This window comes from Streptomyces sp. NPDC006332 (assembly GCF_040612855.1).
Classification (GTDB): domain Bacteria; phylum Actinomycetota; class Actinomycetes; order Streptomycetales; family Streptomycetaceae; genus Streptomyces.
Window position 1 is genome coordinate 113095 of record NZ_JBEXRA010000012.1, and the last position, 54549, is coordinate 167643.

Here is a 54549-nt window from a genome sequence, read left to right on the forward strand (position 1 = left end):
GCGCACGGGGCCGAGCTGCGCCGCGCCGTCGACCCGGTGGCCGTCGACCTCGGCTACGGCGCCGCCCCCTGGACGGCGGTCGAACTCCTCACCCGTCTGCGCACGGCAGCGCCACGCGCCCGGGTGGTCGGCGTCGAGATCGAACCGGCGCGGGTGGCGGCGGCACGACCGTACGAACGGGACGGACTCGTCTTCCGGCACGGTGGCTTCGAGATCCCGGTGTCCGGGCGGCCGCTGCTCATCCGGGCCGCCAACGTGCTGCGCCAGTACGACGAGGGCGAGGTCGCCGCCGTGTGGGAACGGCTGTGCGCCCGCCTCGCCCCGGCCACCGGGAGCTCCCGTGGGGGGCTGCTCGTCGAGGGGACCTGCGACGAGATCGGGCGCCGGCATGTGTGGGTGGCGCTCGGTCCGCAGGGACCGCGCACGGTCACCTTCGCGACCCGGCTGGGTTCGCTGGAACGCCCCTCGGACCTCGCGGAACGGCTGCCGAAGGCGCTCATCCACCGCAACGTCCCCGGTGAACCGGTGCACACCTTCCTGCGCGACTTCGACCGCGCCTGGGCGGCCGCCGCACCCTACGCCTCCTACGGCGCCCGCCAACGCTGGCTCCGGGCGGTGCGGGACCTCACGGCCGACTGGCCGGTGGCGGACGGGCCGGCCCGCTGGCGGCAGGGTGAAGTGACGGTGGCGTGGGAGGCGTTGGCGCCTCGCACCTGACCCGGCCGGCTTTCCGGCGCGCCGGGAACGATCTCCACGAGCCGTTCGTCACACAGGCGGGGAGAGGCCACGGGGGACGGGGAGGGGGAGGAACTCGGTCGGTCGACGCGCGCGACGACCTCTGTCGTTCTGCACGCCTACGTGACACGATCCCCTGGCGTCCGTATGTTACTGACGGTAAATCAGTTTTTGGGGGCACACGTATGCGAGCGGGCAAGCGAGGGTTGATCACAGCGGCCGTGACCGTCGTCTGCGCGGTCACCGTGCTGTTGGCGCCGGGTACGGCGTTCGCGGCTCCGGCACCCACACCGACCCCGACCGCGACCCCGCCCTCGGCGGCCCCGCGGGACAAGGACCTTGAGGCCGTACGCAAGAAGCTGGACAAGCTGTATCACGACGCGGCGGTCGCCACGGACGCGTACAACGCCGCCGAGGAGAAGGCCGAGAAGCAGTCGGCCGACATCGTGGCACTGGCCAAGAAGATCGTCGAGGGCCAGAAGAAACTGGACCGGCTGAAGGACCGCGCGGGCGCCGCGGCCCGCTCCCAGTACCGCGGCGGCGGACTGCCGGACGAGGCCCGGCTGATGCTCAGCGACAACCCCCAGCAGTTCCTGGACGGTGCGGGCCGGGTGATCCAGGGCCACCGCGCGACCAAGGGCCTCATCGGGGACATGTCCCGCACCCAGCAGGACCTGGAGCAGTACTCCAAGGATGCCTCCGCCCAGTGGAAGAAGCTGGAAGCGGGCCGCAAGGCCAAGGCGGCGGCCAAGAAGGAGATCGAGAAGCAGATCTCGGCGGCCGAGAAGCTCGAGTCCCAGCTGGAGAAGAAGGAGAAGGAGCGCCTCGCCGAGCTGGAGAGGAAGGCCGCGCAAAAGGCGCAGACCGCCTGGGTGGACTCCGGCATCCTCGAGGAGATCAAGGACGACGTCTCCGCCCAGGGCGAGAAGGCGGTGAAGTTCGCCACGGCCCAGATGGGCAAACCGTACGAATGGGGCGCGGAGGGCCCGAACACGTACGACTGCTCCGGACTGACCTCGCAGGCCTGGGCGAGCGCCGGCCAGGCGATCCCGCGCACCTCGCAGGAGCAGTGGAAGCAGTTGAAGCACGTACCCGTGAAGGACATGCGCCCTGGAGACCTGATCATCTACTTCGACGACGCCAGCCATGTCGCCCTGTACGTGGGCGACGGCGCGATCGTGCACGCGCCGCGGCCGGGGCGGACGGTGACCCTCACCGGGGCGGGGACGATGCCGATACTGGGTGTGGTGCGGCCGGGCGCGTGAGCGTGCGCGGGGTGGTGCGGGTGGGCGCGCGAGCGGGCGCGGGGTGACATTGCCGGGGGCGTGAAGTGGTGCGGCCGGGTGTGTGAGGCGGTGCGGCCGGGTGTGTGAGCGGGCGCGGGTGGCCTGTCCCACGTGACCTGGCGCACCTCAAACCTGTCGCCGACGTGACGTTCGTCATTCCGGCGCGGCAGCCGACCTGTCCAACTGCGGTACGGAACGCGGCATATGACAGCGGCCAGCGTGCGGGCAGCGTGCCGTACGCCATTCCGTTGCGGCGCCGACTACCGCTATGGTCCCCGTCGGTAGGTCGAGGTCCCTCGCCCTGCCATGCCCTCGGGGGGAGGGAAGGAACCCAAGACGATGCCCGTACCCGTACCGCGGCAGAGAGCGATCCCGGCCGTGGAGAGTGGTCAGGCGCAGCCCGCGTCCTCAGGCACCGGCCCTTCGAAGGAAGGGGCCCCGCGTGAGTCGGCCCCGCCCGGGAGCACCGCGACCGAGCCCACCGGCCGCACCGCTGCCACCGCCACTGCCATGACCGGCCCTGACGGCTCGGCCGTCCCGAGCGGCTCCGCCGACGGCACAGGCCAGTCCGGCCAGATCGACGCGACCGGTCAGCCCGGCGGTCCCGTCTCGGTCGGCGGTCCCGGCTCGGTCGGCGGCTCCACCGGCACCGGCACCGGCACCGGCACCGGCACCGGCACCGGCACCACCAAACCCACCGGCGTCATCGCCCCCACCGGCACCAGCCTCACCCTGCTGGTGATCGAGGACGACCCGGGCGGCTCCACGGCGGTGCCCGAGCTGCGGGACTCGGCCGGCAAGCCGATCCGGGTACGCACCGCCCGCAACCTCACCGAGGCGGCGCGGCTGCTCACCGATGATGTCCACTGCATCCTGCTCGACCTCGCGCTGCCCGCCGCCGGCCGGGCCGAGGGCGACGACGAGCTCGCCGTACTCCGGCGTGTGCTGGAGCTCGCGCCCCGGCACGCCGTCCTCGCGCTCACCGCGTCCGGCGACGCCGAGCGCGGCGCCGAAGCGGTGCGGGTGGGCGCCCAGGACTATCTGTTCCGGGACGAGCTGGACGGCCGGCTGCTGAGCCGGGCGATCCGGTACGCGGTGGAGCGGAAGCGTTCCGACACGGCCGAGCGTCGGCTCGCCGAGGGCCGGTTGCGCGCCCAGGAGAACCGCCGCCTGGAACGCGGCCTGCTGCCCACGCCCCTCCTGGAGGGCTCCTCGCTCCACTTCGCCGCCCGCTACCGGCCGGGCCGTTCCCGCGCCCTGCTCGGCGGCGACTTCTACGACACGGTCCGCACCCCGGACGGCACGGTCCACGCGATGATCGGTGACGTCTGCGGGCACGGCCCGGACGAGGCGGCGCTCGGCGTCGAGATGCGTATCGCCTGGCGGGCGCTGACGCTGGCCGGTCTCTGCGGCGACCAGCTGCTGGGCACGCTCCAGCAGGTCCTGGAACACGAGCGGTCCGACGACGAGATCTTCGCGACGCTGTGCACGGTGGACATCGCCCCCGACGGGCGCCGCGCGGGCATGTGCCTCGCCGGCCACCCGGCCCCGCTCATCGCCCGCCCCGGCCGACCCGCACGACTGCTCCCGTACGAGAACAACGGCCCCGCCCTCGGTCTGCTCCCCGGCGCCCGGTGGCCGCGGACGCAGGTGGAGCTGGGTCCCGAGTGGAGCCTGATGCTCTACACCGACGGTCTGATCGAGGGCCACATCGGCCAGGGCCGGGAGCGGCTCGGCGAGGACGGCATGGTGGAGATGGTCCGCCGTCAGCTCGCCGCTGGCCTGCGCGGGGAGGCACTGCTGCGGGCCACGGTGAACGAGGCGCGCCACCTCAACGGCGGCGAGCTGACGGACGACGTGGCGGTGCTGCTGCTGGACCGGACGGGCTGAGCGAAAGCCGCCGTCGCCTCGCCCCTCAGCCCCTTCGGCACGTCCCCTTCGGCACGTCTCCGTCGGGACGCCCCGTCGGAGACGCCCCCGTCGGAACGCCTCAGCGCCCGCCGTTGTAGGGACCGTACGGGCCGTCGCTGCTGGAGCCACCGCGTCGGCTGCGGCCCCCGCCGGGCAGGCCCCGCAGGGCCGGTCGTACGTCGACCATGTACACGATCGTCGCGATGAGACCGATGATCGGCAGGAACGACAGGATGTTGAAGATCAGGTTCACCACGAAGGCGAGCCCCAGGATGATCAGCCAGAAGGGCTTGGTCTTCTTGTCGGCCGCGCGGTAGGCGTCCTCGCGACGCGTGGCGGCGTCGATCAGCGCGAAGCCGCTGAAAAGGATCAGGGCGACGCTCAGCAGCCACATGAACCCTGCGAAACCCTGCATCAGCACTACGTCCACCACCAGACTCGGCTTGTCGTCACGCGGTCACCGTACCGGTTTCCCGGAACGCCGCTACCCGCAGAACGGGCCGGGCACTCCAAGAGTGCCCGGCCCGTGATCCGTACCGCGATGCCTCACTTGGCGGGCGGCGTGGTCTTCTTGGCGGTGCTGGTCGGGGTGGCCTTGCGGGCCGGGGCCTTCTTCGCCTCCGGCTTCTTCACCTCGGACGGCTTCGCCTCCGGCCGCTTCGCCGGCGCGGGCACCGTCTTGGCCTCGGTCGGCTTCGGCACGGACCTGACCACGGCGGGCTTCGGCTCGGACTTGACGGCGGCCGGCCTCGGCTCGGGCTTGGCCGCGGCGGGCTTGGCCGCGGGCGCCGGCTTCGGCTGAGCGCTCGGCTCGGCGTTCGGCTCGACGGCGATCGCCAGTTCCTCGATCTCCTCGGCGGCCTCGCCGCGCCAGGTCCGCACGGTCTGCTCGCCGTGCTCGGCGACCTTCTCGTAGGTCTCGCGGGCCTTGACGGCGTACTCGGCGGCGACGCCGACACCGCGCAGGGCGAAGTCCTGGGCGCTCTCGCCGAGCTTCTTCAGGTCGGCGTCGAGGGTGCTGCCGAGCTTCTTGAGGTCACCGTCGAGGGTGCCGAGGAACTCGCCGACCTTGGACTGGAGGCTCTCCTGCGCCTCCTTGGCCTTGGCACTGGCCTCCTTGGCACGGGCCTGGGCCTTCTCCTGCACGGTCTTGGGGTCGGTGTTGCGCACGGCCTCGATCCGCGCAGGGGCCTCGGCGCGCAGCTGCTCGACCAGACCGGGCACCTTCTTGGCCTGCTGAAGAGCCAGGTCGGCGGTGCCGGCGGCGAAGTAGAGCGGAGTCGGGTCGCTGAGGGTCTTGCGCAGGTCGTCGGTGATGGCCATGGTGTTGGTCCTCCCGGATTCGCTTCGGCTGAGGGTTTTGGTGGTCCGCAGTCAGGCGGCCGGTGCCCTGGTCCGGCTCAACTGGCCGTCTGCTGCGGATCGGCGTCGCTGGCGCCGGTGGTGCGGGTACGACGGAGGGACTCGCGTCCGTCCGCCGGACCGGTCTCTCGTACGACGGGGTCGCCGTCCTGGGTGCCCAGGACACCGTCACTCAGAGCATCGTCACCGGGAGCGGCGGCTTGAGCAGGTTCATCCGCCCAGTGGGCCACGCCCTCGTCACCGGCTTCGCCGACCCCGAACCCGTTCTCCTTGCGGAACGACTCGTAGATCTGGAGCAGCACCTGCTTCTGCCGCTCGTTCAGCGTGGGATCGGCGAGGAGGACCGCACGTGTCTCCACCTCGTCCCGGTCCCGCTCGGCGTCGAGGATGCCGGCCCGCACGTACAGCGTCTCGGCGGAGATCCGCAGGGCCTTGGCGACCTGCTGCAACACCTCCGCGCTCGGCTTGCGCAGCCCGCGCTCGATCTGGCTCAGATACGGATTGGACACCCCGGCGGCGTCGGCGAGCTGCCTGAGCGAGAGCTGCGCGGTGCGCCGCTGCTCGCGAAGGTAGTCACCGAGGTTGCCGACGTTGAGAGATGCCATACGTCCACCTTGCACCACCCGCGCTAACTATTGCAAGCACCCGCTTGCAATAGTGCGCCACGCCACGCCGAGGTCCACCCGAGTGCCCCAACCTCACCCCGCGACGCCCTCCCCCAGCCTCCGCCACCGCCCCCAGCCCTCCGGCCCCTCCGGCCCCTCCGGCTCACTCCACCGCCGGACCGCCCACCGGCCGGTACGCCCGCCAGTACTGACGTCGCCTCTCGTCCCGCACCACGACACCGAGGCGGGCCAGCTCCTCGCGGAGTTCCTGGACGTCGTCATCGCCGGGCCCCTTCTTCTCCAGCGACTCCTGACGGGCCCGCAGGACCGCGTTCGCACTCTCCGACAGGCCGGGAGTGCCCGGCACCCACCGCCGGAACGCGTCCCGGTGCGGGTCGGCGTCCGCCCACGCGTACCCGTACCTGGTGAAGGCGTCGGCGACGCGGCCCGGGTTCAAGTCGCATTCCTGGCGGGCGAGTTCGCCCTCGTCGTGGCCGAGCAGGACGAGGTGCTTGCCGTCCCGGAACACCACGGCGACGTCGCCCCGCGCGAACTCCCGCTCACGGCCCTTACGGGTGAGTACGACACGGTCGCCCGACAGACGGATCACCAACTGCTCGTACTGCGCGACGAGTCCGAGTGCCAGCCCCGCCACCGCGCCGACGGCGGGGAGCACCGGCTCGGGAAGGGACTCGACGAGACCGGCCGGTTCCCGCAACGGCGCCACTGGCAGGGTCACCCACCAGCCGGCCAGGACGTCGACCAGCAGTCCGAGACCCGCCCCCGCCAGGACGAGCACGACGTAGACGCAGACCGTGCTCCACACCGGAGCGCGGAGCACGACACCCTTCCGCGCACCGCGCTCGGACGTCACATCCCTGTCCATCCCTGTCTCCCCCATGGTCCTGATCCCTTGGCGACTGGCGACCCCAATAATAAACCGAGTGCTCAGTCTAGTTATATTGGTCGACGAACGAACCGAGAACCGCAACAACCGCCAGAACCAGAAGGAGACGGGCCCCGATGAGGACGGTCGACCCCGCCAGGCATCGGGCCCGGCGCCGGCACATCATCAATGTCGCCGCCGAACTCTTCGCCGCCAAGGGCTTCGAGCGCACCACCACCGCGGAGATCTGCAAGGCCGCCGGCATGAGCGCGGGCAACCTGTTCCACTACTTCCCCAACAAGCGCGCGATCTTCCACGCCGTCTTCGAGGACGACGAACCCGAGGACGACGAACCCGAAGGCGGCGCCACCAAGGCCGAGCGGCTCGCCGCCGCCCGCACCGCCGACGACCCGTGGACCGCGCTCCTCGACACCGTGGACCTGCTCGCCGCGCCCGCCACCGAGCCGCACGTCCCCGCCCTGGTCATGGAGGCGATGGTGCAGGCCTACCGCGACCCCGAACTCGACGCGCTGCTGAGCCGTGACAACGACGAGGAGCGGTCCACCGTCACCGCTCTGCTGCGCCGGGCCGCGGCGGCCGGACAGATCGATCCCGCCCTGGACCCGAAGGACACGGCGGCGTGGGTCATGGCGCTCATCGCCGCCCTCTACACCAGCACGGCCACCGACCCGTCCTTCCGCCCCGCGGAACAGCTCCCCACCCTGCGCCTGATCCTCGAACGCTTCCTACGGCACCCCTGACACGAGGGACCGTCGGCGGTCTCAGCGCATCCCCTCGAACCCGCCCCTGGAGAGGATCTCGTCGATCCGTGACCGATGAGCCCTCTCCCAGTCGTCCAACGTCTCCGTCGCCTCCTTGGCCAGCTTGGCGCGGGCCGCGGTGAGGATCTCCTGGCGGCGGGCCCCGGGAACGGCCACCACGCCCTCCTCGTCGGCGACCACCACGTCACCGGCGTCGACCGGCACCCCGCCGCAGCGCACCTGCTCGCCGAACGGCGTCACCGCGGACTTGGCGGCCGGGATCGGGATGACGCCCCGGGCGAACACCGGGAAGCCCATCTCCCGCACCTCGGCGAGGTCGCGGATCAGCCCGTCCGCGACGAAGCCCGCGATGCCCCGACGCCGGGCCACAGCGCAGACGTTGCCGCCGGCCAGCGCGTAGTCCAGGTCACCCGACTCCACGACGATCACGGAGCCGGGCTCGGCCCGGTAAATCGCCGCGTGCAGCATCAGGTTGTCGCCAGGCGGGCACCGTACGGTGAACGCCGGCCCGGCGATCCGCGCTACCGGCTCCCACAGGGGCCGTATGCCGATGTCCATGACCCGCTCGCGGCCCAGCAGGTCGGCCAGGGTGGTCGTGGGGATGTCCAGAAACTCCGTGGCTTCGATCACGACGAGGACGCTACCGTGCAGCCATGACTGCCGGGTCGGCCTTGTGCCGTGAGCGAGTTGGGTGCCCGGCCTCTGAGTGAGGCCGACGGGGGTCCCCCCGCTTGAGCGAGTCCGCACGTCGGGCAGGGCCAGGGGCCCGCCTCTTTCTCCGCGCCACCTTCGACGTTCCGAAGATTCCAGCGACCGAGAAAGAGAAAGAAGACAGCGTGCCCAACCCGTTCAATGAGCAGATCATCGAAGAGTTCCGCGCCAACAAGGGCCGTATGGGCGGCCACTTCGAGGGCGCCCGGCTGATCCTCCTCACCACCACCGGCGCCCGCACCGGCACCCCGCACACCGCCCCCGTCGGCTACCTCCCCGACGGCGGCGACCGCATCCTCGTCATCGCCTCGGCGGGCGGTGCGCCTCACCACCCCGACTGGTACCGCAACCTCCTCGCGCACCCCGAAGTCACCGTGGAGAACGGCGCGTTCACGTACCGGGCGCGGGCCGAGCCGCTCACCGGCGAGGAGCGGGACCGGGCCTTCGCGCGGGCCGTGGAGGCGGAGCCGGGCTGGGCGGCGTACCAGGAGAAGACGGACCGGGTGATCCCGGTGGTGGCCCTGCACGAGATCGCCCAGGACGGCCCCCCGAACATCAACGCCGGTTCCTTCGGCGAGGCGATCAAGGTCGTGCACGACGCCTTCCGCCGTGAACTCACCCAGATTCGCAAGGAGATGAGCTCGGGTACGTCCACGCTCGGCGCCCAGCTCCGGGTGAACTGCCTGACGTTCTGCCAGGGCCTGCACAACCACCACAACGGCGAGGACCTCGGCATGTTCCCGCTCCTCGCCGACCGCCACCCGAGCGCCGCCCCCGCGCTCGCCCGTCTGCGCGAGGAACACCAGCGGATCGCGGCCCTCGCCGAGGACCTGCGCCGCGCGGTGAGCGCCGAGGACACCGACCGGGACACGGCCCGTGCGGAGGTGGAGCGCCTCACGACGGAGCTGGAAGCCCATCTGACGTACGAGGAGCAGCAGTTGATCCCGCTCCTGGACGCCACCACCTGACCCGACGCCGTCGCCCAGGACAGGACAGGTCCCGTTTTGGGCGACGGCGAACATCCCCTAGAACGGCAACGGCCGCCCGTGCACCACGTCCAACCGGGACACGGCCCGCGTCAGCACCACGTACAGCCGGTGCAGCCCTCTTCGTTCCGCCTCCGCGATCGCGGCCGGTTCCACGGCGACGACATGGTCGTACTCGAGTCCCTTCACCAGGCTCGCCGGGACGACGGTCAGCCGGGCGCCCAGCTCCTCGGGGCCCGCCGCCACGATCCCGGCCGCGTCGAGCGCGGCGCGCACCCGGTCCACCTCCGTGTCGGCCGCCACGACCCCGACCGACCCCTCGCGCGCCAGCGCGTCCCGGGTGGCGTCGACGACCACGTCGAGCAGCCCGCCCGCCGTCGCCTCCCGGATCCGCAGCTCCCCGTCCCGGCGCAGCGACCGCCCCGCCGGTACGTCCACCTCCAGACTCCCCAACAGCCGGTTCGCCAGCGTCACCACCGCCTCCGGCACCCGGAACCCGGTGGTCAGCGGCACCACGGCCGCGTCCGGTTTCCCGAGGTGCCGCAGGACCGTGTCCCACGACCGCGCCGCCCAGGGCGTGGTCCCCTGCGCCAGGTCACCGAGGACCGTGAGCGACCCGAAGGCGGCCCGGCGGGCGATCGCCCGGCACTCCATCGGGGAGAGGTCCTGTGCCTCGTCGACGACGAGATGCCCGTACCCCTCCGGATGCTCGACGAGCCCGCCGACCTCGTCCAGCAGGACCAGGTCCGCGGCCGACCAGCGCGCCGACTTCCAGGACCGCGGAGGCTTCGCCCACAGCAGCGCCCGCTGCTCGTCGGCGTCCAGCAGTCCGTCCGCCGCGGCCGCCAGCACCGCCGGGTCGGTGAGGAGTTCGGCCACCACCTCCTCCGGCCGCACCCGGGGCCATACGGCGTCCAGGTACGCCCCGACCGCGCGCGACCGTGAGATCTTGCGCACCCAGGCGTTGCTCTGCGGCCCGGCCCGCCGCTCGGCCTGCGCCTGCACCCACCGCACGATCCTGCCGCGCACCCGCTCCCGCCCGATCGCGTACGGCGGTTCCTCGGTCCGTACGTCCCGCAGGATCCGGGCGAGTTCGCCGCCGGGCACCCGCCAGCGATACGTCCCGTCGGGCACGACGAGGGCGACGCCGGCGCCTTCCCCACCCTCGCCCCCACCGCCCGACACCCGCGCGTACAGCGCCCGCCGCAGCACCTCCGCCATCCGGGCGTCGTGCTTGACCAGGGCGGTCCGCTCGTCGTCCACCGCGGGGCCGGCCGTCCGGGCCGCCGCGGTGGTCCGGCGGTTCGCTGCGATCTCCTCCTGGAGGGTGGACTGCCGCACGCCGGTCTCGCCCAGCGCCGGCAGCACCTCCGCGATGTAGGAGAGGAAGGTCCGGTTGGGCCCGAGGATCAGCAGTCCGCCGCGGCGGATGCGCTGCGGGTGGGTGTAGAGCAGGTACGCGGCCCGGTGCAGTCCGACGGCGGTCTTCCCGGTGCCGGGGGCGCCCTGCACGCACAGCGAGACGGGCAGGTCCCCCCGTACGAGATCGTCCTGCTCGGGTTGGATGGTCGCGGCGATGTCCCGCATGGGGCCGACCCGGGGCCGCTCGATCTCCTGGGCGACGATGCCGCTGGCCCGCGACTCCCCCCGGCCCAGGTGCTCGTCCTCCAGCCCGGTCAGGTCGGCGGACTCACCCCGGCTGCCGGGCGCCCAGCCGAACCGGCGGCGCACGGCCACGCCCTGTGGCTCATGGGCGCTCGCCTGGTAGAAGGCGCGGGCGACGGGGGCCCGCCAGTCGACGACGAGGGGCGGCACAGCCGGGTGCTCGCTGATCCTCAGGCGGCCGATGTGGTACCGCTGCCCAGAGTGGTCCCCCGCGTCCGGGCCGAAGTCCAGCCGCCCGAAGAACAGGGGCCCTTCGGGCAGTTCCCGCAGCTGCTTGGCCTGACTGCGCAGGCGGTACCCGAGAACCTCGGCGTCGGCCCCGGAGGCGGAGACGTCCACGGCGGTGACGACGTGTTCCTGGGCCCCGTCCACCATGGCGGCGAGGGCGGTGCGGCAACGGTCGTGGTGGCCGCGTTCCTGACGGAGGGAACCGTGGAGGGTGTCCTTGAGAGCGGGGTCGGGTGACGTCATTCCACCGAGCGTACCGGAATATCGTTACCGAGTAACATTCTTTACTCAGGCTCACCCAGGGGATTACTCGGACTCGCTCATGCGAGATCGGGCAACCCGGCCGCCAGGCTCCCGAAGGCCCGCTCGGCCGCGGCCACCGCGTCCGGCCGTACGTCCGCCACCCGCTCCCCCGCGGCGATCCGCTGCCAGTTGTCCAGCGCGAGGATGCGGCGCACGGCGATGATCTGCCCGGCGGCGAGCCGGGCCTCCAGTCCGCCGCCGAGCGCCTCGGCGAGCGCGGCCTCGGACCGCTCCTGGTACGCGTACACACGGGCCGCCAGCGCGGGAGTCCCGTACAGCAGCGTGTGGAAGGCGAGCACCCGCGGATCGTCGTTGAGCCCGGTGACCGGATCGTGGCGCTCCAGCCCGTCCAGGAAGTGCCGCCGCAGCGCCCCGAGCGGAGAGTCCTGCCCGGCGACGACGCGCGCCGCCTCCTCCTCGTGATCGGCGATCCGGTACAGGACGAGGTCCTCCTTGGCCGGGAAGTACCGGAACAGGGTCGGCTTGGAGATCTCGGCCGCGGCGGCGACCTCCGCGACGGACACCGCGTCGAACCCCTTCTCCAGGAAGAGCCCGATCGCGACCTCCGACACCACCTCGTACATCCGCCGCTTCTTACGCTCACGCAGACCGGTCTCGCTCATGTGGTGAGCGTAACCACCGACCGGCCCCCCGCGACGGCCGCCTACGAGGCGTCGGGAAGGGGCTTCGGCCGGGTGCCCGTCCGCGTGCCCGTCTGCCGGTGCCAGTGCACCAGCGCCGCCACGATCTGCGGATGGGTGGGTACGGTCCTCGATCCCAGCGGCTCGGCGGCCGCGGTCAGGATCCTGTGCAGTCTGGCGGCGGCGAGGGGCAGCCCCGCCCAGTTGAAATCGTCTCGCTGACGCAGTTTCAAGGACTCACGGATGACATCGGTGAACACCGACTGCACCCTCTTGAACTCGAGGATCCGCGGCAGGTCCTGTTCCCACCCGAGGGAAGTTCCGGGGCGGACGCGGTCGACGACCCGACACCATTCCTGGATCATCCGGTTCTCCTGATGGGCCGGGTAGCGCATCAGGTAGAGATGGGTGGCGAGGTCGTAGAGCGGGTCGCCCAGCATCGCCAACTCCCAGTCGATCACCCAGAGCCGTCCCTGGCGATCGACGATGAGGTTCTTCCGGTGCAGATCAGCGTGCAGCAGACAGAAAGGCCGCCGGGTCAGGCCGTACACACGCTTTCGGAGCCGGTCGAACGACTCGTCCCCTATTCCCAGCTCCTGGAACAGCTTCTCGAACACCGGTCGGTTCGGTTCGTAGACCTGCTCCTGCATGAAGACGATCAGGCGTTCCAGGAAGCTGTCGGTGTCACCGTCCTCGGGACGGTCCTCGGACTCGCAGCGCCGCTCGGCCTTCAGCATGTCCGGCCTGATCCGTACCGTCTCACGGAACAGGTTGACGAGCTGGTCGAAGATCGGGTCGGGTACGCGTCGGCTCGACCACCACCGTCGGGCACCGACGGTCCGCCCCTCGATGAAGGCCTGGACGTCCACCCCGCCGAGGTCCACGACGTCCGGCACGCACTCGATCCGGTGTTCCTTCAGGGCCCGGAGCAGTTGCTCCTCCGACTTGAAGCACCTGCGGTCGAACCACAGCAGTTCCGCGCGCGGCTCACGGCACTTGACCCAGGTCCGGTCCTCCAGCGGCCACACGTGCAGCACATGGTGATGTCCCTTCAGCGTGCTGCTGACGAGGCGTGGACGGGCGCTCCACTCGTCGGCTCGCTGCCGGTCGTCGGGGACCGAGGGGGATGTCATGTGCTGGTTTCAGGCCGTTCTGGTCGTGCTGCTGGGGTTGGGGGGACGCACGTTACTACCACACAGTCAAGCGCTGGGGTAGAACTCCGGCAATCAACGGGCCGACTCGCTCCCTCGGACCAAACGGCGGGCTAACCCCGCAGCACCCGCAGCAGGGGCTCCAGGGACCGGACGACGTCCTTGGCCCCGGCCTGCCTCAGGTCCTTCTCCTTCCTCTCGTTACGCGCGTAACCGAGGAAGGGCACCTCGGCCTCCAGCGCGGCCGCGAAGTCCGAGGGCGTGTCACCGATCATCAGGGCGTCGGGCGGGGCGGCACCCAGCGCGTTCAACGCGCGGTTGAGGCAGTGCGGATCGGGCTTGAGGAGGCCGAGGTCCCGGGTGCGGCCGTAGATGTGCGGGGTGAAGCAGGAGAGCAGGCCACGGCTCTCCAGGTATTCACGGACCACCTCGGGCGAGTTGTTCGTCGTGACGGCCAGCCGGGAACCCACGGCTGTCCAGGTACGGATCAGGGGGTCCGCCCACGGGGTGGGCATCGCGCCGGGCGCCGCCTTGAGCTCCTCCTGGGTGAGACGTTTCTCCATCTCCACCACGAGGTCACTGCCGTAGTGCCGGCTGTCGACCGCGCGCAATACGGCCTGTGGGTCCTCGTTCTCTCGTTCCGCCTCGGTGAGGAGATGGGACAGACCGAGGGTGTCCAGCCACTCCACGAAACCCTCGGCGATGCGTTGCGACGAGTGCTGCGCGAACAGCCCGCAGATCGGCCCGTCGAAGTCCCACAGGACGACCCGTGCGCGCGCGACGAGGGCCCGCAGCCGCTCCATGTCGTGCTCGGTCTCCGCTGCCATGGGTTCAGTCCGCGTCGTATCAGAAGTCACTAGGAGAGTGTCAGGTCCCTCGTGATGGTTTCCCAGAGGGCGTCGAACCACTTCTGGGATTCCTCCACGAACGCCGCCTCGCGCCTACCGTCCTTCTGCACGAAGGAGAACAGGAGGGACTCGGTGCCCAGCACGTCGTACATGTCGAGCGTGCCCCTGTCCGACGACTCCTCGCGGCGCGTGATCATGTAGTACGCGATCAGCGCCTCCTGTTCGTTCAGCAGGTACAGCTTCACCGGCGGGGTGAAGGGCAGCGCGCGGAACCTGACCTGGACGTCGATGCCGTGCGAGGAACGCAGGGCGCGGAGGTTGTGCTGGAGGACGTGGCCCTGGGCGTTGCGTTGGGCCAGCCAGCGCTCGTGGACCGGGTCGTCGTCCTCGCCCCGGCCCTCCACCGGGACGGGGAACGCGAGCGGGATCTCGCGGGAGGGCAGCAGGATGCGGACGTCGATCGACTCGGGGCGGATGCGGCCCTCGTGGATCAGGCGGATCGGCGCCGCCAGGGCCAGCATCAGGGACTCGGCGGTGAGGCAGGCCGCGGCCACCCGGACGTGCGGGGCCGCGAACGCCTCGGTCAGGCGGGGCGCGAGGCCCACCATCGTCGGCTGCGGCTGCTCACCCGTCGCCCGGGGCGGTTCCGCGATGCGCGGTGGGCTGCCCTTGCTGACGTTGCTCAGGAGGCCGTCGTCCTGGAGGACGCGCAGGGCCTGACGGACGGTGCCGCGTTCCACGCCGAACTCCTCGGCGAGTTCCGCCTGGGTGGGCAGGCGGTCGCCCGCCTTGAGGTCGCCGGTGCGGATCCGCTCCCGCAGGACATCGGCGATCTCCTGGGGCGAGAGCCTTCTGCTGCCGTTCACTGCCACGTTCTCCTGAGTCACGACCAAACGCTACAACTTTGATCCATCTATGTGGAGTTGTTTGAAAGTTGTTTATGACTAGGGACCAAGTGGGGACAACTACCTTAGAGTTGGTTACCAACTTGATCCCGGTTGGCGAGTGCTTCGCCTCCTCTCGCCAGCAAGGCCCCTGCCGGACCGCCTGAAGGGGGAACCACCGTGCCAGTCATCGCCCTCCTCGCCGCCGTGTTCGTCGTCGGTGTCGAACAGACCGTCAAGTGGAAGTACGGAGCCGTCGGTGTCGTCGGCCTGCTCCTGCTCACCATAGGTATCAAAGCCAGGAACCCGACCGTCAGTTCTCTCGGAGCCGTCGTCCTCGCACTGCTCGTCGCGGGGCCCGCCCTATGAGTCGACCATGTCGACGGCACCCCGCTCGGTCCACTGTGGGAGACATCAGCTCGTGAGCGTCAGCTCCGAACTGATCGTCTCCCACAGTGCGTTGAACCACAGGTGGGACTGCTCCACGAAGGTCGTGTCCCGCAGGCCGGCGCCCTGCTCGAAGGCGAACAGCATCGACTGGGTGCCTTCCGCGTCGTACGTCTCCAGGTACTCGTGGTCGATCTCCGCCTCATGGCGGCCCAGCGTGTAGTAGGCGAACAGCGCCTCCTCCCCGTTGAGCAGATACAGCTTCACCGGCGGGGTGAAGGGCAGCGCGCGGAAGGTGACGCGCACGTCGATGCCGTGCGTGGCGCGCAGCGCCAGCAAGTTGTGCTTGAGCACCAGACCCTGGGCGTTGCGCATGGCCAGCCAGCGTTCGTGCACCGGGTCGTCGTCCCCGCGCCCCTCCACCGGCACCGGGAAGGCGAGGTCGATGTCCCGGCTCGGCAGCAGGACCCGGACGTCGACCTTGGCCGGATTCAGTCGCCCGGCGTGGATCTCGCGCAGCGGTTCGCCCATGGCGAGGGTGAGGGAGACCGAGGTCAGACACAGGGCGTCGATCTCGACGTGCGGGGCTGCGAAGGCGGCCGCTATCCGGGGCGCGAGGGCCACCGTGGTGGGCAGCGGGGGCGCGCCGGGGCCGACCGGCATGCTGCCAGGTCCCGGATCCGGCGCCACGGTCGCGGGGCTGCCCTTGGATACGTTGGTCAGCAACCGCTCCGACTGCAGGATCTGCAGCGCCTGCCGTACGACTCCCCGCTCGACCCCGAACTCGTCGGCCAGCTTGGCCTGGGTGGGCATGCGCTGGCCCGACCGCAGCTGCCCGGACCGGATCCGGGCGCGCAGTTCGTCGGCCACCTCGTGATGTGACGTCTGTGGCCGCTGTGCCCTTTTCCGCCCATTGACGGCGGCGTGTTTCGGGTCCACGACCAAACACTACAACTTCCCGCCATCTTTGAGCAGATCACCGAAGGGTGGTTATGAGACGTATCCAAGTGGAGATAAGTACTATGAAGTTGGTCGCCAACTTAGGCAACATGGTCAACGTGGTCAAACTTTTCGAGAGGTTGGCCAGGTGGCGACCGACGGGGACCACCGCCCCGAAGGAGGACCGACATGCCGCTGATCGCCCTGGCCATCGCCGCCCTCGCCGTCGGCTTCGAACAGCTCGTCCAGTGGCAGCTGGGCACCATGGGCATCGTCGCCCTGGTCGCCCTCACCGCCGGGATCAAGTCCAAGAGCATCGCGATCGGCGGCATCGGAGGGGTGATCCTCGTGATGCTGCTCGCCCAGTCCGGCTGACCGGGCTCCCTTCCGGAGGGGAGCCGGGAGCCCGGTCGGCCCGCACAGCCACAACTGAACACGGTCGACACCCAGCACAGCCACAACTGAACACCGCCGTCCACGAGGACCGCGGCAGCACAGCCACAACTGAACAGCCACAACTGAACAGCTCGCTACGGATGCGGAGCAGCACCCCTGTCCCCGGCAGGAAGGAGCGTCAGAACATGTCCGGGCACCAAGGACGCCTGGACGTACGCAGCAGGGCGTCGGCCGACCGGCCGGCGCCCGCTCGTTCTTCCCGCACCCGCCCCAGCGCCGCCAGCCGCACGGCCGACTCGTCGCCGAGCCACAGCGCGGCCAGGTCGCCCACGTCGAGCGTGAGGTCGGCGTCGGCGGTGGTGCGCGTGCAGGAGCCGCCCTCCGAAGAGGTCTCCAACCGGTAGCGGCCGCCGGCCAGTCGGTCCCGGTCGGTCACCTCCAGCACCAGCGCCCCCTCCCTCTCGTACGTCCGCGTCTCCAGCGCCCGTACGACGTCCAGGATCCGCACCCACAGCCAGTCCGACTGCGCGGTGATCCTGGCCGCCCTCGGGTCGGGCAGGAAGAACGGGAGCAGGTCGTCGGGGGCTCGCCAGCCGCTCTTGACGTGGGTGATCCAGTCGATCGAGCAGAGGTAGCGCCACAGGGCCCGCTCGGCGGCCGGGGTCGAGGCGATCAGCTGTTTCACGGTCGCGGTGTTGTGCGGCTGCTTGTCGTGCCAGTTGTCGTCGGCCGTGTACGTGACCAGCCCCTCCACCTCGCCCTCCGGCGAGCGGTACACGGCGTAGAACGGCTCGGTCCACGCCGGGTCGAACCGTACGACACCCGTGTGGACCCGCCACCACAACTCCTCGCGACTGATCGCGCCCGGCTGGGTCAGGCGTACCCGCTCGTGGAGTTCGGGGCCCAGTTTGCGGACGTCGTCGCCGTCCACGAGGTCGATACGGCCGCCGTCGTCCGGGACGGGGAGGCGCGGGTCGAGGCCGGTGCGGGGGACGTCGATCGTCCACTCGCTCATCCAGGTGGCGGGGCCGAAGCCGTAGCGGCCGTAGATGGGGTATTCGGCGGCGATCAGGGTCGCGACGACGTCTCCGCGGTCCTTCGCCGCGGCCAGGTCCTTGGCCATCATGCGGGTGAGCAGGCCGCGGCGGCGGTGGGTGGCGGTGACGGTGACGGCGCTGATCGCGTTGGCGGGGACGGTCGCGCCGCCGACGGTGGTGAGCTGTTGGTCGAAGGAACGGAAGGTCGCGACGCACCTGCCGCCGCTGTCGCCGTCGAACGCGCCGAGGAACCGGGCCGGTTCGAACTGGGTGCGGCGGGCTTCGAGCTCGTGGTCCGGGACGGTGGGGGCGCGCAGGAACCCGGTGTTCACGGCGCGGAGCCAGTCGGCGAGTTCGGGTTCGGTGATGTGGCGTATGTCGGGACCTGGGTGGGGGTGCGGGTGCGTCATGGGGTCACGGTAGGTGGGCGGGTGCGGGTGTCGCGGGGATTTTTCCTCGCCCCCGCCGCCCCTACCCGTCCCATCCCCAGGGGCTCCGCCCCTTCGACCCCACCAGGGGCACCGCCCCCGGCCCCCGGCGAGGACTACGACCCCCGCACCCCTGCCCAGGCACCACGTTCAACCCCACCAGAGGCACCGCCCCGGCCCCCGGCGGGGACTACTACGTCCCCTGCACCCCTGCCTGTGCGCCGCCCTCAGACCCTCCCGGTCAGAAAGCCGCCCGGATCTCTCCCACCTCTTCCGCTCCCCCCATCAGCGGTGCCCGGCCGATTCGTTCGACGACTGAGGAATCGATGCCCATGAGGTTGAGGGCGCGGGCGAGTACGGGGCCCAGGGAGCGGAGGCCGCCGTCTTCGACCTTGAAGGCGAGGGCGCGGCCGTCGGGGAGGGCGAGGGCCTGGACGGCCTCCGCGCCCATCTTCGAGAGGGCGCCGGGGACTTCGCGCATCAACCAGGTGTCGGGGCGGCGGGTGCCGGCGACGTACTCGGGGTGGGCGCGCATGGCGGTGGCGACGCGGTGTTCGGGGGTGTCCGGGGCGGCCAGGGCGAAGGAGCGGTAGGCGCGGGCCAGGCCGGTGAGGGTGATCGCCAGCAGGGGCGCGCCGCAGCCGTCGGTGCCCACGGCGGTCACCAGCTCGCCCGCCGCCTCCTCCACACCCCTGTGGATGAGCTGCTGGAGAGGGTGGGCCGGGTCCAGGTAGGAGTCCAGCGGCCACTCCCGCAACGCGCACGCGGCCAGCATCGCCGTGTGCTTGCCGGAGCAGTTCATGGTCACGCGGGAGCGGACCTCGCCCGACGCCAGGTACGTCTCCCGTTCCTCCGCGTCCAGCGGGAGGTCGGGCGGGCACTGGAGCAGTTCCTCGTCCAGCCCGTACTCGTCCAGCATCTTGTGGACCAGGTCGCGGTGGAAGGGCTCTCCGGAGTGGCTGGCCGCGGCCAGTGCGAGGCGCTCGCCCGCCAGGTCCAGACCCGCCCGCAGCACGCCCGCCGCCTGCATCGGCTTGTTGGAGGAGCGCGGGAAGACCGGGACCGTCACATCCCCGAGGGCCAGTTCGACGTCTCCGTCGGCATCCAGTACGACCAGGCTGCCCCGGTGCCGCCCTTCGACGAACCCGGAGCGGACGACCTCAGCGAGAACGGGCGGCACGGGCGATATGGGCGGCGACACGGAAGCGGAGGCGGACTTGGCGGCGGACGCGGACATCGGCGGTGGCCTTCCGGAGAGAGGGGACCCGCCCCGACAGCGGGTCCGGGATCTCCGGTACGGCCGCCGTGTCAGATGAGCAGGTCGTCGACTTGGGCTTCCCCTTCACGGTACCTGCGGGCGATCTCCGCGCTGCAGTCGTCCGCCGTCCGCTGCAACCGCTGCCGACGCCGCGACACCCGCTGCTCGTACCGTACGAGCCGTCCCATCGCCGTGCTCAACTCCTGGTCGGTGCGCGCCTGAAGGTCCGACAGCTCGACCTCGGCGAGAGTCTCCGCGGCCAGCAGCCGGTACTCCTCGCTGTGCGGCGTGCCCAGCGTCACATGGCGGGCGGAGGAGCGGTGCCGGGCCGGGGCGTCGGTGAGGATCTCCGACAGCCGTTCGACCAGGGAGGCCTCGTCCACGGTCACGACGGCGGCCGCCTGCGTCGGGGAGCGCCGCCCGAGCTCCGCCCGCAGGATGTCGATACGGCCCTGCAGCAGCCGCCGCAGGTAGCTGAGGTCGGCCTCGTCGCGCTGCGCGTCCCGGCGCAGGGTGCGCAGTTCGGGCAGGCTCAGCACGTCAAGGCCGGGCTCGGGCGGGTCGGCGGGCATCCGCGGACTGTCGGTGCGCTGCACGGGCGGCCGCTTAGTGCCCAACTGCCCGGTAATCGGTGTGCTCATGTGCCTCTACCGTCCCCTCGACCGGCGTGTGCAAGCATCGTGCCACCCCAAGTGGCCACTATGTGACCGAGTGCCCCCGATCCGCCCCAGATGGGGGGTAAGCAGCAAAAAAAGAAGGCCCGTGCGGAGCACCGCCGGCCACCCGGCATGATGGTCGGATGCGTGCGGTGGTGCAGAGGGTGGACGGCGCGAGCGTCGTCGTGGACGGCGAGACGGTCGGGGAGATCGACGGCGAGGGGCTGTGTGTCCTCGTCGGGGTGACCCACGAGGACACCAAGGAGAAGGCGGCCCAGCTCGCCCGGAAGCTGTGGTCGATCCGCATGCTGACGGACGAGCGGTCCTGCAGCGACATCGACGCGCCGCTCCTCGTCATCAGCCAGTTCACCCTGTACGGCGACGCCCGCAAGGGCCGCCGCCCCACCTGGAACGCGGCCGCCCCGGGCGACGTGGCCGAACCTCTGGTCGACGAGGTGGTCGCGCAACTCCGCACGCTGGGCGCGACGGTGGCGACGGGCCGCTTCGGCGCGCAGATGCGCGTCTCACTGACGAACGACGGCCCGTTCACCGTGCTCATCGAGATCTAGACGCCCTGACCCGCCGGGTTGTGAACCACTACGGCTGCACGACGGCTTCCTGGGCCGCCGCCGTCGTGTCCGCCACCAGCCGCGCGTCCAGCGGCACGTTCCGCTTCACCAGGGCCAGGGCGACCGGGCCGAGCTCGTGATGCCGTACGGACGTCGTGATGAAGCCGATCTTGCGGCCGTCGGGCTCGTCGTCCGCGAGGCGGATCTCCGTGCCGGCCGGCGGCAGATGGACCTCGCTGCCGTCCAGGTGGAGGAAGACCAGCCGGCGCGGGGGCTTGCCCAGGTTCTGGACGCGGGCGACGGTCTCCTGGCCGCGGTAGCAGCCCTTCTGGAGGTGTACCGCGCTGCCGATCCAGCCCAGCTCGTGCGGGATGGTGCGGTGGTCGGTCTCGAAGCCGAGGCGGGGCCGGTGCTGCTCGACGCGGAGGGCCTCGTGGGCGAGGATGCCGACCGGGGGGCCGGCCTTCTCGGCGTACGCCTCCAAGTCGGCCCGCGGGAGGAACAGGTCACGGCCGTACGCCGTCTCGCGTACGGCGACGCCCTCCGGGACCTCGGCTATCGAACCGGCGGGCAGGTGGACCACCGCGAAGTCCGCGGTGCGGTCGGCGACCTCGACCCGGTAGAAGAACTTCATCGACTCCAGGTAGGCGATCAGCGCGTCCTGGGTGCCGGGCTCGACGTGCGCCCAGACCGTGGAGCCGTCGTCCACCAGGTACAGGGCGTGCTCGATGTGGCCGTGCGCGGACAGGATCAGCGCCTCGGTGGCCTGTCCCGTCGGCAGGTCGCTGACGTGCTGGGTGAGCAGCAGGTGCAGCCAGCTCAGCCGGTCGTCGCCGGAGACGGTGACGACTCCGCGGTGCGAGAGGTCGACGAAGCCGGTGCCGTCCGCGAGGGCGCGCTGCTCGCGGAACAGGTCGCCGTAGTGGGCGGCGACACCTTCGTCCACGCCTTCGGCGGGGACGGCGCCGGGCAGGGTCAGCAGAGGGCTTTTCATATGCACAACCCTACGACTCGGTAGTTGAACCCTTCAGAGAACAGTCCGCGCACCGGCCGAAGATCGCGAAGTGCTTCATGTCGGTGTCGAAGCCGAACTCGCTTCGGAGCTTGGCGGTGAACTCGGCGGCGACACTCACATCCGCCTCGATCACGTTCGTACAGTCCCGGCAGACCAGGTGGATGTGATGGTGCCGGTCGGCCAGGTGGTACGTCGGCGCGCCGTGCCCGAGGTGCGCGTGGCTGACCAGCCCGAGCTCCTCCAGCAGCTCCAGGGTCCGGTAGACCGTGGAAATGTTGACCCCCGACGCCGTCTTCCGTACTTCCACGAGGATGTCGTCGGGGGTCGCGTGTTCCAGAGTGTCCACGGCTTCGAGCACGAGTTGCCGCTGCGGCGTCAGCCGGTAGCCGCGCTGCCTGAGGTCGCTCTTCCAGTCGGTGCTCACCACAGCACCCAGTGTATGAGCCCGACGCCGGTCACGGACCGGGCAAGAGCGGACCGGCGCCTACTTGAAGAAGGCGATGCCGTCGTCCGGCATGTCGTCGGGCAGGGCCTTGGCCCAGCGTTCGACGTCCTCCGGGGTGACGACCTTCTTCAGGTGGGCCGACATGTAGGGGCGCAGCTCGACCTCGGGGGTCTGCTTCTCGCCCACCCACATCAGGTCGGACTTGACGTAGCCGTACAGACGCTTGCCGCCGGTGTACGGGCCGGAGGCGGCGGTGCGGGCGACCGCGTCGGTGACCAGGTCGATCTGCGGCTTCTGGTGCGCCAGCTCGCCGTACCAGATCTCGACGACGCCGTCGTCGCGGGTCATCGTGACCTCTACCTTGCGGTCGGCGTCGATGCGCCAGAAGCCGGACTCCGACTCCAGCGGCCTGACCTTGTTGCCGCCGCTGTCCAGCACCCAGGTGTGCGAGCGGTACTCCAGGAAGTCCCGGCCGTCGTGGGCGAAGGAGACCTCCTGTCCGAAGTTGCACTTCTCGGAGCCGGGGAAGTCGTGCACACCCGCGCCGGCCCAGTTGCCGAGCAGGAAGGCGAGGGGCACGAGGTCCTTGTGGAGGTCGGACGGGATCTCGATCATGAGTGGCAGTTCCTAGACGTGGGTCAGCGCTGGCCCTGGTACAGCTTCTTCACGGTCAGCCAGGCGAAGCCGAGCACTCCGACGCAGACCAGGATCAGCAGGGCTTCGAAGAAAACCTCAAGCACGGAGTGCTCCTCGGACGATCGTTATGGGGCGGTACACAGAGCCGGGCCCCAGCTTACGCGGCCGGGACCCGGGCCTCTGTGGGAGGTAGGCCTCCGTGCTCAGCACGGCAGCGGCGGTCCCGGGCGGCAGCCGACGGCCCGTGGAGGGGGTGACTACGATTCAGGCATGGCGAAGAAGCTCGTGATCAAGGTGACGGCCGGGGCGGACGCCCCCGAGCGGTGCTCGCAGGCGTTCACCGTGGCGGCGGTGGCCGTGGCCAGCGGTGTCGACGTGTCCCTGTGGCTGACCGGCGAGTCCGCCTGGTTCGCGCTCCCGGGGAAGGCCGCCGAGTTCGACCTCCCGCATGCCGCGCCGCTGCCCGACCTGCTCGACTCGATCATGTCGGCCGGCCGCGTCACCCTGTGCACGCAGTGCGCGGCCCGCCGGGACATCACGGAGAAGGACGTCATCGAGGGCGTGCGCATCGCCGGCGCCCAGGTCTTCGTACAGGAGGCCCTCGGGGACGAGACACAGGCGCTCGTCTACTGAGACGGCGGGGACGACAGGGACGTGTGCTGAGACGCCCCCGGCGGGGTCGAGCAGGGCACGCGGGCCTGCTTAACGCGGCCCTTTCCGGCCGTCCAGCTCGTCCCACCACTCGTCGGACTTCGGGTCGCCGGAGGGGTCGTCCCACCAGCGGTCGTCGGGGCCGCGTCGGTTCGCGACCATCGCCGCGAACGGTGGGATGAGCATCGCGACCAGGCACATCCCGACGGCCACCGGGACCGACCAGATGCGGACGACTCCCCAGGCCAGGACGAAGAGCGTGATGCAGACGCCCATCATGGCGAAGTACGTGTGACGCCGCCGTGCGTACATACGTCCAGGGTAGGCCCGGGGCGGCCGGGCAGGCGTGCCGAAGGGCCGCGTCCCAGGTGTCCAAACCCCTGGGGCGCGGCCCTTCAGTGCCCTGTTCGCCGGGCAGTCGTCAGACCGCGATCGCGACCTCCGCCAGGCCGCCCTGCTGGGCGACGACCGTGCGGTCGGCGGTGCCGCCGGGGACGAGGGCGCGGACCGTCCAGGTGCCCTCGGCCGCGTAGAAACGGAACTGGCCCGTGGCGGAGGTGGGGACCTCCGCGGTGAACTCGCCGGTCGAGTCGAGCAGACGGACGTAGCCGACCACCGGCTCGCCGTCGCGGGTCACCTGACCCTGGATGGTGGTCTCACCGGGCTTGATCGTCGAGGCGTCCGGGCCGCCGGCCTTCGCTCCACACATGTCGTACTCCTGAAGAGGTCTTGAAAGGTCGGTCGGTGGGACTACTTGTTGGCGCCGAGCTCGATCGGCACGCCGACGAGGGAGCCGTACTCGGTCCAGGAGCCGTCGTAGTTCTTGACGTTCTCCACGCCGAGCAGCTCGTGCAGGACGAACCAGGTCAGCGCGGAGCGCTCACCGATGCGGCAGTACGCGATGGTGTCCTTGGCGAGGTCCACCTGCTCCTCGGCGTACAGCTCCTTGAGCTCGTCGTCCGACTTGAAGGTGCCGTCGTCGTTGGCGTTCTTCGACCACGGGATGTTGCGCGCGGACGGGACGTGACCCGGACGCTGCGACTGCTCCTGCGGCAGGTGCGCGGGGGCGAGCAGCTTGCCGGAGAACTCGTCGGGCGAGCGGACGTCGACCAGGTTCTGCGAACCGATCGCGGCGACGACGTCGTCACGGAAGGCGCGGATGGCCTTGTTCTGCGGCTTGGCCGTGTACGTGGTGGTGGGGCGCTCGGGCACGTCCTCGACCAGCTCGCGGGCGTCCAGCTCCCACTTCTTGCGGCCGCCGTCGAGAAGCTTGACGTTCTCGTGGCCGTAGAGCTTGAAGTACCAGTAGGCGTACGACGCGAACCAGTTGTTGTTGCCGCCGTAGAGGATCACCAGCGTGTCGTTGGCGATGCCCTTCGCGGAGAGGAGCTTCTCGAAGCCCTCCTGGTCGACGAAGTCACGGCGGACCGGGTCCTGCAGGTCGTCGGTCCAGTCGATGCGGATCGCGCCTCGGATGTGGTTCTTCTCGTAGGCGGACGTGTCTTCGTCCACCTCAACAATCGCGATGGTGGGGTCGTCCAGGTGGTCCTGGACCCAGTCGGCGTCTACCAGGACGTCGCTGCGGCTCATGCTCTTTCTCCTCCGGGGCAGTTGCGGCGGGGCGTGCGAGTGAGAGGGGTGCGCGGTCGGGCCCGGATCGGCGCGGGCGCACGGATGCCCTGCTGGGGGGCGGGGTGAATGCGGAGGTCTGCGCTTCCGCTCAGAAGATGCGACAGAGCATGGCGGCGACGCGGCACAGGTCTACTGCCCGCCGCTTCGTGAGATCCGCCTGTCGCTTCATAGGTGTCGATCGTAGGGACGGACAGGCGGCCATGTCACCGGGGTGTCGTATGCTGAGACGCGATCGTCCGCGATGTGAGAACACAACAACGCCCGGGCCGTGTTCCCACGGTTCCCGGGCGGATGCGGCCGTCTCCACATCTGTTCTACGGACTGAGGCGTCTCGCCAATCGGACGGCCCCTCGGTCACCTGCGACCGGTCCCGTCCCCCGCCCGTCCTACCCCGCGAGCTTGACGTTCGAACCCTTCACGGTGATCTCCACGCCGCTCTTCGCCGCCTGCACCTTGTCGAGCTGGATGCCGCCGGGCAGCCCCTCGATCTTCTGCTCGAAGTCGGTGATGGCCCGGACCCGGTTCTCGGCGAGCTCGACGCCACCGAACGACGGCAGATTGTCCGCGTGCACCCGCACGGTGTCGCCCTTGGCGGTGACGGTGCTGAGCACGTCCACCGGCTTCGGCAGCTTGGTTCCGAAGACTGTCGCCTCGACAGCGACCTTGATCTTGCCGTTGCCGCCGTCGGAGAGCCCGACGATGTTGGCGGTGACGCCGGGGGCGACCTGGGTGGGCTCGGCCTTGGCGGCCTTGAGCAGCTCGTCGTAGGTGACGGACGCCGTGCCGGTGGCGGTGGACGCGGTGGCGGAGCTGTAGTCGCCGGAGAACTCGACGCCCTTCATGTTCGCTTCGAGGTCGTCGATCCGGATGGTCTTGCCGTTCGTGCCGGTGTCCGCCTCGTAGTCCGGGATACCGACCTGGACGTCGTCCAGAGCGCCGCCGACCACCTGGGTGAGGAAGGGGAAGCCCTTGATGGAGACGTCCGGGGTGGTGTCCAGGTTCTCGCTGGCCTTCAGCTTGTCCGCGACCTCGCCCTCCGCGAAGTTGACCGCGACGCGGTCGGCGATCACAAAGAGGCCCCCGAATATCACGACAAGTATCAGAAGTATTCGCAGTGCGCGCATGCGGTGTCCCCCACGACGGCGGTCAGACGACAGTCGGTTGACGGACCGGGTGGCCGCCGAGCGTGAGAGTAACCCCGGGCCCGTAAGGGATCGGCAAATTGTCGATCATTCGTGACAGGACAGACCCGGGGCCGGGAGGAGTGCGGCCGGGCGCGCCAGGTAGGTGCCTGACCAGCGCCCGCCGCGAAAGCGTCAGCCCAGCGCCCGCCCCAGCAGGTACACCGCGGGGGCTGCCGCGGCCAGCGGCAGGGCCACTCCGGCCGTGAAGTGCACGAACCTCGACGGGTAGTCGTAGCTCGCCACCCGGTGCCCGATCAGCGCGCACACCGCCGCGCCCGCGCCCAGCAGCGCGCCCTTCGCGCCGAGGCCGGTCATCCCGCCGACCGCGATGCCCGCGCCCGCCGCGGCGAGCAGGGCGACCACCACGGAGGCCGGGGTCGGCAGGGGCAGCGCGCGGGCCAGGACGGCGACCGCCACCGCCGCCGCGCCGACCGTCACCGCGTCCGGGTCGGCCGCGAGGTGTCCGGCCGCGACGATGGACAGCGCCGCCGAGGCGACGCTCGCCATCAGCCCGGCCATCCGTTCGTCCGCGTCGGCGTGCGAGCGCAGCTGGAGAACGAGGGAGAGCAGGACCCACACGCCCAACGTGCCGAGGATCGCGGCGGGCCCGTTTTCCCGCCCGGCCCCGAGCAGCACCGCGTCCGCCACCAGCGCCCCGAGGAACGCCAGCGCGATGCCCTGCCGGGCCGGCCACATGCCGTTCAGCCGGAACCAGCCCGCGGCGGTGACCGCCTGGAGGGCGACGAGGGGAATGACGAGGGCGTACGAGCCGACAGCCGCCGTACCGGACAGCAGCAGACCGAGGAGCGCGGTGAGCGCGGCGGGCTGCATGCCGGGCTCGATGACCGGCGAGCGCCCCTCCAGCCGCGCCCGCTGGGCGTCGGTGATGCGGGCGTTGCCGGCGACGGAGGCGGGGCCGTACCCGGAGGCCGGCCCCTCGGCGGCCGGAACGGGCTCGGGTGCCTGTGCCGGAGTGTGCGTGTGGGGGTGGGCCGGTGCGCCGGGAGCCTGCGGCTGCTGCGGCAGGTACGCCGTCTCGGCGGCCGACACCGGCTGGTGCACCTGGGTCTCCCAGGTCTGACCCTGCCACTGCTGCGTGTACTGCTGGGCCGCCTGCGGATCCTCGTAGGCCTGCTGCCAGTACGGGTCGTAGCCCTGCGGGGTGTGGCCCTGCGGGGTGTGACCCTGCGAGTCATAGCCCTGCCCGGTGTGGCTCTGCGGGCCGTACCCCTCGGGCGCATACCCCTGAGGCTGCTGCCCGTGCGGCTCCCCCTGGTACTGCTGCTCCCCCTGGTACTGCTGCCGGCGCTGGTACTGCTGTCCCTCGTACGGCCCGTCGTACGGCCCCTCGTACGGCTGGTTGGTCATCGTCACCCTCCTGCGAACGGCGGGAGCACCTCGACCGTGCCGCCGTCGGCCAGCCGTACCGTCTCATGTGCGCGGGTGCCCACGGGGTCACCGTCGACGAGGAACGAGCATCGGCGCAGGACACGCACGAGTTCGCCGGGGTGTCGCCCGCGCACGGCGTCGAGCGCCTCGGCGAGGGTGTCCGCGTCGAACGGCTCCTCGGCGATCTGGGCCGCGGCCTTCGCGGCTGCCCAGTAGCGCACCGTGACCTTTGCCATCCCGTTCCTCAATCAATCGGCGGTGTACACGGTCAGGCTAGCCCGCCCGACCGACAGCCCAGTCCCCGATACGGGCCAGCAGGGCCTCCGTTGCCGCGTGTTCGGCGTGGCCCATGCCGGGCTCCAGCCAGAGTTCGCCGTGGTCGCCGGCGGCGTGGGCCAGCATCCGGGGGTGGTCGACGGGGAAGTAGCCGTCCTGTTCGCCGTGCACGATCAGCAGCGGCGTCGGCGCGATCCTCGGGACGGCCTCCACGGGCGACAGCGGCACCGGGTCCCACCCGAGGTGGTGGATGCGCGTACGGAATCCGTAGCGGCCCACCAGTCGGCCCTCGGGACGGCTCACCAGCCAGTGGAGTCGGCGCATAGGAGCCGTGCCCCGGTAGTACCAGCGGGCCGGGGCACTCACCGAGACCACCGCGTCCGTCGCCGCGTACGAAGCCGCCTCCGCCGCCCGTCCCCTCGCCGCGTCCACGCGACCCTCGCGCACCGGCCCCTCCTTCGGGGGATTCGGGCCGTACAGCGCCGCGTGTCGCAGGGCCACCGAGCCGCCCATGGAGAAACCGACGGTGATCACACGGGGGTGCCCCAGCGAACGGGCCCACTCGACCGCGGCGGCGAGGTCCAGCACCTCCCGGTCGCCGACCGTGGAGCGCCCGCCGGAGGCGCCGTGCCCCCGGAAGGAGAACGTGACCACGGCGCCGTGGCGCGCGAACGCCCTGGCCACTCGCCGGACGTGCGGGCGGTCCACGTCGCCGGTGAAACCGTGGGCGATCACGAACACCGGGCCACCGGAAGGTGACGCCGAGGCGTCGTATACGGCGTCACCCGGGTCGTATACGGAATCGATCGTCACGCCGTCGGCGGCGTGCAGAAACCTCCGCAAAGGTGTAGGTCTGCTGGTATCGGAGTGCGGACGATCGGTGGATCGCGCCACATGACCTGCCGGACCGGTACTCATGTGGGCTATTCTGCTGGGCAGAGGACTCGGGCAGCGTAGCCCCCGGGTCCTTTTGTGCTTTCGGAAGCGTTGTATACGGCGCGGGAAACCGCAGGTGTACGGGGCCGCCGGGATCGCAGAGCAGTGCCGCACCGCACACGTCCTCGCAGGGACCGAGGAGGAACCAGACAAATGAGTTCTCTGCTGCTCCTGACCAATGCCCTCCAGCCGTCGACGGAGGTGCTCCCCGCTCTCGGTTTGCTGCTGCACAACGTCCGCGTGGCCCCGGCGGAGGGCCCCGCCCTCGTCGACACCCCGGGTGCCGACGTCATACTGATCGACGGGCGCCGCGACCTGCCGCAGGTCCGCAGCCTGTGCCAGCTGCTGCGCTCCACCGGGCCCGGCTGTCCGCTCGTCCTGGTCGTGACCGAGGGCGGCCTCGCGGCCGTCACCGCCGACTGGGGCATCGACGACGTACTGCTCGACACGGCCGGTCCGGCCGAGGTCGAGGCCCGTCTGCGCCTGGCCATGGGCCGCCAGCAGATCGTCAACGACGACTCCCCGATGGAGATCCGCAACGGCGACCTGTCGGTCGACGAGGCCACCTACTCCGCCAAGCTCAAGGGCCGGGTTCTCGACCTCACCTTCAAGGAGTTCGAACTCCTGAAGTACCTCGCCCAGCACCCGGGCCGTGTCTTCACCCGCGCACAGCTCCTCCAGGAGGTCTGGGGCTACGACTACTTCGGCGGCACCCGGACGGTCGACGTCCACGTACGACGGCTGCGCGCCAAGCTCGGACCCGAGCACGAGTCGCTGATCGGAACCGTCCGGAACGTCGGTTATCGATTCGTTACTCCCGAGAAGGCCGAGCGCACCACGGACGACACCAAGGCCAAGGCGACCGCGACAAAGACGGACAATGAGGACGAGGCGGGCGCTCTGGACGCCGCTGAGGTCGCGGCCGAGGCGTAGGGGTACGTGACCAGGTCATCACGCGCGTACGCTCCCGCTCGGGCAGGCCTCCGCACGCCCTGCCCAGAGCGGGTCCATCCGCGTAGACTCCGCGCGTGGCCAAGGTAACCAGGGATGACGTGGCGCGACTGGCGGGGACGTCCACCGCCGTCGTCAGCTATGTCATCAACAACGGACCCCGGCCGGTCGCCCCGGCCACCCGCGAGCGTGTCCTCGCCGCGATCAAGGAACTGAGCTACCGGCCCGACCGGGTCGCCCAGGCGATGGCCTCGCGGCGCACCGACCTCATAGGTCTGATCGTGCCGGACGCCCGCCAGCCCTTCTTCGGGGAGATGGCGCACGCCGTCGAACAGGCCGCGTCCGAGCGCGGAAAGATGGTGCTGGTCGGCAACTCCGACTACGTCGGTGAGCGCGAGGTCCACTACCTGCGTGCCTTCCTCGGCATGCGGGTCTCCGGCCTCATCCTGGTCAGCCACGCCCTGAACGACAACGCCGCCGCCGAGATCGACGCCTGGGACGCCCGGGTGGTGCTGCTGCACGAGCGACCGGAGGCCATCGACGACGTCGCCGTCGTGACGGACGACCTCGGCGGCGCCCAGCTCGCCGTCCGCCACCTGCTGGAGCACGGGTACGAGTACGTCGCCTGCATGGGCGGCACCGCGGAGACCCCCGCCGTCGGCGACCCGGTCTCCGACCACGTCGAGGGCTGGCGGCGCGCGATGCAGGAAGCCGGGCTGCCCACCGAGGGCCGGGTCTTCGAGGCGCCGTACAACCGCTACGACGCCTACCGCGTGGCGCTCGACGTCCTGTCCGGGCCCCAGCGGCCGCCGGCGATCTTCTGCTCCACCGACGACCAGGCCATCGGCGTGCTGCGCGCGGCGCGTGAGCTGCGGCTCGACGTGCCTGGCCAGCTGGCCGTGGCCGGGTTCGACGACATCAAGGAGGCGGCGCTGGCCGACCCGCCCCTGACCACGGTCGCCTCGGACCGCTCCGCCATGGCCCGGGCCGCCGTGGACCTCGTCCTCGACGACGGGCTGCGGGTGGCCGGCTCCCGGCAGGAGCGGCTGAAGCAGTTCCCGTCGCGGCTGGTGCTGCGCAGGTCCTGCGGCTGCGTGTGAGAGAGCGCGCGCTTCAACGAAGCTGCTGTCCGGGGTCTTTCTGAGGGCTTTCTGAGGGCTTTCTGAGGGCTTTCTGAGAGAGCCCCGCGAGCTGCGAGACGCGTCTTTACATCGGACGAACGAGGTTCTGCCGGGCTTCTCAGCCGGCACTCAGCAAGCTCTCATGGTCGCCGGACAAGCTCAGTGTCATGACCGAGAGCTTCCGCCGCAGCGGCGAGTACGAGAACCCCGAGCAGGCCCAGGGTCACGGCGAGCAGGCCGCGTACCCCCAGCAGCAGTACTCCCAGCAGCAGTACGCGCAGCAGCAGTACTCCCCCTCCCCCGTGAACCCCGAGTGGCCGCCCCCGCCGGCCCAGGCGCCGACCCCGGCGCCCGCGTCGGCCGGGTTCGCGACCGAGGGCGCCTACGGCGGCGGTGACGGCGGCGGCGGTACGGCCGTGATGACGGCGGCACCGGCATCTGCCCCGGCCCCCGCCCCCAAGAAGCGCACCCGGGGTCCGCTCGCCCTGCTGGCCGCCGTGGCGATCGTCGCCGCGGCGATAGGCGGCGGGACCGCGTACGGCATCCAGGAGCTGACCGGCAATGACGCCGCGGTCACCTCCAGCAGCACCAGCACGAACGTGGTGCCGTCCTCCGCCAAGGGCACGGTCGCCGGGGTGGCCAAGGCGGTCAGCCCGAGCATCGTCGAGATCAACGCCAACTCGAACGCCGGCGAGTCCACCGGCTCCGGCGTGGTCATCACCAGCGACGGCGAGATCATCACCAACAACCACGTCATCGCCGGGGCCACCACGATCAAGGCGAGCACCAGCGACGGCAAGACCTACACCGCGAAGGTCGTCGGCACCGACAGCAAGAAGGACCTGGCCCTGATCAAGCTGGAGAACGCCTCCGGTCTGAAGACGGCCACCCTCGGCGACTCCAGTGGTGTGCAGGTCGGTGACACGGTCGTGGCGATCGGCTCCCCCGAGGGCCTGACCGGCACGGTCACCAGCGGCATCGTCTCCGCCCTGAACCGCGACGTCACCGTCTCCACGGACGAGGGCCAGCAGCAACAGCAGCAGGGCGGCGGCCAGTGGCCGTTCGAGTTCGGCGGCCGGGAGTTCAACGGCGACACCGGCTCGTCCACCACCACGTACAAGGCGCTCCAGACGGACGCCTCGCTCAATCCCGGCAACTCCGGCGGCGCCCTGATCGACATGAACGGCAACATCGTCGGCATCAACTCGGCGATGTACTCGGCCGCCTCCGGATCGTCCTCGTCCGACGCGGGCAGCGTGGGCCTCGGCTTCGCCATCCCGATCAACACCGTCAAGGCGGACCTGGCCACGCTGCGGGCCGGCGGCTCCGACAGCAACTGACCCCGCACCCGGCCTCAGCGGTCCTTTCAGGGAGAACGTCATGATCGAGCAGGTTTCGCACACGGTGGTCGGCACCGACCCGGCCGGGCTCGCCCTGGCCCTCGCGGTGGCGTACGAGCTGCACGAGCCGGCGCCGCGGGCTCCGGAGGTGGCGCTCACCCCCGGCACGGGCCGCCGCTCCACCGCCGCCGCCCGCGGCCGACGCCGCAGCACGGTACGCGGCTGATCGCACCCACTCTTCCCGCAGCACCAGCTCTTCCCGCAGCATCAGCCGGGAACCGTGCGAGGCTGAAAGCGTTCATTCATGTCAGCCCCGCCGTCCCACCGCACCCGAGGAATCCACGCCCATGAGCCCCGCCGAAGGCGACCGTGACACCCAGCGCATCCTGATCGTCGACGACGAGCCTGCGGTACGCGAGGCGCTCCAGCGCAGCCTCGCCTTCGAGGGCTACGACACCGAGGTCGCGGTCGACGGCGCGGACGCCCTGGAGAAGGCGACCGCCTACCAGCCCGACCTGCTGGTCCTGGACATCCAGATGCCACGCATGGACGGTCTGACCGCCGCGCGGCGCATCCGCGGGGCCGGCGACACCACGCCGATCCTCATGCTCACGGCCCGCGACACGGTCGGCGACCGGGTCACCGGGCTCGACGCGGGCGCCGACGACTACCTGGTCAAGCCCTTCGAACTCGACGAGCTCTTCGCCCGCGTCCGGGCGCTGCTGCGGCGCAGTTCGTACGCGGCGTCCGCGGCGGGCGTGGTGGAGGACGACGAGGCCCTCACCTTCGCCGACCTGCGCATGGACCTCGCGACCCGTGAGGTGACGCGGGCGGGGCGGCCGGTGGAGCTGACCCGTACCGAGTTCACGCTCCTGGAGATGTTCATGGCGCACCCGCGCCAGGTCCTCACGCGTGAGCAGATCCTGAAGGCGGTGTGGGGCTTCGACTTCGAGCCGTCGTCCAACTCGCTCGACGTGTACGTGATGTACCTGCGCCGCAAGACGGAGGCGGGCGGCGAGCCGAGGCTCGTGCACACGGTGCGAGGTGTGGGGTACGTGTTGCGGCAGGGCGGCGCGGAGTGACGAAGGTCGTTCGCCGGTTCCGCACCCTGCCGATCCGGTCCAGGCTGGCGCTGCTGGTGGCGGCGGCGGTGGCGTTCGCGGTGGCGGCGGTCTCGGTGACCTGTTGGTTCATCGTGCAGGGGAAGCTGTACGAGCAGCTGAACAACGACCTGCAGAGGGGGATGAAGGGGCCGGGGCAGATGGGGCAGATCCAGCAGGCTCAGCTCGCCCTCGCGAACTGCTCCGCGACCCCGCAGGGCACCGGTTTCTTCCGGAACAACTACTCCCAGGTGGTCACGGAGACCGGCAAGATCTGTGTCACCGACGATTCCACGGGCACCATCAAGGTCACGCAGTTCGACAAGGACAAGATCAAGGACGGGGACACCGACCAGATCTACTTCCGCAACGGCACCGACGAGGACGGCAACGCGGTCCGCGTGATGACCCGGGCGCTGGGCGCCACCACCACCGTCACCGGGGAGACCGGACCCAACGTCGGGTTCGTCGTCGCGGTACCCCTGAAGAGCACCGAGTCCACCCTCAACGAACTCGCTCTCATCCTGCTCCTGGTCTCCGGCGTGGGAGTCATCGGTGCCGGAGCCGCCGGCCTCATGGTCGCCCGCGCCGGCCTGCGGCCCGTGGACAAGCTCACCGATGCCGTCGAACACGTCGCCCGTACCGAGGACCTGGGCATCCGCATCCCGGTCGAGGAGGACAGCGAGGACGAGATCGCCCGCCTGTCCCACTCCTTCAACTCGATGACCTCCGCCCTGGCCACCTCCCGCGAACTCCAGCAACAGCTCATCGCCGACGCCGGCCACGAACTCCGCACCCCCCTCACCTCCCTCCGTACCAACATCGAACTCCTCACCCGCAGCGAGGAGACCGGCCGCCCCATCCCCGCCGCCGACCGCAAGGCGCTGCTCGCCTCCGTGAAGGCGCAGATGACCGAACTGGCGGCGCTGATCGGCGACTTGCAGGAGCTGTCCCGTTCGCAGGGGCAGCAGGGTGAGCGGGTCCAGGTGATCGCGCTGGCGGACACCGTCGAGTCGGCGCTGCGCCGCGCACGGCTGCGGGGGCCCGAGCTGACCATCACGGCCGACCTCCAGCCGTGGTACGTCCGGTCGGAACCGGCCGCGCTGGAACGCGCGGTGGTCAACATCCTGGACAACGCGGTGAAGTTCAGCCCGGAGGGCGGCACGATCGAGGTGCGGCTGAACGAGGGTGTGCTGACGGTCCGCGACCACGGCCCCGGCATCCCCGCCGAGGAACTCCCGCACGTCTTCGACCGTTTCTGGCGCTCCCCGAGCGCCCGCGCGCTGCCCGGCTCGGGCCTCGGTCTGTCGATCGTCGCCCGCACGGTCCAGCAGGCCGGCGGCGAGGTGACGCTGGCCCGCGCGGAGGGGGGCGGCACGGTGGTCACGGTACGGCTGCCGGGGGCGCCGGTGCCGCCGCCGGAGGTGCCGTGACGCGGCTCGGTGGAAGCCGGGCCGCCGCGTCGACGACGTCAGGACATCAGGAAACGCCCTTCGCCGCGTCGTTCACCGAGGGCTTCACCCACGCCTGCCAGTCCGCGCTGGTCGCGATGTCGGTGAGCTGGGCCAGGGTCAGGGGCGGGGCGGCGACGTCCGCAGGGCCGCGCTTGGTGTCCGTGCTGTTGGAGGTGACCACGACGATCCGGGTGCCGTCCGTGCGGAGCAGGTCGGCGGTACGCCGGGTCAGCGCGCCGGACTTCTCCTCGTAGCTGATCAGGACGGAGCCGTCGTCGAGGTTGCGGGCCCGGCACGAGGACTGGGTGGCCTTGGCCTGAGCCCGGTCCGCGCAGGAGTAGAACGTCTGGAGTTCCGCCTTGGTGGCGGGGCGGGCCTTCTTGCCCGGCTGGCCGTCGGCGGCCTCCTTCGCCGCCGCGGACTTGTCCGGTGCCGTCCGTCCGCTCTTGTCCGGCTCCCGCTGCCCGGACTTCCCGGCCGCCTCGCGGGCCGCGTCCTTGTCCAGCGCGTCGAACGCGGTGAGCTGGAAGGCGCCCTGGACGCTGACCGTCGTCTCGGCCCGGCCCTGAACGAGCAGTCGTCCCCCGGCGCTGACCGAGTCCGCGCCCTGCTTGCCGTCCCACCACTGGTACCCGCTGGTCGTGGGCTTGCCGGGCAGCAGGTCCCGCAGGGTCGCGACGGTCGCCTTGCCGGTGACCGCGACCTTGCCCGCCGGCGCCGACGTGCGGGCCGCCGCCAGGGAGAAGTCCGGAATGGTCACGGCTGTGGCGGCGGCCTGGTTGTTCCTGCCGTCGCCCGAACCGTCCGGGATGACCCCGGCCAGCACCGCGCCGCCCGTGAGTGCGGTCGCCACGGTGAACACGGCCGCTCCCCACAGCGTCTGCCTGCGTCTGCGCAGCCGTCGGCCGCGGGCGAGTCCACCGCCCACCAGATCCGTTGCCGGAGCGGGCAGTTCGTCGGCGTACGCGTCGAGCATGCTCCCCAGCCGGGGGCCGAACTCCCGCTCGTCGCGCTCCATCTGCCCCATGTTCTCCATGAGATTCCAGCCCTTCCCCACCGAGGTGGTGCCGCGGCGATGATGTGATGCCGGTCAGCGACCGGCGAGAACGTCGTGCTCGCCGCCCAGCGACGTACGAAGCGTCGACAGTGCCCGCATGCTGCGGATGCGCACGTTCCCGGCGCTCAGACCGAGTTCCGCCGCGGTCTGCGCGACGCTTCTGTCCTCCCAGTAGCGCAGCACCACCACGGCCCGGTCCTGCGGCGACAACAACGCCAGCGCCTGGGCCAGCGCCAGCCGCAGGGCCGGGTCGTGGGTGGTGGCCGGCTGCTCCGGCAGCTCGCCCACGGGTCTCTCGTACGTCCGATGCAGCCGGACATGCGAGAGATACGTACGCATCAGGATGGTGCGCACATAGGCGTGCGGGCTGTCGGCCTTGCGGACCCGGCCCCAGGAGACGAACGCCTTGCCCAGGGTGGTCTGCACCAGGTCCTCCGCAAGATGCCAGTCGCCGCAGACCAGCAGTGCGGCACGGAAGAGGCGGGGGCTCACGGCCTGCATGAACGCCTCGATCTCCTCCGACCGGTGCGACGATCTGGCCATGTGGGTTCCCCTCCCGGTAACACGTCCGCGCTCACATGTCCTTGACGCTCCAGGCCCGCCGTCGCGTTACACCCGGGACCGAAAAAAGGCAGGCCCCCGGATACGGGAGCCTGCCTCGCGGACGGTGGGGCGCGCTACCTGCGCAGCGCCTCGGCCGGTTGGATCCGTGACGCCCGCCAAGCCGGATAGAGGCCCGCGACCAGACCGGTGACCAGACCGATGGCCGGCGCCGCCGCGACCGTCGTGGGATGCACCACGGGTGTCCAGTCCCGGGCGATGGCGACCCCCACCACCGTCAGGGTGCCGAGGCTGGTGCCGATCAGTCCGCCCAGTGCGCCCAGCGAACCGGACTCGGCGAGGAACTGGATGGTGATGTGCCCGCCGCGCGCACCGAGCGCCCGCCGCAGCCCGATCTCACCGGTGCGTTCCAGCACGGCGACCAGGGTGGTGTTGGCGATCCCGACGGCGCCGATGACCAGGCAGATCGCGGCCAGCAGCAGGAAGAGCTGCTGGAGGTCGTCGGTGACGTTCCCGCGCAGGGTCTTCGGGTCGGGCGGCGGCACCGCCTTGAAGTACTCGGGGTGGTCCGGCCGTAGTGCGGTGGGCGCCAGTTTCGCCACCTGCTGCGCGGCTCCGATCTTCGTGGAGACCAGCATCTTGGCACCGCCGGCGGCCGGTTCGCCCCACATCTTCTCCGCCGTGGAACGCGGCACCACGACCGACAGCAACAGGTCCGCCTTGCGTTTCACGTCGTCGATGATCGCGACGACGGTGAACGGCTGGTCGCCGATGAACAGCGCGGGGCGCGTCTGCAGGGTGGTGATGCCCAGCCGGGCCGCCATGCCCGAGCCGATCATGACGACGGGTTGCGCGGTCCGCTCGGCGTAGGCGTCGTAGATCCTGCCCTGGACCACGTGCGGTACGGCCGCCTCGATGACGCCCGGTGACGCGGCGACGATGGCGGCGCGTTCGCCGGTGGAGTCGTCGCCGACCGGCGAGGACCGGATGGCGGCGTTGGTGGTGCGGGTGTCCACCGTCCAGTAGACCCCGGCGTGTTCGACCCCGCCGAGCCGCTGCACGCGCGCGTCGGCGTCCTTGGGGAAGGCCAGCGGCACGAACTCGTTCTGCTCGATCCCGATGTCCTCGACGTTGACCTCGGTGGCGGTCAGCACGTTGAAGCGGGAGTCGATCTGGGACGAGGTGGTGGCGGTCAGCCCGAGGATCGCGACGAAGGTGCCGACGCCGAGGACGGTGCCCAGGGCGGTCAGCGCGGAGCGGGCCGGCCGTTGCAGCATGCCGGCGAGTGACTCGCCGAGCAGATCCCGCGGCGCGAAGACGGAGGGCTCCACGGCGGCCGTCCGCGCGCGGCTCCCGCGCGAGGTCAGCCGCCGAAGGCGCCCAAGGCCGCGCGGACCCGTTCTGGGCCTGCGGTGGCTCATACCGCCACCTGCTCGCGCAGTACGCCGTCGCGGATGGCGACCGTGCGCACGCCCCGGGAGGCCACGGCGGGGTCGTGGGTGATGACCAGCACCGTCATCCCGGTGCCGTGCAACTGCTCAAGCAGCCCGAGGACGGACTCGGCGTTGCGGCTGTCCAGGTTCCCGGTCGGCTCGTCGCACAGCAGCAGTGAGGGACGGGACACCAGGGCGCGGGCGATCGCCACCCGCTGGCGCTCACCGCCGGACAGCCGGGTCGGCAGGGAGTCCAGGCGGTGTCCGAGGCCGACCTGCTCCAGGGCCTCCTGGGCCCGCCCGGCGCGCTCGGCCCGGGGCGCGCCGTTGTAGACCATGGCCAGTTGGACGTTCTCCCGGGCGCTGCGGTGCGGCAGCAGGTGGAAGGACTGGAAGACGAAGCCGATCCGGCGTCCGCGCAGGGCAGTGCGGTCTCCGTCCTTCAACGTCCCGGTGTCGATGCCGTCCAGGAGGTACGTCCCCTCGGTCGGGGCGTCCAGCAGGCCGGCGATGTTCAGGAACGTCGACTTCCCTGAGCCGGAGGGGCCGATCACGGTCACGAACTCGCCCTGCTCGATGGTCAGGTCGCAGGGCCGGAAGGCCGGCACGGGCGGCGGGCCGGGGTAGGTGAGGCCGACCCGGCGGAACTCGATCACCGGGGGCCGGTGGTGCGGGCCGGGTGCCGGCAGCGTGGGGTCGGTCATCGTTTGCCCCCCGCGGTACCGGAGTTGACGCCGGTGACGACCTTGTCGCCCTCGGCCAGTTCGGCCCCGGCGGCCGGTCTGACCTCCACGTAGCCGTCGCCGGTGGTGCCGGTGGTGACCTCCACCCGCCGCTGCCGGTCACCGGACTCCAGGACGGTGACCACGGTCTTGCCGTCGGATCCGGCGGTGATCGCGGTCACCGGTACGACCAGTGCCTTGCCCTTGGTCGACGCGGCCTCGACGGTCAGCCGGACGTCCTGGCCGACGGTGTTCGACGGCAGGGCCTTGTCGGGTTCGACGACCACCAGGTAGCCCTGGGCCTCGGCGGCCGCGTTCCCGCCCTCGGCGGCCCCGCCTCCCTGGGCCTGGTCGGTGGTGGTCGGCTGCTGTCCGGTGGCCATGGTGTCCGCCACCGAACGGACCGAGGCGGTGACCTTGACCCCCGTCGTCTCGGACAGGATCTCCACCTTCTGCCCGACCCGGACGAGGCCCTTCTGGGACTCCTGGAGGTATCCGTTGACCGCGAGTTTCCCGGCGGAGACGGTCATCACCTTGCCGGTGGGCGCGGATCCCAGCACGGCGTTCACGCTGTCCACCCGGGCCGGGAAGCCGGAGAGGTAGACGACCTCGGACGCGGGCAGCATGGGCCCGGCCGCCACCTGCGCCTCGGTGAGCCGGGTGCGGGCCCGCTCGAGGTCCTGCGCGGCACGGTCGACGGCCTTCTGCGTCTCCTCGTTGGAGGCGTCCCGCCGCGCGTCCTCGGCGTCCTGCCAGGCACGTTCGGCGGCGGTCACGGCGTCCTGCGCGTCCTGGACGGTGGCGGTGCCCTCGGCCTGCGCGGAGACCGGGTTGTAGCCGATCGAGGCGTAGAACGCGGTGAGCGCGGCCTTGGTGCCGGCGCCGAAGGTACCCCGGGCGTCGTTGCCGGTGCCGTGTCCCAACGCGGCCAGCGCGGACTGGAGTTGGGCCACGTCGTCGCCGGTGGAGCCCGGCTTGAGGTCCCGGTAGACGGGCACGCGGCCCTTCAGCGCGAACACCGGGCGGCCGGAGATCTCCGCCAGGACCTGCCCGGCCTTGACCTCCGTGCCCACCGGCTTGGGCGCCTTGGTGACCACCGCGCCGGTCGTCCCCTCGCCGCTCGCGCCGGACGGGGCGACGTCCACCGACTGGCCCGCGACCACGGTGCCGCGGATGATGACGGAGTCCTTGAGCACGCGGTTCTCCACCGGCGCCGTCAGCACGTCCTGCGGCGGCGGCTCGGCTTCGGCCGCCGCCTGCGCGGGCGACTTCACCACGAACGAGGCGGCGATCCCGGCGCCGGTCAGCAGCACCGCGGCCACCGCGACCGCGGCCACCCACTTGCGCTTCTGCGACAGCCCGGAGTCCGCGGCACGGCGGGACCTGGAGGAGGGTTCCGCCCTGCCGGACACCTCGGTTCCATCGGGCATCCCTACGCCGCCGGGCATCCCGACACCGCCGGGACCCCCTACTCCGCCGGATGTCCCTAATCCGCCGGGTATCCCTGCTCCACCGGGCATCTCGGACCCCGGCGTCGGGACGGACTGCTCTGCTTCGGACACTGCGTCTCTCCGGGGCCGACTGGTTTTCTTGGTGGACGCGTTGCGGGGCACCGGGCGTTACAGAACCTCGGCCATCAACTTCAGCTGCTTCTCCTTCGTCTTCTTGACCTCGGCGAGCGCTTCCGCGTTCTGCTCGATCATCTGTTCCTGGTAGGCGGCGTCCACGGCGTACCAGGTGCCGATGACGTTGTACTTGGCCTTGCAGGCGACGTCGGCCGAGGCGACCTGCTTCTCCTTGGCGGTGGCGAGGGAGGTCTCCTGCCACTGCGGGTCGTCGTTGGCCTTCATCGGGTCGGCGTAGGTGTAGCCCTTCTCCTTCATGCAGGCCGACCACTTCCCGAAGACGGCCTTCACCCGCGCGTCCTCGTACGACTTGGCCCAGCTGTCGGTGTTGACCTTGTCGGCGATCGGCGGGGCGCCGTCCTTCGACGGCTCCTGGTCGGCCGAGTAGCCCAGCTTGGTCTTCGCCTCGCCGATGCAGCCGCCGACCGGAACCTTCTGGCCGTTGTAGTCCTGGCCGCCCTTGGCTGCGGCGGACCCCGGCTTCACGTTCGGGTCGGTGGTGCCGTTGAGCACCATGGTGGCCGCCGCGGCGAGTTCCTGAGGCTTGGGCTTGACCACGGCCTTCTCGGAGCCCGCGGGCTTGTACCCATGTCCGGCCACATCGTCGGCGTCCGTGGGGCCGTAGCGAAGCTGGGTGATGCTCTCAGGCACGAACACCGAGGTTTCCGGAACCTTGTAAGCGATGCCGAACCTGGCCATGCACCGTTCCCTGAGGATGTTCTCGGCGTCCGACAACTGCTCCTCCTGCTCCGCGTCCAGCAGATACGCCTCGACCGGCAGGGACTTGCCGGTCGCCGAGGTCAGCTTCGGGAACGAGGACACGGAGGGGGCGCCCGTGCTTCCCGCCGCCTTGCTCTCTTCGTCGGAGCCGGACGCGGAGGTGCATCCCGCGACGGCCGAGAGCGCCACGGTGGCGCAGAGGACGGACAGAGAGACGGCGAAGCGACGGGTATACATCGAGATGCTCTTCCTTGGATAGCCGAATAGCCGGTTCTGTGCTGGTCGAGGACCGCTCGCTACACTCCGAGCGCGGGGGTGCGCTGCCCAGCTGCATTGGGCAGCGCACCCCTTGCCTGTAACGGTGACGGAGGGCTCGGCCCTCGCCGTGCCGGCGGCCTAGTAGAACTTGCCGGACGCGTTGTCGTTCTTCAGTGAGGCGTTGAGATTCGCCTGGCCACCCTTCGGGATGGACTGGGAGACACCGCTGTAGTTGCTGTTGAAGTACTGGCGGATGCCGAAGTCGAAGTCCCAGTTGTCCACCGAGGCGGTGTTGTTCTTCACCGGCAGTCCGGCACCGGCACTGCCGGCCGCGCTGGCGCTGAAGTAGTAGCTCGCGTAGTTGGGGATGTCGAAGTACTGGCGGTAGAACGCCCCCTTGTAGTCGCTGTTGTAGTACAGGCAGGCGTAACCGGGCGTGCAGGACTCGGCGGTGCTCGCGGCACCGGCGGTGCCGGCGGCGCCGAGGGATACACCGAGGCTCGCCAGAGCGACCGCTCCGGCGGTGGCCAGGGTTCTGATGCGCATGAAGTTCCCTTCGTAGGTTCATACCGACATGACGCTCCGGACACCGCGGCGCGTTACAAGGACCGTGGCGTCCGCTGCGATCGGAACGTACATAGCTCGAACGTCTGACTGAAAGGCGATAAGCGGGGGTGACCAAAAGCCGACCCCTGCCACCCTCTCCCTCACGCGGAGTCGCCGAGCCGTCACCGATCCGCTGGCCAGCGCCACGGAATTCGGATAAGGGGAAGCCGGGAGAACCCGGTCCAAATATCCCTGATATCAGAAAAAGCCGTACTTACCGGGACTGTGGAACATATAATTCCACCCCATATTTCCCAGCGAGCTTGGCCGGTTTCACCCGTCACCGCCGCCGAACGACCACGGCACGCGCCGCCCCGGGGCGCGTAGGGTGCCCGGATGATCCCGGTACCGGAGACCTTCGTACGCAGCACCGTCGAGCGCGAGGGAGAGCGAGGTGCGGACTGGATCGCCCACCTCCCGGACACGGTGGACGAGTTGCTGGACCGTTGGGACTGCGTGCCGGACGGCGCGGTCTCCCACGGCGGGGTCGGCCTGATCGTCCCGGTGCTGCGTCGCGTCGCCGGAGCCACCGCCGTGCTGAAGGTCTCGTTCCCGCACCCCGGCAACGTGCACGAGCCGGACGCGTTCGCCGCGTGGGGCGGGCGGGGCGCCGTCCAGTTGTACGAGCGGGACGACGACCGGTTCGCGATGCTGTTGGAGCGGGCCGGCACCCGGACCCTCGCGGAGGTCGAGGCCGGCGACGAGGACGTGATCGTCACGGTGGCGGGGCGTCTCAGTCGCCGGCTGGCCGTGCCCGCGCCGGTCGGGCAACCGTGGCTGCCACGGCTGCGGGAGCGGACCGAGGCCTGGGCGGAGGAACTGCACAGGGACGCGGGCGACTTGAGACACGAGCTGCCCCAGCGCGTGCTCGACGCCGCGCTGGCGACCGTCCGTGAGCTGGGCCCGGCGCAGCCGGACCTCCTGGTCCACGGCGACCTGCACGCCCGGAACATCCTGCGCGCCGACCGGGAGCCCTGGCTGGCCGTCGACCCCAAGGGCTGTGTGGGCGACCCGGCCTACGACGGCGGCACCCTGCTCAAGTCGCGGGCGCTGGCGCTGCTGGAGGCGGACGACCTGGGCCGAGCCGTGCGTCGCGCCGTGGACGTGTTCGCCGAGGCGGCGGAACTCGACCGGGAACGGGTCCGGCGCTGGGCCCAGCTGCACGCGGTACAGGCGGCTTTCCACGCGCGTCGGCACGGGTTCCGGGTCGCTCGGGGCGGGACCCTGCTGGACTGGATCACCCGGTTCACGGACGAGGTGGCGTGCCTGCTCACGCCACCCTCCCCGTACGGGGGTTGAGCCCCCGGCTCCGGCCGCCGCTGGGCACACCCGCCGGGTCGCGACGGGAGCGCGGCAACGTTTCCGTCATCGGCTGCGACTGCCAAGTGCTGGTACCCGCCCCCCACTTGATCGGAAGCAGCCGTGAACGAACCCCGCAGCAGGACCCGTCGCCGCAGAAAGAAGACCGCGCTGGCGGCGAGTCTGCCCGTCGCACTGACCGCCGCAGGGACCATGGCGTTCGGCACCGACCTCGGTGTCCTCGGCGCGGACGCGCGGATGACGGCGTCCGCCGCCACGGCCGCCCCCGCCTCGGCCGCCGCCGCCTCGGCCGCCGCCCCCGCCTGGGCCGCCGCGACCGCCGACGGCTTCGCGTCCGTCAACGCCCTGGGGCAGAACGGCACCTACGGCGGTCGGGACGGCAAAACCGTCACCGTCAGGACGCTCGCCGAGCTGGAGAAGTACGCGACCGCGCCCGAGCCGTACGTGATCGTCGTCGCCGCGGCCATCACCATGGACCCGGTCGGGAAAGAGATCAAGGTCCAGTCGGACAAGACCATCGTGGGCGCCGGCACCTCCGGGCACATCGTCGGCGGCGGCTTCTTCCTCGGCCAGGGCGTGCACAACGTCATCATCCGCAACCTGACCATCCGGGACGCCTACCAGGGCGTGTGGAACGACAAGGAACACGACTTCGACGCCATCCAGATGGACGGCGCGCACCATGTGTGGATCGACCACAACGACCTGCGGCACATGGCCGACGGACTCATCGACAGCCGCAAGGACACCACGTACCTGACCGTCTCCTGGAACAGACTGAGCCAGGAGAACAAGGCGTTCGGCATCGGCTGGACCGACAACGTCACCTCGGACATGACGATCCACCACAACTGGATCCGCGAGACCGAGCAGCGCAATCCCTCCACGGACAACGTCGCCCACGCGCACCTCTACAACAACTACCTGGAGGACGAGGCGGGCACCTCCATCACCTCCTCGTACGGCAACTACGCGCGCGGCAGGACGAACATGGTCCTGGAGAACTCGTACTTCCAGGGCATGAGGAACCCGGTGACCCGCGACGCCACGGCCACCGTCGTGCAGCGCGGCAACGTGTTCTCCGGCACGAGTGGCCGTAACGAGAGCGGCGGCAGCGGTGCGGCCTGGGACCCGCGGACGTACTACGCGTACACGCTGGACAAGGCGGCCGCCGTCCCGGCGCTGCTGAAGTCGGGCGTGGGACCGCGCACGTCCATAGGAACCACGGCCACGACCGAGGCGGCCGCGGCCACGACGAAGGCAGCCGCGGCCACCACCCTCACCGTCGCCAAGGACGGCAGCGGCCAGTACACGACCGTCCAGGCCGCCGTGAACGCCGTACCCGCCAACAACGCCTCGCGCGTCGTGATCGCCGTGAAGCCGGGCACGTACCGCGAGCTGGTCAAGGTCCCCTCCAACAAGCCGCACGTCACCATCCAGGGGACGGGGGCGAGCCGTAAGGACACGACGATCGTCTACAACAACGCCTCGGGCACCCCCAAGCCCGGCGGCGGCACGTACGGCACCGGCGGCAGCGCCAGCGTCGCCGTCGAGGCGGACGACTTCCAGGCCCGCAACCTGACCATCTCCAACGACTTCGACGAGGCCGCGCACCAGGACATCGCGAACCAGGCCGTCGCCCTGCGCACCTCCGCCGACAAGGTGTTCCTCGACGGCGTCATCGTCAGCGGCGACCAGGACACCCTGCTGGTGGACACCGCGTCCAAGGACAGGCTGGGCCGCGTCTACATCTCCAACTCCTACGTCGTCGGCAACACCGACTTCATCTTCGGCCGGGCCACCGCGGTGATCGACAAGTCCGTCATCACCCTCAAGAAGCGCTGGAACGGCACCTCGGCCGGCTATGTCACGGCCCCCAGCACGGCCGCGAACCGCAAGGGCATCCTGATCGCCAACTCCACGGTCAACGGTGACGTGTCCGACCGCAGCTTCCACCTCGGCCGCCCCTGGCACGCGGGCGGCGACGCGAGTCTCGACCCGCAGACCACCGTCCGCAACACCTCCCTCAGCGCCGCGATCAGGACCACCCCGTGGACCGACATGAGCGGCTTCTCCTGGAAGGACGACCGCTTCGCCGAGTACAAGAACACCGGAGCGGGCGCGGGCGCCGCGAGCTCGGACCGCCCTCAGCTGACCGACGCCCAGGCCACCGGCCAGGAGGTCGCCGACTGGCTGGGCGACTGGACTCCCACGGCTTCTTGACACCGACTCCTCACTGACACCCATCGCTCCCCCAGCGGTCCGCGATCGATCTAGGCTTGGGCCGGATCATGGAATCGGGGAACGACGGGGGAGCCAGACAGTGCGAATAGAGCGGCACCGGGTCGGGGAGGCGGCCGTCGCGGCGGCCCGCGAGGACTTCGCCAACCGGATCGGCTCGCAGGTGCGGTCGATGTCGAAGGCCGGTCCGGTGACCTCGTACGAGTGGTGGCTGCTCGCCGAGGAGTTCGTCGAGTACCTCGGCGCGCTCTCCGTCGAGACGCCCGACCTGCACACGCCGGAGGCGAAGGCGGTGCTGGAGGACGCCGTGGAGGCCGCCGCGGGGGCGGTGGCGTACGCGGCGTACTTCCCGCACAACCACTTCCAGGTCTTCCTCAACTACGTGAACTGGGGCATGGTCTACGACCCCGAGCCCGAGGGCACCCCGGAGTCGGTCCGCGCCGGCCAGTGGCTGGACGCGTTCTGTCTGTCCGTCCTGGGCGCCAAGGCCGAATGGCACGGCGAGGCCTTCCACTTCGCCCGCGAGGCCCCGCAGAAGGGCCGTGCCGGACGGCCCGACACCGAACTGATCAACGGCTTCATGGCGTACGTCATCGGCGACACCGGGGACGACGAGGCGAACTACCCGCCCTCCCGCGAGGAGAAGCTCGCCGCCATCGACGCGGCGATCGCCCGGATCCGGGCCCTTGAGGCGGAGACCGCCGAGGACCTGGTCGACCACCCGCACGGCCTCGGCCTGCACGCCCTGCGCGCGCTGACCGCGGGCGACCAGGAGGCGTTCGGTTCGGCGGTGGTACGACTGCTGCTGCCGCTGGCCGACATCCCCGGCCCGGGGGCGCGTCCGGGCAGTCTGCTGCCGCTGCTGCCGCTCGCGCTGACGGCGCTGGCGTACCGGCGCGAGGGCTGGCAGCCGCCCGTCGACTCCGGGTACCTGCCGCACGCGCTGGTCACCGGCTTCGAGACGCCACCGCCGCGGGTGGGGGCGTACGGTCGTGACCGGCGCCCCGACGCGGTCGCCGAACTCGCCTGCGGAGTGGTGGAGTTGGAGCGCCCGGTGGACCCGCAGCCACTGAGCGCGGAGAGCGAGGCCCAGTTCGAGAGATACACCCGGGAGGCCTTCACCCCGGTGCCGGGGGAACCACTCGCCGCCTGGGAGCTGGCGCACGCCGTCACGGACCAGGAGATCCTCTTCAAGACCCGCGCCTCACACTCCGCCGACGCGAGCGACCTCCAGTTCGGCAACCTGCGGCTCGCCGCCGAGCTGGGCGCCGCGCTCTTCCGTACGACGCTGGCGGAGCCCGGCACCGAGGTCGAGGTGACGATCGACGGGACGACCGTCACGTACCCCGCCTGCCGTGACGAGGACGCCGGGCCGGGCGCCTGGCACCGGGCGGTGAACCTCGCCCTGATCACGGGCCGCCGGGAGGACCTGGCGCCGCTGGTCCTCGCGGGCCCGACCTGCGTCTCGGCCGACGGGTCCCCCTTCGCCTCGTACCGGCAGGCCCTGCACGACTACCTGCGCGGCGAGGACCCCGAACCCGCCACGGACCAGGCCCTGCTGGACTGCGCGAAGGCCCAGAACCAGGCGTTCCTGCCGCCCCCCGCGGTCCTGTTCTCCCAACTCGTCGAAGGCGACGAAACCTCCTTCAACCTGGCCCTCCTCGACGCCCTCGAGGCCCACCGCGACCACCACCGCGTCGCCGACCGCGCCACCGACTGCGACGCCGCGATCAACCTCGACATCCTGGCCCTCGTCTGCCACGCCCGCCGCCGGGGCTGGCAGATCAGGGTCACGTCCCCCTACCTGCCGGCTCGGATTTTGGCGGCGGCGGAGCCGTTCTAGGGCGCGGGCAAGAGTCGTGAACGCGGAAGAAGAAGAAGGGGAAGGGATTGACGGGGTGCGCCGATTAGTTGGCGTGGCGGTGGTGATGGCGGGGATGGCTCTCGCGTTCTGGTTGGCCCTGGGGCCCTCGACCGAGTGGGAGGGCGGCGTGAGAATCGTTCGCTTCGCCATCGTGCTGAGCTGCTTCGTGGTGATCAGGTTCGGGGTGAAGCTGATCTTCCCCGACAGGCCCGAGGACGGGCTCGCTGAGGACGGGGGCCAGGGCGAAGCTTGATGACCCGATCACCTTGCTCACCGCGACCGCCGACGACCCGCACCAGTCGATGACCGGGATCCAGCTGTTGGCCTACGTCATCACTCCGGCCTGGTGATGAGTTTTCGCGCCCGCACCCGTCACACCTACGAAGGGACGCGACGAGGCGGAGGATGACGTGATGAGTGCGGACACACGGCTGGAGGAGCTGGGCGTGAACGGGCTGGACGAGTTCGACGAGCCGGCGTTCTCGGGGCTGGCGGAGCGGCATCGGCGGGAGCTGCACGTGCACTGCTACCGGATGCTCGGGTCGTTCGAGGACGCCGAGGACACCGTGCAGGAGACGTTCCTCCGTGCCTGGCGGAGGCGGGAGACCTTCGAGGGGCGGTCGACGTTCCGGGCCTGGCTGTACGGGATCGCCACCAACGCCTGCCTGGACCTGCTCGCCAAGAGCCGCCCGGAGCCCGCGACCGGCGGCGAGGTGCTGTGGCTGCAGCCCTACCCGGACCGGTTGCTCGACGAACTGCCCGCGGGCGAAGCGGACGAGCCGGAGACCGTCGCCGTCGCGCGGGAGACGATCGAGCTGGCGTACCTGGTCGCAGTCCAGCACCTCGCGCCGCGCCCGCGGGCCGTGCTGATCCTGCGGGACGTGCTCGGCTGGCCGGCGAAGGACGTCGCGGAGGCCCTCGGGGACTCCGTCAACTCCGTGAACAGCGCGCTGCAGCGGGCCCGCGCCGGCATGCGGGAGCACCTGCCCGCCGAGCGGCAGGACTGGACCGGCGGCGAACAGGACCCGGAGACGCGCGAGCTGGTGCGCCGCTTCACCGAAGCGAGCGTCGCCAAGGACGTCGACGGTCTCGCTGCCATGTTGCGGGACGACGTCCGCTGCTCGATGCCGCCCACCCCGGGCCTGTCCGTCGGTCGCGACACGGTGGTGAACAACTGGGTCGAGGACGGTTTCGAGGACCTGGGGCGCCTGCGCTGTGTCCGCACATCGGTGAACCGGCAGCCCGCCCTCGCCTTCTACCTCTGGCGGGAGCAGGAGGACGCGTACCTGCCGCTGACGATCGACGTCCTGCGCATCACCGGCGGGGCCATCACCGAGATCGTCACTTTCCACGACGACCAGTTCCCGCGGCTCGGGCTGCCGGAGCGCCTGCCGGCGAACGGATCGGAGTAGTCCCGGTTCGGCCCGACGTCGCGCCGCGCGTCGCAGGGTCTGGGAGCGTGCGGCCCTCGCCAGCCTCCTGGTCGCCGCACTCGTCATCGCCGTCGTGGCCGTGGCGGAGTTCTGAGGTTGCCGGGCAGGAGGTTGTTGACCGTCCCGACTCCAGAAATGCATGCGTTTCACATAGACTTTGGCTATGGAGTCAGCACTGGAAGCAGCCATCAACGAGTGGCATGCGAGTGTGAACGACGGTGACCTGGAGCGGTCGGCGAGGGCTGTCGGTGCTCCGATAGTCGTCCTGGGACCAAAGGGGGCCGGTCCCCTTACGCCCGAGCAGTTCGCGGAGTGGGTGGAGCGGTCGGGGATCAAGCTCATCCCGCGGTCGTGGCACCCGGTCAGTGAGAGCCTCATGGTTGTGGAGGAGGACGCCACTTGGCCGGAGAGTACGGCGCCGACCCGGGTGGCGACGCTCTTCCGGGTGGCCGGCGAGAAAGTGACCGCCTCACTGCGACTCCCCGATCTGAAGTCGGCGTTGGAGCTGGCTTACATCTGCCGTGAGATGGCGGCCACCGAATGAGCGGCCCCGGACCGGGTCAGGTCTTGTTCGCGTTCGTCCGGCACTGGTCGCGCCGGTCGTTGGAGAGCGACCACATACCTGCCGAGCAGGGCCGGCTCGTGCTCGTCACCGAGGCTGTCTGTTCCCTGACGCAGCGAGGGATGTCGGCCACGGTCAATGCCGTCGCCGACGAGATCGGCATTGACCAGAGCGGAGCATCGCGACTGGTCAAGAGCGCGACAGAGGCGGGGTACCTGACCATGCAGCCCTCGGAGACAGATGGCCGTCGCCGTCAGGTGACAGTCACCCCATCCGGCCACCTCAAGCTGCAGCAAGCTCATGAGTGGCAGGAAAGGGTCTTCGACCGGCTGACCGAAGGCTGGGGTGATCAGCAGCGTCGGGACTTTCAGCAGGCGATGACGCACCTGATCGACCGGTCCCATGTGTTGGACGCTTGACCACGCCGACCGTCAGTCCCGCCTACCGGAATGACCGTCAGGACCCGCCCACCGACAGCCCCGCCCCCTCGATCCGCACCTGGATCCCGTCCTCGCGCACCCGCACGTCCCGCAGCCGTACCTGGCCCTGCTCCGGCTCGGGTATCTCGAAGCCCAGGGACAGCTGGTCGGCGAGGACCGGTCGGGTCAGGCGGGGCAGGGCGTCCAGGAGGGCGGGGTCGAAGCCGAGGCGCTCCAGCAGCTCGGGCTGTTCCACGGCCAGATCGACGAGGTTGAGGCCCATGGCCTGCCGTACGAAGCTCGGGCGCCCGGTCAGCCGGGACAGTGCGGCGTCGGAGCGCTCCGCCTCGCGGACCTCGGAGTCGGGGACGCCCAGCACCCGTACCACCGACGGCACCGCCAGCAGTGCCTTCGCCTTGCGGGTCTCCTGGGCGAGGTCGGCGGCGGCCTCGCGGGTCAGATGGAGGCCCTCGGATGCCGAGGTTCCCGGGCGGTAGGTCGCCAAGTCGCCGATGTCCAGGCGCATTCCGTCGATCTCGGTGGCGATGCCCCGGTCGCCCTCCTGCCGCAGGCGCGCGTCGGCCCGTAGCCGCAGATCGTGTCCGGCGACCGGCAACGTGCCGCGTGCCAGCACCCGGTCCTGGCCCTGGCCGGTGAACTTCACCTGGGACGCGCCGAGTTCACGGTTCAGATCGTCGAAGGAGAGCAGCACTTCGCCGTCGAACCGGGGAATGTCCGCTCCCCGTATGGCGGTCAGCCCGTCCGCGTTCAGACGGACGTCGTGCGCGGTGGCCGTCACGCGGGCCAGCGAGACCCGGTCGGCGGCGACGTCCGGCACGGTCAGCCGTACCGAGTCGAGCCGTTTGTCGGCGACCTGCGTGAGGAAGGGGAATCCGCCGATCTCCACCTCGGGCGCCGCGCTCAGCTTCAGCCGGTCCTTGAGGGTGTCCGCCGCCCGGCCCTCGGCGTACAGCAGGGCCCAGCGGTCGGCGACTGTGAGGAAGGCGGCGAGGACGACGAGGCCGCAGACCGCCTTTACCGCGAACGGAAGTCCGGCGAACCGGCCCCGCTTGCGACGGCGGGTGCCGCTGGCGCTTCGGCCGTGGTGCGGCGGAGCCCAGGAGTCGTCCTCGGAGCCCTGCTCGGAGCCCCGCTCGAGGGCCTCCTGCAGTGGTCCGTGTGGACCGGTCGGGCCGTCGTCACCGAGGGCACCGAGCTCGTCGTAAGGATTTGCATACGCATGTGCGGGGGGATGCGTCGGGTTGTGATGGGGGGCGCGCATCGATCCATCCGACCATGCGCGTACCCCCCACCCGCAACTTGAACCGGCGCTCTGCGACTCAGCTCACGATCCGCGGACCCGTTGAACGTTCGCTACTGCACGATCGTGATCCGGTTCGTCGTCGGCGGCGCGATCGGCGCGGACGCCGAGGAGTTGGCCGTCAGGTACTGCTCCAGGGCGGTCAGGTCGTCGGTGCCGACGAGGTCGCCGGTGCCCTGGCCCAGGGTGGTGAAGCCGTCGCCGCCGCCCGCCAGGAAGCTGTTCGTCGCGACGCGGTAGGTGGCGGCGGGGTCGACCGCCGTGCCGTTCACCTTGATGGAGTCCGTGACGACCCGGTCCGCGCCGGTCTTCGTCAGGTCCAGGGTGTACGTCAGGTTCGCGGACGGCTGAAGGATCTTCGGCGCGGCCGCGTTCACGCCGCTCACCTGCTCCTTGAGCACCTGGATCAGCTGGGCGCCCGTGAAGTCCTGGAGGTTCACCGTGTTGGAGAACGGCTGCACGGTGAAGCCCTCGGCGTACGTCACCACGCCGTCGCCCTCACTGCCCTTGGCCGCGTAGGTGAGGCCCGCCCGGACGCCGCCCGGGTTCATCAGCGCGAGGTCTGTCCCGGCGTCCAGCTCACGGCCGTACCAGAGCTGCGCGTCCGCGATCAGGTCGCCCATCGGCGACTCGGTGCCGGTGCTCGGCACGTCGGCGGAGATGTGGCCGATGGCGCGGTTGCCGATGGGCGCCGCGAGGGTGTTCCACTTGCTGATCAGCGAGGTCATGTCCGTCGCCTTGGGGACGGTCCGGGTGACCACGTGGTTCGCCGACTTCACTGCCGTACGGGCGATGTCCCCCGTCCACCGGTCGTACGTGAGCGTGGTGTCCGTGTAGAGACGGCCGAACGACGCGGCCGAGGTGACCATGCGCGGCTTGCCCGCCGGGTCGGGGATCGTGCACACGTACGCCGCGTGGGTATGGCCGGTGACCAGGGCGTCCACCGACGGCGTGATGTTCTTGGCGATGTCGACGATCGGGCCGGAGATGCCGTCGCCCGCGCCGCCCGCGTCACAGTCGTAGTTGTACGAGGAGGAGGCCGGCAGCCCGCCCTCGTGGATGAGGGCCACGATCGACTTCACGCCCTGCTTCTGCAGCACCTTGGCGTACTTGTTGATCGTCTCGACCTCGTCCTTGAACTTCAGGCCCTTGACGCCCTCGGCGGAGACGACACCCGGGGTGTCCTCCAGGGTCACGCCGATGAAGCCGACCTTGACGCCCTTCTTCTTCCACACCCAGTACGGCTTGAGGATCGGCTTGCCGGTCTTCTCGTCCAGCACGTTGGCCGCGAGGTAGGGGAAGTCGGCGCCCTTGAACCTCTTGTCCGTGTAGCAGCCGGCGGTCGGGTGGCAGCCACCGTTCTGCAGCCGCTTGAGTTCCTTGGCGCCCTCGTCGAACTCGTGGTTGCCGACGGAGGTGACGTCCAGGTCGAGCTTGTTGAGCGCCTCGATGGTGGGCTCGTCGTGGAACAGTCCCGAGATCAGCGGCGAGGCGCCGACCATGTCGCCGCCGGCCGCGGTGACGGAGTACGGGTTGCCCTTGCGGGCCTCGCGCAGATGGGTGGCGAGGTACTCGACGCCGCCCGCGTCGATCGTCTTCGTGGTGCCGTCCGCCTGGAGTTCGGTGACCCGGCCGGAGGAACCGGACGGCGGCTCCAGGTTGCCGTGCAGGTCGTTGAAGGACAGCAGCTGTACGTCCTGGTAGCGGCCCGGCGCGTGACCGCCCGGGCGTCCCTTGCTCTCGCCCGCGCTCGCGGCGGCCGGCAGCGCGGCGGCCAGCGCGCCGACGGTGGCGACGGCGACGAGACCGGAGGCAGCGGCGAGGAACCGGCGGCTACGAGGTCTGCGGCTCGCGTCTCGATCCGGGTGCGGGTGGGATGTGGCTGGCATACGCCCCCCTGTGACTCAGGTGTGGAAGTGGCCCCCGCGAGCAGGTGTGCAGTGGGGCCTCGTCCGGCGCAGCCTAGGGTCAACGCGCGTAGCGCGACAGAGGTTTCCCGGTTACAGCCTGGTTGCTTCTTTGCCGCCACTTTGCCGGGACCTCCCCTTACCCTCGTACGCATGACCAGCGACGACATCGCACGCACCGGTATCCCCCGCTCCATCGAGACCCGCACCGAGCTCTCCCCGGACCAGACCGAGTCGGTGCTCGCGCTGCTCGCGACGGCGGCGGAGGGCGACGGGCAGCAGGCGGTGTCGGAACAGGGCCGGTTGCAGTTGCGGGGCGGCCCGCGCCCCGGAGTCGCCCATCTGCTGCTGACCGTCGGGGACGAACTCGTGGGCTACGCCCAGCTGGAGGACACCGACCCGGTGGAGGCGCCGACGGCGGAACTCGTCGTCCACCCCTCGCACCGGGGTCACGGCCACGGCCGGGCGCTGGGCTCCGCGTTGCTCGCCGCGTCCGGGAAGCGGCTGCGGGTGTGGGCGCACGGAGGCCACTCCGCCGCCCGTCACCTGGCGCAGGTCCTCGGCCTGACCCTGTTCCGTGAACTACGGCAGATGCGGCGGTCGTTGGGCGACCTGGACCTGCCGGATCCGGTGCTCCCGGAGGGCGTGACGGTACGGGCCTTCGTCCCCGGCGCCGACGACGCGGCCTGGCTCGCGGTGAACGCGGCGGCCTTCGCGCACCATCCCGAGCAGGGGTCCCTGACCCAGCGGGACCTCGACGACCGCATGGCCGAGCAGTGGTTCGACCCCGCGGGCTTCTTCCTGGCCTTCCGCGGCGACGAACTCGTCGGCTTCCACTGGACGAAGGTCCACGCGGCGGAACAGCTCGGGGAGGTGTACGTCCTGGGAGTCCGGCCCGGCGCCCAGGGCGGTGGCCTGGGCAAGGCGCTCACCACCATCGGGCTACGGCACCTCGCGGATCAGGGGCTGCCGACGGCGATGCTGTACGTCGACGCCGACAACGAGGCGGCGGTCTCGGTGTACGAACGCCTGGGCTTCCGGACGTACGAGACGGACCTGATGTACCGCACGGAGAGCTGAGCCAGGAGGGTGTGAGCGAGGGGACGTGGCCGGGCCCCGGACCGCGTGACCGGGCGCGGTCAGGTAGTGGTGCGCGCCGGTTCCGGCGAACCCGCCGCCCGCCGCCGTCGCCGCCGCCGCCGTAACGGCTCCGTCCCGCACACCCCCCACACCAGCAACGCCGCCACCAGCAGCACCCCCCACCGCTGGTGCGCGGACGCCCACCGCTCGTCCGTCACCGTCACGACGAGCGCCCAGCGGTCCGGCAGCAGCAGCCAGGACAGGACGGCCCCGGTGAGCAGCACCGCCGTCACCCCCGCCCCCGGCCGGGGTTCCTCACGGAAGCGGACCGACGCGGCGGACAGGGCGAGCGCCAGCGCGAACGCCGTCGCCGCCTCCAGGGTGACCGCGCCCACCGGAGGACGAACACCCGCCGGCACCAGCAGGACGGCGGTGGTCCACAACAGCGCGGTGAACGGGACCATCATCGCGGCCCGCAGCAGTTGGCGGACGGGCCGCCGTACCGGTACCGGTGTCGTCGTGTGGCGGGCCGGGTCGTCCAGGAGGAACGCCCCTCCCGCGGCGAGGGCGAGGGCGGCTACCCGCAGCAGGTTGAGCGCCAGCCAGTCGGAGGGCTGGTCGCCGAGCAGCCGGGGC

General features: G+C 70.8%; 57 protein-coding genes (2 of these 57 cut by a window edge). 23 read left to right on the forward strand and 34 right to left on the reverse strand.

The genetic code is table 11. From position 1 onward, the window contains the following. From ABZ027_RS13935 to ABZ027_RS13945, 3 genes are all read left to right on the forward strand, one after another. A protein-coding gene (locus ABZ027_RS13935) for a class I SAM-dependent methyltransferase (RefSeq protein ID WP_356767748.1) crosses the window boundary here: on the forward strand, window positions 1-717 show its 3' portion. 96 nt of this gene lie to the left of the window's left edge; only the last 717 of its 813 coding nucleotides appear in the window; its start codon lies beyond the left edge, outside the window; its stop codon occupies window positions 715-717. Window positions 718-920: 203 nt separating this feature from the next. Beyond that, the gene (locus ABZ027_RS13940) at window positions 921-2000 is read left to right on the forward strand and encodes an NlpC/P60 family protein (RefSeq protein ID WP_356767750.1); all 1080 of its coding nucleotides are present in this window, start codon (window positions 921-923) and stop codon (window positions 1998-2000) included. Window positions 2001-2360: 360 nt separating this feature from the next. Continuing rightward, entirely contained in the window at window positions 2361-3911 is a 1551-nt protein-coding gene (locus ABZ027_RS13945) for a SpoIIE family protein phosphatase (protein ID WP_356767752.1), read from the forward strand. Between the two features lie 100 nt (window positions 3912-4011). Here ABZ027_RS13945 and ABZ027_RS13950 read toward each other — a convergent pair whose 3' ends face one another. From ABZ027_RS13950 to ABZ027_RS13965, 4 genes are all read right to left on the reverse strand, one after another. Then, a complete protein-coding gene (locus ABZ027_RS13950; RefSeq protein WP_356767754.1) occupies window positions 4012-4347 on the reverse strand; it encodes a DUF2516 family protein in 336 nt (111 codons plus the stop codon). 131 nt (window positions 4348-4478) lie between these two features. Further along, the gene (locus ABZ027_RS13955) at window positions 4479-5255 is read right to left on the reverse strand and encodes a hypothetical protein (RefSeq protein ID WP_356767756.1); all 777 of its coding nucleotides are present in this window, start codon (window positions 5253-5255) and stop codon (window positions 4479-4481) included. A gap of 77 nt (window positions 5256-5332) precedes the next feature. Next, the gene (locus tag ABZ027_RS13960; protein ID WP_356767758.1) at window positions 5333-5899 is read right to left on the reverse strand and encodes a helix-turn-helix transcriptional regulator; all 567 of its coding nucleotides are present in this window, start codon (window positions 5897-5899) and stop codon (window positions 5333-5335) included. Window positions 5900-6062: 163 nt separating this feature from the next. After that, complete coding sequence (locus ABZ027_RS13965; protein ID WP_356767760.1) at window positions 6063-6785, reverse strand: hypothetical protein; 723 nt, start codon at window positions 6783-6785, stop codon at window positions 6063-6065. Between the two features lie 137 nt (window positions 6786-6922). Between ABZ027_RS13965 and ABZ027_RS13970 the strand changes: the two genes are divergently transcribed. Next, window positions 6923-7546, forward strand: coding sequence for a helix-turn-helix domain-containing protein (locus tag ABZ027_RS13970; RefSeq protein WP_356767762.1), 624 nt, complete (start codon window positions 6923-6925; stop codon window positions 7544-7546). Window positions 7547-7567: 21 nt separating this feature from the next. On the opposite strand, the gene ABZ027_RS13975 is transcribed toward ABZ027_RS13970, so the two are convergent. Further along, window positions 7568-8197 (reverse strand): RraA family protein, encoded by a 630-nt coding sequence (locus ABZ027_RS13975; RefSeq protein WP_356767764.1) that lies wholly within the window; start codon window positions 8195-8197, stop codon window positions 7568-7570. Between the two features lie 206 nt (window positions 8198-8403). On the opposite strand from ABZ027_RS13975, the gene ABZ027_RS13980 reads away from it, so the two are divergent. Next, window positions 8404-9246 carry a nitroreductase/quinone reductase family protein gene (locus tag ABZ027_RS13980; protein ID WP_356767766.1) on the forward strand — a complete coding sequence of 281 codons (843 nt, stop codon included), beginning with the start codon at window positions 8404-8406 and terminating at the stop codon, window positions 9244-9246. Between the two features lie 57 nt (window positions 9247-9303). Here ABZ027_RS13980 and ABZ027_RS13985 read toward each other — a convergent pair whose 3' ends face one another. The 5 genes from ABZ027_RS13985 to ABZ027_RS14005 all read right to left on the reverse strand — a co-directional run bounded on the left by ABZ027_RS13985 (window position 9304) and on the right by ABZ027_RS14005 (window position 14993). Beyond that, window positions 9304-11400, reverse strand: coding sequence for an AAA family ATPase (locus ABZ027_RS13985; RefSeq protein ID WP_356767768.1), 2097 nt, complete (start codon window positions 11398-11400; stop codon window positions 9304-9306). 77 nt (window positions 11401-11477) lie between these two features. Then, on the reverse strand, window positions 11478-12083 hold the full coding sequence (locus ABZ027_RS13990) for a TetR family transcriptional regulator (protein WP_356767770.1): 606 nt from the start codon (window positions 12081-12083) through the stop codon (window positions 11478-11480). A 41-nt stretch (window positions 12084-12124) separates the two neighbouring features. After that, a complete protein-coding gene (locus ABZ027_RS13995; protein ID WP_356767772.1) occupies window positions 12125-13234 on the reverse strand; it encodes an aminoglycoside phosphotransferase family protein in 1110 nt (369 codons plus the stop codon). Between the two features lie 131 nt (window positions 13235-13365). Beyond that, the gene (locus ABZ027_RS14000) at window positions 13366-14079 is read right to left on the reverse strand and encodes an HAD-IA family hydrolase (protein ID WP_356767774.1); all 714 of its coding nucleotides are present in this window, start codon (window positions 14077-14079) and stop codon (window positions 13366-13368) included. 29 nt (window positions 14080-14108) lie between these two features. Beyond that, window positions 14109-14993: a GntR family transcriptional regulator gene (locus ABZ027_RS14005; RefSeq protein WP_356767776.1), complete on the reverse strand. Its 885-nt coding sequence runs from the start codon at window positions 14991-14993 to the stop codon at window positions 14109-14111. A gap of 171 nt (window positions 14994-15164) precedes the next feature. On the opposite strand from ABZ027_RS14005, the gene ABZ027_RS14010 reads away from it, so the two are divergent. Beyond that, window positions 15165-15353 (forward strand): hypothetical protein, encoded by a 189-nt coding sequence (locus ABZ027_RS14010; RefSeq protein WP_356767778.1) that lies wholly within the window; start codon window positions 15165-15167, stop codon window positions 15351-15353. 45 nt (window positions 15354-15398) lie between these two features. Here ABZ027_RS14010 and ABZ027_RS14015 read toward each other — a convergent pair whose 3' ends face one another. Beyond that, the gene (locus tag ABZ027_RS14015; protein WP_356767780.1) at window positions 15399-16316 is read right to left on the reverse strand and encodes a GntR family transcriptional regulator; all 918 of its coding nucleotides are present in this window, start codon (window positions 16314-16316) and stop codon (window positions 15399-15401) included. A 183-nt stretch (window positions 16317-16499) separates the two neighbouring features. Between ABZ027_RS14015 and ABZ027_RS14020 the strand changes: the two genes are divergently transcribed. Beyond that, window positions 16500-16685: a hypothetical protein gene (locus ABZ027_RS14020; protein WP_356767782.1), complete on the forward strand. Its 186-nt coding sequence runs from the start codon at window positions 16500-16502 to the stop codon at window positions 16683-16685. A gap of 199 nt (window positions 16686-16884) precedes the next feature. On the opposite strand, the gene ABZ027_RS14025 is transcribed toward ABZ027_RS14020, so the two are convergent. From ABZ027_RS14025 to ABZ027_RS14035, 3 genes are all read right to left on the reverse strand, one after another. Further along, on the reverse strand, window positions 16885-18153 hold the full coding sequence (locus ABZ027_RS14025; protein WP_356767784.1) for a GNAT family N-acetyltransferase: 1269 nt from the start codon (window positions 18151-18153) through the stop codon (window positions 16885-16887). 259 nt (window positions 18154-18412) lie between these two features. After that, window positions 18413-19408: an asparaginase gene (locus ABZ027_RS14030; RefSeq protein ID WP_356767786.1), complete on the reverse strand. Its 996-nt coding sequence runs from the start codon at window positions 19406-19408 to the stop codon at window positions 18413-18415. 71 nt (window positions 19409-19479) lie between these two features. Beyond that, window positions 19480-20070, reverse strand: a complete 591-nt coding sequence (locus ABZ027_RS14035) for an aerial mycelium formation protein (protein ID WP_356767788.1) — start codon at window positions 20068-20070, stop codon at window positions 19480-19482. Window positions 20071-20228: 158 nt separating this feature from the next. On the opposite strand from ABZ027_RS14035, the gene dtd reads away from it, so the two are divergent. Next, window positions 20229-20654: a D-aminoacyl-tRNA deacylase gene (gene dtd / locus ABZ027_RS14040; RefSeq protein WP_356767790.1), complete on the forward strand. Its 426-nt coding sequence runs from the start codon at window positions 20229-20231 to the stop codon at window positions 20652-20654. Window positions 20655-20682: 28 nt separating this feature from the next. On the opposite strand, the gene ABZ027_RS14045 is transcribed toward dtd, so the two are convergent. Genes ABZ027_RS14045 through ABZ027_RS14055 form a run of 3 tightly spaced genes read right to left on the reverse strand, consistent with a single transcriptional unit; the run spans window position 20683 to window position 22729 of the window. Then, on the reverse strand, window positions 20683-21648 hold the full coding sequence (locus tag ABZ027_RS14045; RefSeq protein WP_356767792.1) for a folate-binding protein: 966 nt from the start codon (window positions 21646-21648) through the stop codon (window positions 20683-20685). Between the two features lie 10 nt (window positions 21649-21658). Further along, entirely contained in the window at window positions 21659-22096 is a 438-nt protein-coding gene (locus ABZ027_RS14050) for a transcriptional repressor (protein ID WP_356767794.1), read from the reverse strand. A 57-nt stretch (window positions 22097-22153) separates the two neighbouring features. Continuing rightward, on the reverse strand, window positions 22154-22729 hold the full coding sequence (locus ABZ027_RS14055; RefSeq protein WP_356767796.1) for an FABP family protein: 576 nt from the start codon (window positions 22727-22729) through the stop codon (window positions 22154-22156). Between the two features lie 291 nt (window positions 22730-23020). Here ABZ027_RS14055 and ABZ027_RS14060 point away from each other — a divergent pair, with 291 nt between their 5' ends. Beyond that, window positions 23021-23383, forward strand: a complete 363-nt coding sequence (locus ABZ027_RS14060; RefSeq protein ID WP_356767798.1) for a DsrE family protein — start codon at window positions 23021-23023, stop codon at window positions 23381-23383. 69 nt (window positions 23384-23452) lie between these two features. Here the strand turns inward: ABZ027_RS14060 and ABZ027_RS14065 are convergent, their stop codons facing one another. From ABZ027_RS14065 to ABZ027_RS14095, 7 genes are all read right to left on the reverse strand, one after another. Further along, window positions 23453-23713, reverse strand: a complete 261-nt coding sequence (locus ABZ027_RS14065) for a DUF3099 domain-containing protein (RefSeq protein ID WP_356767800.1) — start codon at window positions 23711-23713, stop codon at window positions 23453-23455. Between the two features lie 109 nt (window positions 23714-23822). Further along, window positions 23823-24110: a DUF1416 domain-containing protein gene (locus ABZ027_RS14070; protein WP_007382995.1), complete on the reverse strand. Its 288-nt coding sequence runs from the start codon at window positions 24108-24110 to the stop codon at window positions 23823-23825. A gap of 41 nt (window positions 24111-24151) precedes the next feature. Then, complete coding sequence (locus ABZ027_RS14075) at window positions 24152-24991, reverse strand: sulfurtransferase (RefSeq protein ID WP_356767802.1); 840 nt, start codon at window positions 24989-24991, stop codon at window positions 24152-24154. Window positions 24992-25419: 428 nt separating this feature from the next. After that, window positions 25420-26157 carry a DUF2993 domain-containing protein gene (locus ABZ027_RS14080; protein ID WP_356767804.1) on the reverse strand — a complete coding sequence of 246 codons (738 nt, stop codon included), beginning with the start codon at window positions 26155-26157 and terminating at the stop codon, window positions 25420-25422. Window positions 26158-26349: 192 nt separating this feature from the next. Continuing rightward, window positions 26350-27585 (reverse strand): hypothetical protein, encoded by a 1236-nt coding sequence (locus ABZ027_RS14085; RefSeq protein WP_356767806.1) that lies wholly within the window; start codon window positions 27583-27585, stop codon window positions 26350-26352. A 2-nt stretch (window positions 27586-27587) separates the two neighbouring features. Continuing rightward, the gene (locus ABZ027_RS14090) at window positions 27588-27842 is read right to left on the reverse strand and encodes a MoaD/ThiS family protein (protein WP_356767808.1); all 255 of its coding nucleotides are present in this window, start codon (window positions 27840-27842) and stop codon (window positions 27588-27590) included. A 37-nt stretch (window positions 27843-27879) separates the two neighbouring features. Next, window positions 27880-28800 carry an alpha/beta fold hydrolase gene (locus ABZ027_RS14095; protein ID WP_356767810.1) on the reverse strand — a complete coding sequence of 307 codons (921 nt, stop codon included), beginning with the start codon at window positions 28798-28800 and terminating at the stop codon, window positions 27880-27882. 171 nt (window positions 28801-28971) lie between these two features. Between ABZ027_RS14095 and ABZ027_RS14100 the strand changes: the two genes are divergently transcribed. The 6 genes from ABZ027_RS14100 to ABZ027_RS14125 all read left to right on the forward strand — a co-directional run bounded on the left by ABZ027_RS14100 (window position 28972) and on the right by ABZ027_RS14125 (window position 34763). Further along, complete coding sequence (locus tag ABZ027_RS14100; protein ID WP_356767812.1) at window positions 28972-29751, forward strand: response regulator transcription factor; 780 nt, start codon at window positions 28972-28974, stop codon at window positions 29749-29751. Window positions 29752-29846: 95 nt separating this feature from the next. Beyond that, on the forward strand, window positions 29847-30869 hold the full coding sequence (locus tag ABZ027_RS14105; protein ID WP_356767814.1) for a LacI family DNA-binding transcriptional regulator: 1023 nt from the start codon (window positions 29847-29849) through the stop codon (window positions 30867-30869). Window positions 30870-31057: 188 nt separating this feature from the next. Then, window positions 31058-32230, forward strand: a complete 1173-nt coding sequence (locus tag ABZ027_RS14110; protein ID WP_356767816.1) for a trypsin-like peptidase domain-containing protein — start codon at window positions 31058-31060, stop codon at window positions 32228-32230. 40 nt (window positions 32231-32270) lie between these two features. Beyond that, window positions 32271-32456 carry a hypothetical protein gene (locus ABZ027_RS14115; protein ID WP_356767818.1) on the forward strand — a complete coding sequence of 62 codons (186 nt, stop codon included), beginning with the start codon at window positions 32271-32273 and terminating at the stop codon, window positions 32454-32456. Between the two features lie 121 nt (window positions 32457-32577). Then, window positions 32578-33312, forward strand: a complete 735-nt coding sequence (locus tag ABZ027_RS14120; protein ID WP_356767820.1) for a response regulator transcription factor — start codon at window positions 32578-32580, stop codon at window positions 33310-33312. After that, window positions 33309-34763 (forward strand): HAMP domain-containing sensor histidine kinase, encoded by a 1455-nt coding sequence (locus ABZ027_RS14125; RefSeq protein ID WP_356767822.1) that lies wholly within the window; start codon window positions 33309-33311, stop codon window positions 34761-34763. The genes ABZ027_RS14120 and ABZ027_RS14125 overlap by 4 nt, the downstream gene beginning before the upstream one ends. 46 nt (window positions 34764-34809) lie before the next feature. On the opposite strand, the gene ABZ027_RS14130 is transcribed toward ABZ027_RS14125, so the two are convergent. From ABZ027_RS14130 to ABZ027_RS14160, 7 genes are all read right to left on the reverse strand, one after another. After that, window positions 34810-35811: a hypothetical protein gene (locus ABZ027_RS14130; RefSeq protein WP_356767824.1), complete on the reverse strand. Its 1002-nt coding sequence runs from the start codon at window positions 35809-35811 to the stop codon at window positions 34810-34812. Between the two features lie 63 nt (window positions 35812-35874). Continuing rightward, window positions 35875-36384, reverse strand: coding sequence for a SigE family RNA polymerase sigma factor (locus ABZ027_RS14135; protein ID WP_356767826.1), 510 nt, complete (start codon window positions 36382-36384; stop codon window positions 35875-35877). Window positions 36385-36518: 134 nt separating this feature from the next. Further along, entirely contained in the window at window positions 36519-37679 is a 1161-nt protein-coding gene (locus tag ABZ027_RS14140; RefSeq protein ID WP_356767892.1) for an ABC transporter permease, read from the reverse strand. Window positions 37680-37819: 140 nt separating this feature from the next. Beyond that, the gene (locus ABZ027_RS14145) at window positions 37820-38539 is read right to left on the reverse strand and encodes an ABC transporter ATP-binding protein (protein ID WP_356767828.1); all 720 of its coding nucleotides are present in this window, start codon (window positions 38537-38539) and stop codon (window positions 37820-37822) included. Beyond that, window positions 38536-39987 (reverse strand): peptidoglycan-binding protein, encoded by a 1452-nt coding sequence (locus tag ABZ027_RS14150; RefSeq protein WP_356767830.1) that lies wholly within the window; start codon window positions 39985-39987, stop codon window positions 38536-38538. Before ABZ027_RS14150 ends, ABZ027_RS14145 begins: the two co-directional genes overlap by 4 nt. Window positions 39988-40176: 189 nt before the next feature. Continuing rightward, on the reverse strand, window positions 40177-41139 hold the full coding sequence (locus ABZ027_RS14155) for a hypothetical protein (protein WP_356767832.1): 963 nt from the start codon (window positions 41137-41139) through the stop codon (window positions 40177-40179). A 159-nt stretch (window positions 41140-41298) separates the two neighbouring features. Continuing rightward, window positions 41299-41706, reverse strand: coding sequence for a hypothetical protein (locus ABZ027_RS14160; protein ID WP_356767834.1), 408 nt, complete (start codon window positions 41704-41706; stop codon window positions 41299-41301). Between the two features lie 396 nt (window positions 41707-42102). Here ABZ027_RS14160 and ABZ027_RS14165 point away from each other — a divergent pair, with 396 nt between their 5' ends. The 7 genes from ABZ027_RS14165 to ABZ027_RS14195 all read left to right on the forward strand — a co-directional run bounded on the left by ABZ027_RS14165 (window position 42103) and on the right by ABZ027_RS14195 (window position 49605). Further along, window positions 42103-43065 carry an aminoglycoside phosphotransferase family protein gene (locus ABZ027_RS14165; RefSeq protein ID WP_356767836.1) on the forward strand — a complete coding sequence of 321 codons (963 nt, stop codon included), beginning with the start codon at window positions 42103-42105 and terminating at the stop codon, window positions 43063-43065. Window positions 43066-43188: 123 nt separating this feature from the next. Then, a complete protein-coding gene (locus ABZ027_RS14170; RefSeq protein ID WP_356767838.1) occupies window positions 43189-45309 on the forward strand; it encodes a pectinesterase family protein in 2121 nt (706 codons plus the stop codon). 100 nt (window positions 45310-45409) lie between these two features. Then, window positions 45410-47170 (forward strand): Imm49 family immunity protein, encoded by a 1761-nt coding sequence (locus ABZ027_RS14175; RefSeq protein WP_356767840.1) that lies wholly within the window; start codon window positions 45410-45412, stop codon window positions 47168-47170. Window positions 47171-47186: 16 nt separating this feature from the next. Continuing rightward, complete coding sequence (locus ABZ027_RS14180) at window positions 47187-47444, forward strand: hypothetical protein (protein ID WP_356767842.1); 258 nt, start codon at window positions 47187-47189, stop codon at window positions 47442-47444. Between the two features lie 160 nt (window positions 47445-47604). Beyond that, complete coding sequence (locus ABZ027_RS14185) at window positions 47605-48603, forward strand: RNA polymerase subunit sigma-70 (protein ID WP_356767844.1); 999 nt, start codon at window positions 47605-47607, stop codon at window positions 48601-48603. Between the two features lie 184 nt (window positions 48604-48787). After that, the gene (locus tag ABZ027_RS14190; protein WP_356767846.1) at window positions 48788-49168 is read left to right on the forward strand and encodes a hypothetical protein; all 381 of its coding nucleotides are present in this window, start codon (window positions 48788-48790) and stop codon (window positions 49166-49168) included. Further along, complete coding sequence (locus tag ABZ027_RS14195) at window positions 49165-49605, forward strand: MarR family winged helix-turn-helix transcriptional regulator (RefSeq protein WP_356767848.1); 441 nt, start codon at window positions 49165-49167, stop codon at window positions 49603-49605. Before ABZ027_RS14190 ends, ABZ027_RS14195 begins: the two co-directional genes overlap by 4 nt. A 37-nt stretch (window positions 49606-49642) precedes the next feature. On the opposite strand, the gene ABZ027_RS14200 is transcribed toward ABZ027_RS14195, so the two are convergent. Beyond that, on the reverse strand, window positions 49643-50887 hold the full coding sequence (locus ABZ027_RS14200) for a DUF2993 domain-containing protein (RefSeq protein ID WP_356767850.1): 1245 nt from the start codon (window positions 50885-50887) through the stop codon (window positions 49643-49645). 92 nt (window positions 50888-50979) lie between these two features. Beyond that, on the reverse strand, window positions 50980-52815 hold the full coding sequence (locus ABZ027_RS14205) for a bifunctional metallophosphatase/5'-nucleotidase (protein ID WP_356767852.1): 1836 nt from the start codon (window positions 52813-52815) through the stop codon (window positions 50980-50982). A gap of 171 nt (window positions 52816-52986) precedes the next feature. Between ABZ027_RS14205 and mshD the strand changes: the two genes are divergently transcribed. After that, on the forward strand, window positions 52987-53913 hold the full coding sequence (mshD, locus tag ABZ027_RS14210; RefSeq protein ID WP_356767854.1) for a mycothiol synthase: 927 nt from the start codon (window positions 52987-52989) through the stop codon (window positions 53911-53913). Window positions 53914-53972: 59 nt separating this feature from the next. On the opposite strand, the gene ABZ027_RS14215 is transcribed toward mshD, so the two are convergent. Beyond that, window positions 53973-54549, reverse strand: the 3' portion of a protein-coding gene (locus ABZ027_RS14215; RefSeq protein WP_356767856.1) for an ABC transporter. 107 nt of this gene lie beyond the right edge of the window; only the last 577 of its 684 coding nucleotides appear in the window; the start codon falls outside the window, past its right edge — the gene reads right to left on this strand; it ends in the stop codon at window positions 53973-53975.

Excerpts from the sequence above, each read along its gene's own strand:
- ABZ027_RS13940 (WP_356767750.1), top strand. The coding sequence starts at position 921 with ATGCGAGCGGGCAAGCGAGGGTTGATCACAGCGGCCGTGACCGTCGTC.
- ABZ027_RS13945 (WP_356767752.1), top strand. The coding sequence starts at position 2,361 with ATGCCCGTACCCGTACCGCGGCAGAGAGCGATCCCGGCCGTGGAGAGT.
- ABZ027_RS13950 (WP_356767754.1), bottom strand. The coding sequence starts at position 4,347 with ATGCAGGGTTTCGCAGGGTTCATGTGGCTGCTGAGCGTCGCCCTGATC.
- ABZ027_RS13955 (WP_356767756.1), bottom strand. The coding sequence starts at position 5,255 with ATGGCCATCACCGACGACCTGCGCAAGACCCTCAGCGACCCGACTCCG.
- ABZ027_RS13960 (WP_356767758.1), bottom strand. The coding sequence starts at position 5,899 with ATGGCATCTCTCAACGTCGGCAACCTCGGTGACTACCTTCGCGAGCAG.
- ABZ027_RS13965 (WP_356767760.1), bottom strand. The coding sequence starts at position 6,785 with ATGGACAGGGATGTGACGTCCGAGCGCGGTGCGCGGAAGGGTGTCGTG.
- ABZ027_RS13970 (WP_356767762.1), top strand. The coding sequence starts at position 6,923 with ATGAGGACGGTCGACCCCGCCAGGCATCGGGCCCGGCGCCGGCACATC.
- ABZ027_RS13985 (WP_356767768.1), bottom strand. The coding sequence starts at position 11,400 with ATGACGTCACCCGACCCCGCTCTCAAGGACACCCTCCACGGTTCCCTC.
- ABZ027_RS13990 (WP_356767770.1), bottom strand. The coding sequence starts at position 12,083 with ATGAGCGAGACCGGTCTGCGTGAGCGTAAGAAGCGGCGGATGTACGAG.
- ABZ027_RS13995 (WP_356767772.1), bottom strand. The coding sequence starts at position 13,234 with ATGACATCCCCCTCGGTCCCCGACGACCGGCAGCGAGCCGACGAGTGG.
- ABZ027_RS14000 (WP_356767774.1), bottom strand. The coding sequence starts at position 14,079 with ATGGCAGCGGAGACCGAGCACGACATGGAGCGGCTGCGGGCCCTCGTC.
- ABZ027_RS14020 (WP_356767782.1), top strand. The coding sequence starts at position 16,500 with ATGCCGCTGATCGCCCTGGCCATCGCCGCCCTCGCCGTCGGCTTCGAA.
- ABZ027_RS14025 (WP_356767784.1), bottom strand. The coding sequence starts at position 18,153 with ATGACGCACCCGCACCCCCACCCAGGTCCCGACATACGCCACATCACC.
- ABZ027_RS14030 (WP_356767786.1), bottom strand. The coding sequence starts at position 19,408 with ATGTCCGCGTCCGCCGCCAAGTCCGCCTCCGCTTCCGTGTCGCCGCCC.
- ABZ027_RS14035 (WP_356767788.1), bottom strand. The coding sequence starts at position 20,070 with ATGAGCACACCGATTACCGGGCAGTTGGGCACTAAGCGGCCGCCCGTG.
- dtd (WP_356767790.1), top strand. The coding sequence starts at position 20,229 with ATGCGTGCGGTGGTGCAGAGGGTGGACGGCGCGAGCGTCGTCGTGGAC.
- ABZ027_RS14045 (WP_356767792.1), bottom strand. The coding sequence starts at position 21,648 with ATGAAAAGCCCTCTGCTGACCCTGCCCGGCGCCGTCCCCGCCGAAGGC.
- ABZ027_RS14055 (WP_356767796.1), bottom strand. The coding sequence starts at position 22,729 with ATGATCGAGATCCCGTCCGACCTCCACAAGGACCTCGTGCCCCTCGCC.
- ABZ027_RS14060 (WP_356767798.1), top strand. The coding sequence starts at position 23,021 with ATGGCGAAGAAGCTCGTGATCAAGGTGACGGCCGGGGCGGACGCCCCC.
- ABZ027_RS14065 (WP_356767800.1), bottom strand. The coding sequence starts at position 23,713 with ATGTACGCACGGCGGCGTCACACGTACTTCGCCATGATGGGCGTCTGC.
- ABZ027_RS14070 (WP_007382995.1), bottom strand. The coding sequence starts at position 24,110 with ATGTGTGGAGCGAAGGCCGGCGGCCCGGACGCCTCGACGATCAAGCCC.
- ABZ027_RS14075 (WP_356767802.1), bottom strand. The coding sequence starts at position 24,991 with ATGAGCCGCAGCGACGTCCTGGTAGACGCCGACTGGGTCCAGGACCAC.
- ABZ027_RS14080 (WP_356767804.1), bottom strand. The coding sequence starts at position 26,157 with ATGCGCGCACTGCGAATACTTCTGATACTTGTCGTGATATTCGGGGGC.
- ABZ027_RS14085 (WP_356767806.1), bottom strand. The coding sequence starts at position 27,585 with ATGACCAACCAGCCGTACGAGGGGCCGTACGACGGGCCGTACGAGGGA.
- ABZ027_RS14090 (WP_356767808.1), bottom strand. The coding sequence starts at position 27,842 with ATGGCAAAGGTCACGGTGCGCTACTGGGCAGCCGCGAAGGCCGCGGCC.
- ABZ027_RS14095 (WP_356767810.1), bottom strand. The coding sequence starts at position 28,800 with ATGAGTACCGGTCCGGCAGGTCATGTGGCGCGATCCACCGATCGTCCG.
- ABZ027_RS14100 (WP_356767812.1), top strand. The coding sequence starts at position 28,972 with ATGAGTTCTCTGCTGCTCCTGACCAATGCCCTCCAGCCGTCGACGGAG.
- ABZ027_RS14110 (WP_356767816.1), top strand. The coding sequence starts at position 31,058 with ATGACCGAGAGCTTCCGCCGCAGCGGCGAGTACGAGAACCCCGAGCAG.
- ABZ027_RS14115 (WP_356767818.1), top strand. The coding sequence starts at position 32,271 with ATGATCGAGCAGGTTTCGCACACGGTGGTCGGCACCGACCCGGCCGGG.
- ABZ027_RS14120 (WP_356767820.1), top strand. The coding sequence starts at position 32,578 with ATGAGCCCCGCCGAAGGCGACCGTGACACCCAGCGCATCCTGATCGTC.
- ABZ027_RS14130 (WP_356767824.1), bottom strand. The coding sequence starts at position 35,811 with ATGGGGCAGATGGAGCGCGACGAGCGGGAGTTCGGCCCCCGGCTGGGG.
- ABZ027_RS14135 (WP_356767826.1), bottom strand. The coding sequence starts at position 36,384 with ATGGCCAGATCGTCGCACCGGTCGGAGGAGATCGAGGCGTTCATGCAG.
- ABZ027_RS14140 (WP_356767892.1), bottom strand. The coding sequence starts at position 37,679 with ATGCTGCAACGGCCGGCCCGCTCCGCGCTGACCGCCCTGGGCACCGTC.
- ABZ027_RS14145 (WP_356767828.1), bottom strand. The coding sequence starts at position 38,539 with ATGACCGACCCCACGCTGCCGGCACCCGGCCCGCACCACCGGCCCCCG.
- ABZ027_RS14150 (WP_356767830.1), bottom strand. The coding sequence starts at position 39,987 with ATGCCCGATGGAACCGAGGTGTCCGGCAGGGCGGAACCCTCCTCCAGG.
- ABZ027_RS14155 (WP_356767832.1), bottom strand. The coding sequence starts at position 41,139 with ATGTATACCCGTCGCTTCGCCGTCTCTCTGTCCGTCCTCTGCGCCACC.
- ABZ027_RS14160 (WP_356767834.1), bottom strand. The coding sequence starts at position 41,706 with ATGCGCATCAGAACCCTGGCCACCGCCGGAGCGGTCGCTCTGGCGAGC.
- ABZ027_RS14165 (WP_356767836.1), top strand. The coding sequence starts at position 42,103 with ATGATCCCGGTACCGGAGACCTTCGTACGCAGCACCGTCGAGCGCGAG.
- ABZ027_RS14185 (WP_356767844.1), top strand. The coding sequence starts at position 47,605 with ATGAGTGCGGACACACGGCTGGAGGAGCTGGGCGTGAACGGGCTGGAC.
- ABZ027_RS14190 (WP_356767846.1), top strand. The coding sequence starts at position 48,788 with ATGGAGTCAGCACTGGAAGCAGCCATCAACGAGTGGCATGCGAGTGTG.
- ABZ027_RS14195 (WP_356767848.1), top strand. The coding sequence starts at position 49,165 with ATGAGCGGCCCCGGACCGGGTCAGGTCTTGTTCGCGTTCGTCCGGCAC.
- ABZ027_RS14200 (WP_356767850.1), bottom strand. The coding sequence starts at position 50,887 with ATGCGCGCCCCCCATCACAACCCGACGCATCCCCCCGCACATGCGTAT.
- ABZ027_RS14205 (WP_356767852.1), bottom strand. The coding sequence starts at position 52,815 with ATGCCAGCCACATCCCACCCGCACCCGGATCGAGACGCGAGCCGCAGA.
- mshD (WP_356767854.1), top strand. The coding sequence starts at position 52,987 with ATGACCAGCGACGACATCGCACGCACCGGTATCCCCCGCTCCATCGAG.